The sequence below is a fragment of the Curtobacterium sp. MCPF17_018 genome, assembly GCF_003234135.1.
Lineage (GTDB): Bacteria > Actinomycetota > Actinomycetes > Actinomycetales > Microbacteriaceae > Curtobacterium > Curtobacterium flaccumfaciens.
Genome location: NZ_QKSJ01000008.1, coordinates 110,867 through 167,175, shown reverse-complemented (window position 1 = coordinate 167,175; position 56,309 = coordinate 110,867). Strand labels below are relative to the sequence as shown.

Here is a 56,309-nt window from a genome sequence, read left to right as displayed (position 1 = left end):
CCTTCTTGGCGCGGGTGATGCCCACGTAGAACAGCCGGCGCTCTTCCGACGGCCCGCCGGGTTCGTTGGCGGACATCCGGTGCGGGAGCAGGTCTTCCTCGACGCCGGTCAGGAACACCGCGTCGTACTCCAAGCCCTTCGCGGTGTGCAGCGTCATCAGCGACACCGTTCCCGAAGAGTCGTCGAGCTCGTCCGCCGCGGCGACCAGCGAGACCTCGGTCAGGAAGTCCGACAGCGTGCCCTCGGGGTTGTTCTTCTGGAACTCACGCGTCACGGCCACGAGCTCGTCGATGTTGTCGGCACGGGCTGCGTCCTGCGCGTCGGGCGACTTCCGCAGGTTGTCGAGCAGCCCGGAGCCGTCGAGCAGCTGCGTCAGGGTGTCGACCACCGGCTGCGTCGGGGCCTTCTCGGACACGGAGTCGAGCAGCGCCGCGAACTCGGTGATGGCGTTCCGCACCTTCGGCCCGAACCCGAGCTCGCCCGCGTGCCGCAGGGCGTCGCGCATCGTGGTCTCGTGCTCGTCGGCGTAGCGCTGCAGCGTGGTCTCGGTGACCGAGCCGATGCCGCGCTTGGGCACGTTGAGGATGCGGCGCAGGGCCATCGGGTCGGCCGGGTTGGCGACGGTGATCAGGTACGCCATGGCGTCCTTGATCTCGGCGCGCTCGTAGAACTTCGTGCCGCCGAGCACCCGGTACGGGATCGCCGCACGGATGAAGATCTCCTCGAGCGCACGGGTCTGCGAGTTGGTCCGGTAGAACACCGCCATGTCGCGGTAGTCCATGCCGTCTTCACGCAGGCGCTGGATCTCGTCGGCGACGAACTGCGCCTCGTCGTGGCCGGTGTACCCGGTGAAGCCGACGATCTTCTCGCCGGCACCGACGTCGGTGAACAGGCTCTTCGCCTGGCGGTCGAAGTTGTTCGCGATGACGGCGTTCGCCGCGTCGAGGATGTTCTGCGTCGAGCGGTAGTTCTGCTCGAGCAGGATCGTCTTGGAGTTCGGGAAGTCCCGCTCGAACTCGACGATGTTGCGGATGTCCGCCCCGCGGAACGCGTAGATCGACTGGTCGGAGTCGCCGACCACCGTCAGGGACGCGGGGGCGATCGACCCGTCGGTCTCCCGCATCCGGGCGACGTGCTGGCCGGAGTCCTCGAGCTTGTCGACCTGTTCGACCGGCACCGGGCGGGTGAGCTCACGGATCAGGGCGTACTGGGCGTGGTTCGTGTCCTGGTACTCGTCGACCAGGATGTACCGGAAGCGGCGCTGGTACAGGGCAGCGACGTCCGGGAAGGCCCGGAACAGGAACACCGTCTGGCCGATGAGGTCGTCGAAGTCGAACGCGTTCGCCCGGCGGAGTTCGTTCGTGTAGCGCCGGAACACCTCGGTGAACATGACCTCTTGCGGGTCGTTCACGTTGATGTTGCGCGCGTAGGTGTCGATGTCCTGCAGCTCGTTCTTGAGCTTCGAGATCTTCGACGCCGCGGCGCCGACGGTCAGCCCGAGGGAGTCGGCCTCGAGCTCCTTGATGATCCGCTTCAGCAGCGCCTTGGAGTCGGCGGAGTCGTAGATCGTGAACGACTGCGGGAACCCGAACCGCTCGGCTTCGCGCCGCAGGATGCGCACGCACGCTGAGTGGAACGTGGAGATCCACATCCCCTCGGCCTCGCCACCGACCAGGGCCCGGACGCGCTCGCGCATCTCGGCCGCGGCCTTGTTCGTGAACGTGATCGCCAGGATCTGCGACGGCCAGGCTTCGCGGTTGGCGAGCAGCAGCGCGATGCGGCGGGTCAGCACGCTCGTCTTGCCGGAACCGGCACCGGCCACGATCAGCAGGGACTCGCCGCGGTACTCGACGGCTTCCTTCTGCTGAGGGTTCAGACCCGCGGTGAACGGGTCTTCGTACGCGCGGGCACCGGCGCCCGGTTCGGGCGTCGATTCGAAGGGGTCGAGCACGATCGTCATGTCCGGGACAGTCTAGGCGGGACCCCCGACAGCGGACCGGGCGAGCACCGCCAGGTCAGGGTGGTCGGCGAACACCCCGTCGAGTCCGGTGCGGATCACGGACGTGAACCACCGCTCCCAGTCGCCGAACGCCGCGACGTCGCCACCACGACGCAACGGCGACGGCAGGAACCGGTTCTCCGGCCGGAGGGTCCACGTGTACACCGCGAGCCCCGCGGCGTGGGCGCGGTCGACGATCGCGCTGCGCACCGGCGTCGGGTCGTCGAGCGCGACGCTGTCGACGCCGGCCATCAGGGTGCCGAGGTCGACGCTGATGCCGTGGAACTCGGTCGCGAACGACGCGAGCGCGTCCTCGGAGCGCTCGGCGGCGTAGGTGGGGGCGAGCGATCCGTGGGACGCGAGGTCGTCCGCGGCACTGCCACGGGCCTCCTGGAGGTACACGAGTCGACCACCGGTCCCCCGCTCGCGCAGGTCGCGCAGCACGCCCTTCTCGAAGCTCTCCACCGTGAGCCGCTCGTCCCGCCGCCACCCGGCCTCGCCGAGCGCGGCGTCGACGAGTTCACCCATCGGGAACCCGGCGCGGTCGAAGTACGCGGCGTGCTTGACCTCGGCGACGAGCCCGACCGGGCGGGGTGCGGCATCGAGGACGGCGAGCAGGTCGACGAGCCGCAGGATCGGCTGCACACCGTCGTGCTCGGCGGATCCCGGGCGGAGCACCGGCAGGCGCTCGCGGGTGCGGAGCGTCTGCAGCTCGGCCCACGTGAAGTCCTCGGTGAACCAGCCGGTCAGGGTCTGGCCGTCGACGGTCTTCGTCGTGCGCAGGTGCCGGAACTCGGGGTGGTCGGCGACGTCCGTGGTGCCCGAGACCTCGTTCTCGTGCCGGAGCACCAGCACGCCGTCCTTCGTGGGCACCAGGTCCGGTTCGATCGCGTCGGCGCCGAGTTCGATCGCGAGGTCGTACGCGCTCCGCGAGTGCTCGGGACGGTAGCCGGACGCACCGCGGTGGGCGATCACGAGGGTCATGGCGCGACCCTACTTGCCGCGGGTGACCAGCGGGCGCCTGTGTCTGGGGACACACCCGTCGCTCCGAGCGCCGCTGTTCCCAGCGACGACGCGGAGCATCACCGCATGACCGTCCGTTCGCTCTCCACCGCCGTCGAGGCCCGGATCGACCGGGCCGCACGCCGTCTGCTCGACGCCGGGCACCAACCGCACCGGCCCGTCCGTGTGTTCGTCACCGAGTTCCTGGTGTTCGGCGCGAAGCAGGCCTGGGCGTGCGCGTTCGGGGCGCTGCTGCTCACGACCATGGCCGTGGTGCACCTGACCGTGCCGGCGGCGATGCGGAACGACGTGCTGACGATCGCGGCCGTGCTGCTGCAGGTCGGCATGCTCGTGTTCGGGCTCGAGACCGTCCGCGAACTCCGCGTCGTGCTGCTGTTCCACGTCGTCGGCACCGCGATGGAGGTGTTCAAGACCCACATGGGCTCGTGGACCTACGAGCCCGGTGGGCTGTTCGTCGTCGCCGGGGTGCCGCTGTTCTCGGGCTTCATGTACGGCGCCGTCGGGTCGTACATGGTCAGGGTGTACCGGCTGTTCGACCTGCGGTTCGACCGGTACCCGCGGCAGTGGCTGCTGGCAGTCGTGGCGTGCGGGATCTACCTGAACTTCTTCGGCCACCACTTCGTCGCCGACGCCCGGTACCTGCTGCTCGCGCTCGTGCTGCTGCTCTTCGCCGGCACGACCATGCACGTCCGGATCCACCGGGCGACACTGCGGATGCCCGTGCTCGTCGCGATGGGCCTCGTCGCGGTGTTCATCTGGGCAGCCGAGAACGTCGCGACCTGGGCCGGGGCGTGGAGCTACCCGGCACAGCTCGCGGTGTGGCAGCCGGTGGCGCCGACGAAGATCGTGGCGTGGTTCCTGCTCATGACGATCTCGGTCGCGCTCGTCACCTGGCTCTACCCGGCGCTGCCGTCCGGACGGGCCGGCTCGACGGGCTCGACGGGCTCGACGGGCTCGACGGGCTCGACGGGCTCGACGGCGGACTCTCGACGTCCTCGGGGCGCGCGTGCAGCGGGCGACCCTAGGCTTCCCTCGTCGGGGCCCGCTGGGCCGCGTCCGCTCGCCGCGAATCCTCAGCCTTCCGCGACCGAGCGCCCCTAGGCTGAGAGGACTCGAATCTCCTAGGAAGAGGACACCATGGCCTTCAAGCCCGGTTTCGACCAGTCCCCCGCCTTCAACGCACAGGGGGCAAACACCTGGGGCGGGCGCGGTGCTGGTCAGCAGCAGGCCGGCTGGGGACAGACCCCGCAGCAGGCCCAGGGCGGCATGACCCCCGAGCAGCTGCAGTACATGTACGACCGCCCGACTGCGTCCCCGGTGGACACCGACCGCATGTCGTACGAAGACACCATCGTCAAGACGCTGCTCGCGTTCGGCGTGCTCGTCGTCGGCGCGGTGGCCGGTTGGAACCTGCCCCCGGTCGTCTGGATCGTCGGCGCACTCGTCGGGTTCGTCCTGGCGCTCGTCAACACCTTCAAGAAGAAGCCGTCGCCGGGTCTGATCCTGACGTACGCGTTCTTCGAGGGGCTGTTCGTCGGCGGTATCTCCGGGTTCTACAACACCGCGTTCGAGGGCATCGTGCCCCAGGCCGTGTTCGGCACGCTGGGTGTGTTCTTCGTCACCCTGCTCCTGTTCCGCTCGGGCAAGGTCCGCGCGACCCCGAAGGCCACGCGCTTCTTCCTGATCGCGATGGTCGGGTACATGGCGTTCTCCCTCGTGAACCTGGTCCTGATGTGGACCGGCGTGACGCAGAGCGCGTTCGGCCTGATGGGCGTGACGCTCTTCGGCATCCCGCTCGGCGTGCTCATCGGCGTGTTCGTCGTGCTGATGGCCGCGTACTCGCTGATCCTCGACTTCGACCAGATCAAGACCGGTGTCGAGCGCGGCGCGCCCCGCATCTACGCCTGGACCGCAGCGTTCGGCCTCATCGTGACGCTCGTCTGGCTGTACCTCGAGATCCTGCGCATCCTCGCCATCATCGCGAGCAGCTCGCGCAACTAGTACCACCGCACACGCGAAGGGCCCCGGCGCTGCCGGGGCCCTTCGTCGTTCCCGGGCCGGCGGTGCTGGCGGGAGCGGCGGCGGGGTGGCCCCATTGGTCACAACACCCCGCCAACGCCCGCCGACTGGTCACGAAGTGTCGCCTGGGCCGAGGCCAGCCGACACTTCCTGACCGCTCGGCATCGGGCCCGCGGGGTGTTGTGACCGCTCGACGGCCCCAGCAGCGCCCACGCCCACGACCCGGCAGCGCCCCCGGACGCACGAAGGCCCGGCACGCGTGACGCGTGCCGGGCCTTCCGTTGCTCTGGGGAGCCCTACTCCCACTCGATCGTCCCCGGCGGCTTCGACGTGACGTCGAGCACGACCCGGTTGACGTCGGGCACCTCGTTCGTGATGCGGTTCGAGATCTTCGCGAGGGTGTCGTACGGCAGACGCGTCCAGTCGGCGGTCATGGCGTCCTCGGACGAGACCGGACGGAGCACGATCGGGTGCCCGTAGGTCCGGCCGTCGCCCTGCACGCCCACGGAGCGGACGTCGGCGAGCAGCACGACCGGGCACTGCCAGATCTCCTGGTCGAGGCCGGCCGCGGTGAGCTCTTCGCGTGCGATCTTGTCGGCCGCGCGGAGCAGTTCGAGGCGCTCCTTCGTGACCTCGCCGACGATGCGGATGCCCAGGCCCGGACCGGGGAACGGCTGGCGACCGACGATGACCTCGGGCAGCCCGAGCTCCCGGCCGACCGCACGGACCTCGTCCTTGAACAGGGTGCGCAGCGGCTCGACGAGCTCGAACGTCATGTCCTCGGGCAGGCCGCCGACGTTGTGGTGCGACTTGATGTTCGCGGTGCCCGCTCCGCCGCCGGACTCGACGACGTCGGGGTAGAGCGTGCCCTGCACGAGGAACTTGACCTCGCCGGCCTCGTCGTCACCGCGAGCCTCGAGCACGAGTGCCTCGGCCGCGCCCTCGAACGTGCGGATGAACTCGCGCCCGATGATCTTGCGCTTCTGCTCGGGGTCACTCACGCCGGCGAGGGCGTCGAGGAACTGCTGCTCGGCGTCGATCGTGATGAGCCGGACACCGGTGGAGGCGACGTAGTCCTCTTCCACCTGCTTGCGCTCGTCGGCACGCAGGAGCCCGTGGTCGACGAAGACGCAGGTGAGCTGGTCGCCGACGGCCTTGTGCACCAGGGCTGCGGCGACGGCGGAGTCGACACCACCGGAGAGCCCGGCGATGACCCGTGCGGAGCCGACTTGCTCGCGGATGCGGGCGACCTGCTCCTCGATGACGTTGCTGGAGTTCCAGTCGCCGGGCAGGCCCGCGGCACGGTGCAGGAAGTTCTCGAGCACGGCCTGGCCGTACACGGAGTGCTTGACCTCGGGGTGCCACTGCACGCCGTAGAGCTTGCGCTCGTCGGACGCGAACGCCGCGACGGGCGTCGATGCGCTCGAGGCGAGCACCTCGAAGCCTGCCGGGGCCTTGGCCACGGAGTCGCCGTGCGACATCCACGTCACCTGGTCCGCCGGCTGGTCGCCGAGCAGGGTGCTGGTGCCGGGGGCGAGCGTCACGTCGGTGGCGCCGTACTCGCGCAGACCGGTGTTCGCGACCTCGCCACCGAGGGCGGTCGCCATGGCCTGGAAGCCGTAGCAGATGCCGAGCACGGGGACGCCGAGGTCGAGGATGTCACCGTCGAGGGACGGCGCGCCTTCTTCGTACACGGACGACGGACCACCGGACAGCACGATGGCCGCCGGGTCCTTGGCGCGGATCTCGTCCGCGGTGATGGAGTGCGGCACGATCTCGCTGTAGACGTTCGCTTCACGGACCCGACGCGCGATGAGCTGCGCGTACTGGGCCCCGAAGTCGACGACGAGGACGGGACGCTGTTCGGTCTCGCTCACCGAGCGGCCTCCTTCTCACGCTGCTGGGCAGCGATCAGCTCGTGGTAGGTGTCCATGGCCTGCTGCTGCATGCGGTGTTCGACCACGAAGGACATGAACGGGATGATGCCCCCGAGGGCGATGAGCAGGAAGCGCGACGGCCTCCAGCGCATGATGCTCCACAGACGGAAGTCCGTGAACAGGTAGAGCACGTACAGCCAGCCGTGGGCGATGAGGATCGCGATCGACAGGTTGAACGTGCCCGGGGTCTCGCCCGCCGTGCCGTTGGGCACGAAGAACGGACCGTTGCCGAGCTGCATCTCGAGCTGCAGCGGCGTGTACTTGATGATGACCTCGACCACCAGGGCGAGCAGCAGCACACCGGTGATGTACGCCGAGACGCGGTACCACTTCACCGCCCCCGGGATCTTGGGGATGTCACGGGTTCGGACGGTCAGGGCCATGCCGGCAATCCTACCGTCGGAGCGCGTCGGCTTCGGTGGCGAGCGCTGCCTCGCGCTCCTCTTCCTGCTCGCGCTCCCAGGCGTCCTTCACGAACCGGTACCAGAGGAACACGGCGAAGCCGGCGAACACGACCCACTCGATCGCGTAGAACAGGTTGAGCCAGTCGAACTGGACCTCGCGCGACGGTGCACGGTCGGCGATGGTGCCGAGGTTGGCGGCCTTCGCGGTGGTGCCGTCGGCGACGACGTACCCGAGGTACATGCGGTCGTCGAAGGCTTGCCAGGTGTTCACGAACCGGGCGGGCGCGACGGCGGAGTACTCGCCCTTCTTGTAGGCGTCCTGGTCGGGCGACTCGGCCGGGTAGTAGCGACCCTGGATCGTGAGCGTCTGCCCGTCCGCCAGGCGCTCGCCCCCGGCGACGGCGGCCGACCGCTGGTCGGACCACCCGATGACGACCGGGAGGCTCGCCCCACCGTCCGAGTCCACCAGGTGCCCGACGGTCTGGTACTTCCCACCCCCGGTGCGGCCGGTCAGGACGGTGGTGTCGTCGGCGACGAAGGTCCCGGTGACGGTGACCCTCTGCCCGGCGAGGCTCTCGCTGACGGGGCGCTCGGGAGTGGTGACCGCCTCGAGCGTGCGGCGGGTCTCGGTGGTCGCCGGCAGGGGTTTGCCGTTGGCGATCGACCGTTCCAGCTGCCACTTGCCCAGCCCGGCGAACACCGCCGCCAGCACGAGCGCCAGCAACAGCAGCGCGATCCACCTCGGTCGTCGGGCAACGGCCCACATCTGTATCAGTACTCCGGATCGCGCTGTCGGACCGGGCGCTCGGGGCGCTCGGCGGGGATCTCGACCGGCGACGTCACGGGGGCGGACGTCGGCTCGGACCCCTCATTGTCTCGCTCGTCCCTGCCAGCAGCCTCGACGAGCGCGAACTCCTCGGCGAACTGGCGGTCCCGCTCGGCCTTCCGTGCCGCGGCGCTGGCGTCCGCCTCGGCCTCGGCCGCTTCGGCGCTCTCGGCGGCGGCTGCCGCGGCGACGGCACGTCGGCCGCCCAGGCGTCCGCGCAGGCGGATGAGCCGACCCGGGCGCACCACGAGGCGGCCGATCCGGTCGGAGTTCACCGCGAGCAGCGGCCCGAGGACGGCCATGCAGAGGACGTAGAGGCCCGCGAAGGCGGTGATCCGCGCCTCCAGCCCGGCGGCAGCCGACAGCGTCGCGAGGATCAGCGCGAACTCGCCACGGTTCACCAGGATGACGGCGGTGTTGATGCCCTGCTGGACGTTGAAGCCGTTCATCCGCGCGACGATCTGGCCGGCGACCGCGTTGAGCACGACCGTCATGCCGATGGCGCCGAGGACGGGCCAGAGCACCTCGCCGAAGGTCGACAGGTCGAGGCCGAGCCCGAAGTTGACGAAGAAGAACGCGGCGAAGACGTCGCGCATCGGCAGGGCGAGCTGTTCGATGCGGTCGCGGTACCGGGTCGCTCCGCAGAGCAGGCCGATGACGAAGGCACCGATGGCGTCGGTCACGCCGAGCAGGTCGCCGATGCCGCCGAACATGACCGCGAGTCCGAAGAACAGCACCGTGAACAGCTCGTCGTCACGAGTGGCGAAGATCTTCGAGACCCACTTGCCCGCGAAGCGCGCGAGCGTGAACATCACGATGAGGAACCCGAACGCGAGTGCCAGCTTGCCGACGACGGCCCAGACGTTGGTGTCGCCGGACAGCACCACGGAGACGATCGCCAGGTAGACGGCGATGAAGACGTCCTCGATCACGGTGACGCCGAGGATCATCGGCGTCTCGTCGTTCGCCAGGCGCCGGAGCTCGATGAGGAGCTTCGTCACGATGGCGCTCGAGGACGTCGCCGTCATGCCCGCGATGATCAGGGCTTCACGGGTGCCCCAGCCGAGCGAGAACCCGAAGGCGAACCCGACGCCCATGTTGATGACGACGTAGGTGCCGCCCGACACCAGGAGCTTGCCGGCGTTGCCGTAGAACTCCTCTTGGTCGAACTCGAGCCCGAGGTTGAACAGCAGCAGGATGAGCCCGAACGTCGCGATGAGCTCGATCGTGTGGGACTCGACGCTCAGCCCGAACCACGGCGTGTTCGGACTCGCGACGAGTCCGACCACCATGTAGATCGGGATGGCCGGCAGACCGATGGTCTTGCCGAGCCGGCCCAGGACGTAGGCGATGACGAAGAGCACACCGATGGTGAGCAGCTCACCACCCAGGTGCATGCGCTAGCTCTTCCGCGGGGCCTCGGCCGAGGCGGCCGCAAGCTCTCCGCTGCGGTAGAAGGAGAACGCCTTGGCGACCTTCTCGGGGGAACCGGCGACGACGATCGTGTCTCCGGGGAAGACGACGAAGTCCGACGAGGGTGCCGGGTTGGCGCTGTCACCACGCACCACGGCGACGACGGTCAGGCCGATGAAGCCCGAGTCGTGCAGGTCGCCGAGCGGCTTGCCCGCGATGGCGTCGTCGTAGTCGACGGAGAACCAGTCGATGGAGAGCCCGGGGATCTCGTCGAGCTTGTCGAGGCCCTCGGTGATCCGGGTGCCGCCGAGCAGCTCGGCGAGCGTGTGCGCTTCGTCCTCGCTGAGACGCAGCGAGACCTTCTCGGACTTGTCCGCGCCGTCGGAGACGTCGGCGAACGAGATGAGGTCGGAGTGCCCCGACCGGTGCGTGATGACACCGCACTTGCCACCGTCGTCGGTGTAGAAGCTGTGCAGCACGCCGACTCCGGGGAGTTTGACGCGATGGACGTCGACCATGATGGCTCCCTCTTCGAGTACCCCCATGCTAACCACCCGGTGGTCCCGCGCATTCCGCGCACTACTGTTCTGTGGATGGGGAGAACACGGATCGTCGTCGCCGTCGTCGGGGTGCTGGTCGTCGCGCTGTACGCAGCGCTGCTGGCGGTGGACACACTGGTGCTGGACCCGCTCGCCGCGGTCCCCGGTGCGACCCTGGCCGAGATCCACGCCGAGCTCACGCAGCAGGGCTTCCCGGTCGGGGCGGACGTCGCGACCGTCGTCGGGATCGCCGTCGTCGGCGTGCTGTTCGCCGCGGGGCTGTCGGTGCTGCTGCTCATCACCCGGGCAGCGGCGCACGTCATCGCGGCGGTGCTGCTCGCCGTCGTGGTGATGGGGACGCCGATGTCGTTCGTGGCGGCGATCGCCCTCGGCATGGACGTCGCGGACGCCTACGGGGTCGGCGGTGGTGCCCACACGATCTGGTCGGGCGTGCTGTACGTGACGAGCCTCGTCGCGCTGATCGCGATCCCGGTGGTGCTCGTGGTCGGCCAGTCGGTGCACGTGCGCCGCGCCGCCGTGCGGGCGCGCGCCGTCTGACGGACGCACCACGGGCCTCCAGTCCGGTCTTCCGTCCTTCCGGTCTGGAGGCGCGGGTGGACTCCGCAAGACGCCGTCGTCTTGTCGAGACGCCTCGTCGGCACCGAGACGCCGCCAGTTCCGGCGGCGTCTCGGTGACACGACGGCGTCTGCTGGCCTCGCTACTCCGGCTCGCTCGTCTTCTCGCCGACGACCTGCTCGTCGGACGCCTTCGCGCCCTCGGCACCGTCCGAGCGGCCGCCGCCCACGACCACGTCGTCCTCGTCGAAGCCGAACGCGATGTCCGGGGCCTCGAGCCGCACACGGTCCGCGTTCTCGTCGTCGGGCTGCAGCTGCGACTCCCGTTCGGCGGCGACGCGCTTCAGGTAGTTCGCGACCTCGTGCTCGGTCGTCTCCTGGTCCCACCCGAGCACGTCCGCCATGAGCTTCGCGGCGACGGGCGCTGCGGAATCGCCGCGGTCCCAGGCCTCGATGGAGATGCGGGTGCGACGGGCGAGGACGTCCTCCAGGTGCAGGGCGCCCTCGTGCGAGGCGGCGTAGACGACCTCGGCGCCGATGTAGTCGTCGGCCCCCGGCAGCGGTTCGGCGAGCGCGGGGTCCTGCTCGACGAGCTGCAGCACCTCGGTCGCGAGGGTGCCGTACCGGTTGAGCAGGTGCTCGATGCGGACCTTGTGCACGTTGAAGCTCCGTGCGGTGCGGGCGCGTCGGTTCCACGCGGCGGGGTAGCCCTCGGCACCGAGGAGCGGGATGTCCTCGGTCGTCGACTCCGGGATCCTGCCGTCCATGGCCGCGACGGCCTCGTCGATGGCGTCCTTGCCCATCACCCGGTAGGTGGTCCACTTGCCGCCGGCGACCACGACGAGGCCCGGGACGGTGTGGGCGACGACGTGCTCCCGGCTGAGCTGCGAGGTCTGGTCGGACTCCCCCGCCAGCAGCGGCCGGAGTCCGGCGTAGACGCCCTCGACGTCCTCGCGGGTCAGCGGGACGGCGAGCACCTTGTTGACGTGCTCGAGGATGTAGTCGATGTCCGCCGCGGTCGCTGCCGGATGCGCCTTGTCGAGGTACCAGTCGGTGTCGGTCGTGCCGACGAGCCAGTGCCGGCCCCACGGGATGACGAACAGCACGCTCTTCTCGGTGCGCAGGATCATGCCCGTGTTCGACTGGAACCGGTCTCGGGGGATCACGAGGTGGACGCCCTTCGACGCCCGCACCTTGAACTGGCCGCGGGTGCCGATCATCGCCTGGGTGTCGTCGGTCCAGACACCGGTGGCGTTGACGACCTGCTTCGCGCGGATCTCGAACCGTTCGCCGGTCTGGATGTCGTGGGCCTGCGCGCCGACCACGCGCTCTCCGACCTTGATGAACCCCTCGATGCGGACGCGACTCGCTGCCTCGGCACCGTACGAGGCCGCGGTGCGCACGAGCGACGCGACGTAGCGCGCGTCGTCGACCTGGGCGTCGTAGTACGTCATGCCGCCGACGAAGGCGTCCTTCTTGAGCCCGGGCATGTTCCTGAGCACCTGCTTCCGGCTGAGGTGCCGGTGGTGCGGGACGCCGGGCGGACGGCCGCCGGACCAGCTGAACACGTCGTACATCGCCATGCCGATGCCGATGTAGAACCGCTCCCACACCCGGTGGTTGAGCGGGTAGAGGAAGCGCACGGGCTTCACCAGGTGCGGGGCGATGCGCTGGAGCAGCAGGCCGCGTTCGATGAGGGCCTCGCGGACGAGTGCGAAGTTGAGCTGCTCGAGGTAGCGGATGCCACCGTGCACGAGCTTGGACGAGCGGCTCGACGTCCCCGAGCCCCAGTCGCGGGCCTCGACGATGCCGACGCTCAGGCCGCGGGTCACGGCGTCGAGCGCACTGCCCGCACCGACGATGCCGCCGCCGACGACCAGGACGTCGAGCTCCTTGGTCTTCAGCGTCTCGATCGCGGCCGCACGTTCGTCCGGTCCGAGCTTCGCCGCGGGGTCGAACCCCACGCCGGGCGCGACGTCACGTGGACGTCCGGCCGTGCTGGTCTGCTTCGTCGTGCTGGACTTGGCCATCGTCGCCTCCGGGTCACGGTCGGCGCCGTGGCGTCACCCGGGGTCGTGCCCGAGTGCCACCGTCACTGGTGGTACGGCGCCACGACCACTTCTACTCGCTGGAACTCCTTGGCGTCGGAGTATCCGGTCGTCGCCATCGAACGGCGCAGTGCACCGACGAGGTTCGCGCGGCCGTCGTGGGTCGGCGTCGGGCCGTTCAGGACGTTCTCGAGCGGGGCGATCGTGCCCACCTCGACCCGGCGGCCGCGGGGCAGCTCGGGGTGGTGCGCCTCGGCACCCCAGTGGTAGCCACCACCCGGGGCCTCGGTCGCACGGGCAAGTGCGGTGCCGAGCATGACCGCGTCGGCGCCCACTGCGATGGCCTTGACGATGTCGCCCGCGGTGTCGAGCCCGCCGTCGGCGATGACGTGCACGTAGCGGCCGCCCGACTCGTCGAGGTAGTCGCGACGGGCACCGGCGACGTCCGCGACGGCGGTGGCCATCGGGGCGTGGATGCCGAGCGCGGCACGGGTGGTCGACGCTGCGCCGCCACCGAAGCCGACGAGCACGCCCGCGGCACCGGTGCGCATGAGGTGCAGCGCCGACGTGTACGTCGAGGCACCGCCCACGATCACCGGGACGTCGAGCTCGTAGATGAACTTCTTGAGGTTGAGGGGTTCCTCGGTCTGGGAGACGTGCTCGGCCGAGACCGTGGTGCCGCGGATGACGAACAGGTCGACACCGGCGTCGACGACCGTCTTCGAGAACTCCTGGGTGCGCTGCGGGCTGAGCGAACCGGCGACCGGCACACCGGCTGCGCGGATCTCGGCCAGGCGTGCGGTGATCAGCTCGGCCTTGATCGGCTCCGAGTAGATCTGCTGCATGCGCTTCGTGACGTTGCCGTCGGTGAGCGACTTGATCTCGTCGTAGTACGGGGTCGGGTCCTCGTAGCGGGTCCACAGGCCCTCGAGGTCGAGCACACCGAGGATGCCGAGCTTGCCCATCTGGATGACCGTCGCCGGCGAGGACACGGAGTCCATCGGCGCCGACAGGATCGGCGACGCGAACGTGAACGCGTCGATCGACCACTGCACACTGACGTCGCGCGGGTCACGCGTCCGCCTGGAGGGGACCACCGCGATGTCGTCGAACGCGTACGCCCGACGTCCGCGCTTGCCTGCACCGATCTCGACTTCGCTCACTCGGACAGCCTACCGGGCGGGCTCTGCGGCGTGCACGGGCCGGACGGTGCGGTCGGAGTCGTCAGCGCGGACGCCGCGGCGCCCGTCGGCGCTTCCGGAGCGCCCGCAGCACGAAGCCGAGCAGGAGCGCGAGCACCACGAGCACGACGAGCAGCACGGCCGCGACCTTGACGAGCAACGCCGCGCCGACGAAGAGCGCGATGAACACGAGCCAGACGAGGGCGTCGAGCACGAGGGGTCCGGAGGTGCGCACCCGCGGAACGATACCGACCCGCGCGGGGCGAGCCGCGCCTCCGGGCCGGGGTGCGACGGAGGACGCCGTCGTCAACGGAAGACGCCGTCGTCAGCGCAGGACACCGCCCTACCAACGAGACGCCGCCGAATTCCGAGGCGTTTCGACGGGACCGCGGCGTCAACAGAACACGACGGCGTCATGCGACCACAGTCGTGCGACCGGACGCGAGCCGCGCCTCCGGGCCGGGTACAGGAGCGGGGCCGTGCGGCGCGAAGCGACCACGCACGGCCCCACCCGTCACGGATACCACCCCCACAGCGGTACCCGTAGCCGACGACAGCGCTAGCGCTGTGCGTCGACGTCCTTGGCGAGCGTGCCCAGGTAGAGCTCGATGACCTTGGGGTCGTCAGCGAGTTCCTTCCCGGTGCCCGAGTACGCGTTCTTCCCCTGGTCGAGCACGTACCCACGATCGCAGATCTGCAGACAGCGTCGCGCGTTCTGCTCCACCATGATGATCGACACACCGGCCTTGTTGATCCGGCGGGTCCGCAGGAACGTCTCGTCCTGGCGCACGGGGGACAGTCCGGCGCTCGGCTCGTCGAGCAGCAGCACCTTCGGGTCCATCATCAGCGCACGGGCCATCGCGACGGACTGCCGCTCACCACCCGAGAGCGATCCGGCCCGCTGGTTCCGCCGCTGCGCGAGGACCGGGAACAGGTCGTAGATGACCTCGAGCCGCTCGGCGAACTTCCGGGGCCGCAGGTACAGCCCCATCTGCAGGTTCTCCTCGATCGACAGCGAGGGGAACACGTTGTTCGTCTGCGGCACGAAGCCGACACCGGCCTGCACGAGCTTGTTCGCCTTGAGGTTCGTGATGTCGTCACCCTGCAGGGTGACGGATCCCTCGCGGATGGACACGAGCCCGAACAGCGCCTTGAGGAGCGTCGACTTGCCCGCACCGTTCGGCCCGATGATGCCGATGAGCTCGCCCGGGTAGCAGTCCAGGTCGCAGCCGTTCAGGATGTTCACCCCCGGCAGGTACCCGGCGACGAGGTTCTTCGCGCTGAGCACCGGCTCGCGTTCCAGCGTGGCCGCCGGGGACGGACTGGAGGCACTGCTCGCGTTCGTGGGGTCCGTTGCGTCCGTCATCGGGTCGTCTCCTCTGCTGCGTCCTCTTCGGCGACTTCCTCCGCCAGTTCCTCGAAGGTCTCCTCGGTGAGGAGCGAGTCGTCACCCAGGTCGGTGTCGTGGTGCGCACCGAGGTAGGCGTCGATCACGGCCTGGTCGTCCATCACCGTGTCCGCCGGGCCCTCGGCGACGACCTTGCCCTCGGCCATCACGACCACCCAGTCCGAGATGTGCCGGACCATGTGCATGTCGTGCTCGACGAACAGCACGGTCATGCCGTCGTCGCGCAGGGACTGGATGTGCCCGAGGAGCGACTGGGTGAGCGCGGGGTTCACGCCGGCCATCGGCTCGTCGAGCATGATCATCGTCGGGTCGGACATCAGCGCCCGGGCCATCTCGAGCAGCTTGCGCTGCCCGCCGGACAGCGAACCGGCGTAGTCGTCCGCCTTCGTGTCGAGCTTGAACCGGGCGAGGAGGTCCTCGGCCTTGGCCGTGATCTCGCGCTCCCGCTTCGCCCACACCGGCTTGACCAGGGCGGCGAAGAAGTTCTCGCCGGGCTGGTCGCGGGCACCGAGGAGCATGTTCTGCATCACGGTGAGCCGGGACAGCGCCTTGGTCAGCTGGAAGGTGCGGACCATGCCCTTGTTCGCGATGTGCGTCGCGCTCGTCTTCTGCAGCGTGGCGCCGTTGAACTGCGTCTTCGCACCCGGGCTCGGCTTGTCGAACCCGGTGAGCAGGTTGAAGAACGTCGTCTTGCCGGCGCCGTTCGGGCCGATGAGGGCCGTGATGGAACCACGCTGGACCTCGAGGTGGTCGACGTCCACGGCGGTCATGCCCCCGAAGCGGCGGGTGACGTCGTCGACGGTGAGGATCGGGTCGGCCTTGGGGTGGCCGTAGGTCTCAGACACTGAACGTCAGCTCCTTCTTGTTGCCGAGCAACCCCTGTGGACGGAACACGATGAGCAGCATGAGCGCGACGCCGACGAGCACGTACGAGAACTGCTCCGCCTGCTGCGCGTTCATGATCGAGTCGGGGATGAAGTCGCCGGCCAGCGTGCGGATGAAGAGCCGGACGACGAAGAAGAGCACGGCTCCGAGCACCGGTCCGAACACCGTCGCCGCACCACCGAGGATGAGCGCCGTCCAGATGAAGAACGTCATCGAGCGGCCCATGGCGTCTGGTTGCACCGAACTCGGCAGCACGTAGATGATGCCCGCGATCGCACCGAGCGCCCCACCGAACACGAGCGCCTGCATCTTGTACGAGTAGACGTTCTTGCCGAGCGAGCGGACCGCGTCCTCGTCCTCGCGGATGGCCTTCACCACGCGGCCCCACGGGCTGCGCATCAGCAGGAAGAGCACCAGGGTGAACAGGGCGACCATGGCCCACGCGGCGATGCGGATCCACCAACCGTTGACGCCGTTGTTCGCGTACGTGAACCACAGGATCGTGGTGGTGCCGTCGGGCAGCGGGCTGAGGGCGGTGAACGGGTCGCGGTAGCTCGACCCGGTGATGCCGTTCGAGCCGCCCGTGGTCGAGGTGAGCAGGCTCGAGCGGCCCACCATGCGGATGATCTCGGCGCCGGAGATCGTGACGATCGCCAGGTAGTCGCCGCGCAACCGAAGGGTCGGGATGCCGAGGATGATCGCGAACACGATCGCGACGAGCAGGGCGATGAGGACCGCCATCACGAACGGCAGTCCGTTCGTGATCGAGATCGCGAAGCCGTAGGCACCGAGCAGCAGGAACGCCGCCTGGCCCATGTTCACGAGGCCGGTGAGCCCGAAGTGCACGTTCAGGCCGATCGCGGCCAGGGCGAACGCCGCCGTCGTCGGGGCGAGTGCCTCCTGGGTGAGCGAGGACAGCAGGTTGAGGATGTAGTCCATGCGCGTGCTCCCTTAGCCGATCCGCTCGGCGCGGCCGAAGATGCCCTGCGGCCGGAACAGCAGGATGAGGATGAGGATGACGAGGGCGGTGGCGTACTTGAAGTCACCGGGGAGCACCAGGTTCGTGAGCTCCACGACGACGCCGATGATCATCGAGCCGACCAGGGCGCCGTACGCGGTGCCGAGGCCACCGAGCGTGACCGAGGCGAACATGAGCAGGAGCAGCTGGAGCCCGGTCTGCCAGTTCACGCCGTTCAGGACGAGTCCGAGCATCACGCCGGAGAGCCCCGCGAGGCCGGCGGCGAGCGTCCACACGAAGCGGATCACCCGGTCGACGTCGATGCCGGAGGCCGCGGCGAGCGCCGGGTTGTCCGACACGGCGCGGGTCGCCCGGCCGAAGCGCGTCTTCGCCAGGAAGAGCCCGGTCGCGACGAGGACCACGAGCGCGATCCCCATGGCGACGTAGGACTGCACCGTCAGGGTGACGCCGGCGAACCGCACGGTCTCCGGGTTGCCCTGCTGGATGCGGACCGTCGAGGCACCGAAGAAGTACTGGAACGCGTACTGGGCGGCGATCGACAGACCGATCGTCACGATCATGAGCTGCGTCAGGCTGATGCGCCGTCGCCGGAGTGGCCGCCAGATCGCGGCGTCCTGCAGGTACCCGGTCGCGGCGCACAACAGCGTGACGACGATGCCGGTGACCCAGATGTTCCAGCCGAGCTGGTTGGCGAACACGTACGCCAGCAGGCCGCCGAGGGTGACCTGCTCACCGTGCGAGAAGCTCGACAGCCCCGTCGTGCCGTAGATGAGCGAGAGCCCGATGGACGCCAGGGCGATGAGCAGCCCGAGCCGGAGCCCGGAGGCGAACTGCTGCCAGGCCCGCTGGATGCTCACGCCCGACGAGTCCGCCGAGGTCGTGGCGCCCTTCTGGTCGGACAGCTGGAAGATCTGCCCGACGTTGGCGTTCAGGGTGGCCTGCACCTTGCGCTCGGCGTCGGCGGCGTTCGTCAGGTACTGCCCCTTCGGCAGGGTGCCCTGGTCGACGCTCACCGTGTACTCGCCGGCCGTGTCGACGCTGACCGACCAGCGGCCGTCGGCGTTCGTCGTGGCCGTCTCGTCGAAGCCGCTCGGGCCGGTCACGTCGACGTCGACGCCCTCGGCCGGTTCACGCTCGGAGTCGGTGATCGTGCCCTGGATGCACCCGTTGTCGGGGCTGACGGTGCACGCCTGGCTGGTGGCCGGTGCCGAGGTGGCACTGAAGGCCGGCAGGGTGACCGCCCAGTCGATCAGGAAGGTCGCCAGGAACGCGGCGACGAGCACGGCCGCCAGGACCGGTCGTCGTCGTGCGTGGCGGAGGCGGAACAGGCGCGGCTGCGCCCGTCCCGGAGGAGTGATGGATCCCACGGAAGAGCCTCTCGTTCGGATGACGAGGAACCTATGGGGATTTTGTGACACCCGTGTTTCCAACACGTTCCCTGTGTGATTCGTACCCGAACTGTGACGTTGTGGAGGAACGCTCCGAGGCGGGCGCGATCCGTGCCTCCAGGCGGAATGCGGCGACAGCCGCTCGCGTTACCATGTCCTATCCGGAACCCGTCGTCGTGTTCCCGGTGTCTCGACACTTCACTCGCCCACGAAGGGGACCCATGGACCAGCCGGATCCGTTCGGATTCATCGGACTCACGTACGACGACGTCATGCTGCTGCCCGGGCACACCGACGTCATCCCGAGCGAGGCGTCCACGGCGTCCCGGCTCACCAAGCGGATCTCCGTCAACGTCCCGCTGCTCTCCGCCGCGATGGACACCGTCACCGAAGCCCGCATGGCCATCGCCATGGCGCGCCAGGGCGGCATCGGGATCCTGCACCGCAACCTGTCCATCGAGGACCAGGCGGCCTACGTCGACAAGGTCAAGCGCTCCGAGTCGGGCATGATCACCAACCCGGTGACCACGACCCCGGACGCCACCGTGGCCGAGGTCGACGCGCTCTGCGGCCAGTTCCGCGTCTCCGGCCTCCCGGTCGTCGAACAGGACGGCACCCTCGTCGGCATCATCACGAACCGCGACATGCGCTTCGTGGCCTCGTTCGAGCAGGCCACCACGTACGTGCGCGACGTCATGACGAAGGCCCCGCTGATCACCGCGATGGAGGGCATCGACCCCGAAGAGGCGATCGCCATCTTCGCGCAGCACAAGATCGAGAAGCTGCCGCTGGTCGACGCCGAGGGCAAGCTCCGCGGCCTCATCACCGTCAAGGACTTCGACAAGAGCGAGCAGTACCCGGACGCCACGAAGGACGACGAGGGCCGGCTCCGCGTCGGTGCCGCGATCGGCTTCTTCGGCGACGCCTGGCAGCGTGCCGAGGCCCTGCGTGACGCCGGCGTCGACGTGCTCGTCGTCGACACCGCCAACGGCGAGAGCGAAGGCGTGCTCGACATGGTCCGTCGCCTGAAGGCCGACCCGACGTTCGACGCGATCGACGTCATCGGCGGCAACGTCGCTACCCGCGCGGGCGCCCAGGCGCTCATCGACGCCGGTGTGGACGCCGTCAAGGTCGGTGTCGGCCCGGGCTCCATCTGCACCACGCGCGTCGTCGCCGGAGTGGGTGTGCCGCAGGTGACCGCCGTGTACGAGGCCTCCCTCGCCGCACGCGAAGCCGGTGTGCCGATCATCGCCGACGGTGGCCTGCAGTACTCGGGCGACATCGCCAAGGCCCTGGTGGCCGGTGCCGACACCGTCATGCTCGGCTCGCTGCTGGCCGGCACCGACGAGTCCCCCGGTGACCTGGTGTTCGTGAACGGCAAGCAGTTCAAGGCCTACCGCGGCATGGGGTCCCTCGGTGCCCTGCAGACCCGTGGCAAGAAGACCTCGTACTCGAAGGACCGCTACTTCCAGGCGGACGTGCCGAACGACGACAAGCTCATCCCCGAGGGCATCGAGGGCCAGGTGCCCTACCGCGGTTCGGTCGGCAACGTCGTCTACCAGCTCACCGGAGGGCTGCGGCAGTCGATGTTCTACGTCGGCGGTCGCACGATCCCCGAGCTGAAGGCCCGTGGCAAGTTCGTCCGCATCACGGCGGCGGGGCTCAAGGAGTCCCACCCGCACGACGTCCAGATGGTCGTCGAGGCGCCGAACTACCGCAGCTGAGTTCTGGTCCGGGCCGATTCTGGTCCGCAAGACGCCGTCGTGTCGTTGAGACGCCGCCGAATTCGGCGGCGTCTCAACGCTTTCCAGGCGTGGTTCGGAGACGACGGCGTCTTGCGACTCCTCCACAGCCGGAAACGGCCTGGAGGCTCTCCACCGGTCCGACGTGCGAGTCGCCTCGCGCCGTGGCCGCGTTCCAAGCTTCGGGCATGAACGCGCTCGCCCAGACCGTCCTGGTCCGTGTCCCGTCGGCCCTGCACGAACCGGTGCGCCTGTTCCACGGCGCCGCCGTCGAGCGCCCGGAGTGGGAGGCGCTCTCACTCCTGGAACGCCGGCGCCTGTTCGTCCGCGCACGGTACGGGTCCCTGGAGTCCGAGTGCGTCGTCTCGGGGACCTCGGCCGCGGCGCTCTGGGGGTTGCCCGACTTCGACGCTGCCGACTGGAGGTTGCACGTGATCGACGTCCGGCTCGACAAGACGCACACCGGTCGGGGCGTCGTCCGTCACACCGGGCGGATCCGGAACGGCGAGCGCGTCGTGGTCGACGGGATCCCGACGACGTCCCTCGAGCGGACGGTCCTCGACATCGCACGTCGGCAGTCGTTCACCCACGCCGTCGTCGTCCTCCACCACGTGCTCCGGTTCGACATGCTCCGTCGCGAAGGACTCACCGGCGCATTCGACGCCCTCGGACGCGTGCGTGGATGCCGACAGGCCGCTGCGGCGATCGCCTTCGCGCTGGCCGAATCCCCGGGGGAGTCGATCAGCCGCGTCACCGCCCATCTCCTCGGGATTCCTGCCCCGGAGTTGCAGCACGAGTTCGAGACGCCGCGCGGCAGGTTCAGAACGGACTTCTGGTGGCCCGACGCCGGCGTGATCGGGGAGTTCGACGGTCGCCTGAAGTACGACGTCCCCCGAGCCCTCTGGGACGAGAAGACCCGTGAGGACACCCTCCGTCGACTGCCGGAGGTGCACGGGTTCGCGCGGTGGACGATGCGGGAGGCCGCGGATGCACGAGCACCGGCTGCGGTGCTGTCGGCTGCTGGGCTCCCTCTGTTCCGTGCAGCGCCGATCAGCGCACGTCGCCAGCCGGACTCGTGAGCAGCGGCCGGCGGAGAGCGCAAGACGCCGTCATGTGGGTTGGACGCCGCCGAGTCCCCGAAACGCCGCCGAATTCAGCGGTGTTTCGCGAGCACCGCGGCGTCGAAGTAACACGACGGCGTCTTGACCCCGCGCCCCCCGCAGTGCTGCGTTCCGCGGCGGTAGTGTCACCGCATGGTCAGCGCCGTCTCACACACCACGATCGACTCCCGCGACGCCTACGCCCAGTCCGAGTGGTGGAAGCAGGTGCTCGGGTACGTCGACCTGCCCGACGACCCGAACGCCCCCGGGCACGAGGAGTGCGAGATCATGGCGCCCGACCGGTCGCACACGGTGCTCTTCATCCAGGTGCCCGAGGCGAAGACCGTGAAGAACCGGATCCACTTCGACCTGCGCCCCACCGACCGCACCCGCGACGAGGAGGTCGAGCGGCTCCGCGGCATCGGTGCCGTGGAGCTCGCCGACCTGCGCCACCCGGACGGCGGATGGGTGGTCTTCGCCGACCCGGAGGGCAACGAGTTCTGCGTCCTGCGGTCCCAGGCCGAACTCGACGACGAAGCCGACCAGCCGAGCTGACCGGCCCGCCGGCCGGCCTCCTGGCCGGACCGCCGGCCGGCCTCCTGACCGGACCGCCGGCCGGCCTGCTGACCGGACCGCCGGCCGAGCTCCTACGCCGAACGCCAGTCGTTCGACGTGATGTGCGAGCCGCCGTGCGGGCCCATCTGCAGCATCCCGCCGTCCACCGGCAGGGACACCCCCGTGATGTAGGACGACGCGCGTGAAGCCAGGAACGCCACGGCTGCCGCGATCTCCCACGCGTTGCCTGGACGGCCGAGCGGCACACCGGGGCGGTCGATGGTGTGCGGGTCCTCGTCCTCGGCGCCGGTCATCCGGGTGGCGATCTCACCGGGGGCGACGGCGTTCACGGTGATGCCGTGCTCGGCGAGCTCGATCGCCATGGTCTTCAGCAGGCCGCCGAGCCCGTGCTTCGCGGCGTCGTAGGCGCTCGAGCCGTAGCGGGGCTGGTGCTCGTGCACGCTCGTGATGCCGATGATCCGGCCGCCGGTGCCCGCCTGCGCCATGTGCTTCGCCGCGGCCTGCATCGTGACGAAGGCCCCGTCGAGGTCGGTCGAGACGGTGTGGCGCCACTGGTCGAGGGTCATCTCGAGGAACGGCGCGTTGTCGCCGGTGCCGGCGTCGGCCACGAAGACGTCGACGCCGCCCAGCTGAGAGACCAGGCGGTCGATGACGGCCGCCGCGCCGGCGAGGTCCGAGACGTCGATCTGCTCGACGAAGGCCTGGCGGCCGGTCTTCCGGACCTCTTCCGCGGTCTCCTCGGCCCGGTCGGGCTCGGACAGGTAGGTGATGCCGACGTCCATGCCGGCTTCGGCGAGCGCGACGGCGGTCGCACGGCCGATCCCGGATTCGGAGCCGGTGACGATGGCTTTGGTGGGCTGGAAGTCGCTCATGGGGCGGAACGTACGCCGGGCCTCCCGGACGCCCTGCCGGACCATCCGCCTGGCGCAGGTCGGGTCGCCACCCCGGCACCGTCACGAACGTGCCGATCCCTGTCCCCGCGCACAGGAACGTCACGGCTCGGTAACGAAACACCTTTGCGTACCGCCCCGTCACACGGGCGAAACACATGGACCCTACGTTTCTCGACATCCAGTGGAGGCGTCGCATTCACCCGAAGCGGCACAGCCTCCGCGCAGAGAAAGGGCTCCACGGATGATCAGAACCACCCGTGCCACCGCGGCACTGGCGTTGGCGGGCGCAGCAGCCGTCCTCCTCGCCGCGTGTTCCACCACCGGCAGTGCTTCCCCCTCGAGCTCGGCGTCGAGCGATGCGAAGAAGGATCCCGCCGCCAGCTGCAAGGCCCCGGACACCCCCGGCACGGACGCGCTGAAGATCGGCACGATCCTGCCCCTGACCGGTTCGCTGGCCTACCTCAACCCGCCGGCCGAGTCCGGTGTCGGCCTGGCCGTCAAGGACATCAACGCCGCGGGCGGCGTCCTCGACAAGGACGTCACGATCGACCCGGCGACCGACTCCGGTGACAGCAACGACATGACCGTGTCGAGCTCCGCCGCGACGAAGCTCGTCAACGCGAAGGTCCCGGTCGCGATCGGCGCCGAGTCCTCGTCCGTCACGTTGAACGTCATCGACCAGCTGACGAGCAACTGCATCGTCGAGATCTCGCCCGCGAACACCGCGTCCGACCTCTCCGGCTACTCGTCGTACTACTACCGGACCGCACCGCCGGACTCGGTGCAGGGTTCCGCGCTCGGTCAGCTCGTGACCGGTGACGGCAACGCGAAGGTCGCCTTCCTGGTCTTCAACGACACCTACGGCACCGGCCTCCGCAACTCGGTGCAGTCGGCCGTCGAGGCCTCCGGTGGCCAGGTCGTCTACGGCGGCAAGGGCGAGGGCCAGGAGTTCCCGCCCGGCCAGACCACGTTCTCGTCCGAGGTGACCGCTGCCCTGGCCGCGAAGCCCGACGCGATCGTCGTCCTCGCCTTCGACGAGACGAAGTCGATCATCCCGGAGCTCGTCTCCCAGGGGAACGAAGCGAAGATCTACATGTCCGACGGCAACACGGCGGACTACTCGAAGGACTTCGACAAGGGCACCCTCAGCGGCGCCCAGGGCACCATCCCCGGCGCCTCGCCGAAGGACGACTTCAAGAAGCAGCTCGCCGCCTTCTACAAGGACTCGTCGGGCAAGACGCTCGCCGACTACTCGTACGCGGCGGAGTCGTACGACGCCACCGTCCTCGCCGCCCTCGCCGCGGTGAAGGGCAAGGGCACCGACTCCGGCACGATCCAGGCGAACATGGCTGCCGTGTCCGGTGCTGACGGCGGCACCGAGTGCACCACGTTCAAGGAGTGCAAGACCCTCCTGGACGACGGCGAGGACATCCACTACACCGGCCCGTCCGGCATCGGCCCGTTCGACGACAACAACGACCCGTCGAGCGCCTACATCGGCATCTACAAGTTCGACGGCGACAACAAGCCCGTCTACCAGAGCGCCATCCAGGGTGCGGTGAAGAAGTAGGGCACAGCCCAGCACCGCTCGCGAAAGCGACAGTCCCCCGCGGAACCTCCGCGGGGGACTGTCGCTTTCGCTTCGGTGTCGGGGACGACCGGCAGGATGTGTCGCCTTCGCAGGACGGAGCGACGGGCGGCCTGGAGGCCCGTGGGGCCCGGGTCAGACCGGCTCGGCCGCGGCGGGTGCGAGCGCCCGGCGACGGGACGCCCGTGCGGCGGCGAACGAGTCCGCCGTCAGCACCACGAGCGCGAGCCACACGATGCCGAAGCCGAACCAGCGGCCCGCTGACATCTCCTCGTGCTGCACCAGCACTCCGACGAGCAGCTGCATCACGGGCGCCAGGTACTGGGTCAGGCCGAGGGTCGACAGGCTCACCCGACGGGCCGACGACGCGAAGAGCAGCAGCGGCACCGCGGTCGCCGGCCCGGTCAGCACGGTGATGACCACGTGTCCCCAGCCCTCGCTCGTGAACGTCACCCCGCCGCCGAGCCCGGTCGCCCCGAGCACCACCAGCGCCACGACTGCGATCGGCAGCAGCCACACGGTCTCGAGTGTCAGGCCGCTCAGGGCGTCCACGGCGCCGCCGACGCGCTTCTTCACCAGGCCGTACAGCCCGAACGAGAACGCCAGGGCCAGCGAGATCCACGGCATCTGCCCGTACCCGATGGCGATGACGACGACGGCGACGACGCTCAGCCCGACGGCGGTCCACTGCGCCGGACGCAGGCGTTCACGCAGGACCACGACGCCGAGCGCGATCGTGACGAGCGGGTTGATGAAGTAGCCGAGCGCGGCCTCGACGGTGTGGCCGGTGGTCGTCGCGAGGACGTAGACGGTCCAGTTGACCAGGATCAGGACGGCGGCGAGCCCCATCACGAGCATCACGCGGCGCTGGGCCATCAGGGTGCGGGTGCGGAGCCACGACCGGGTGACGGCGATCGCGACCGCGCAGAACACCAGGCCGACGACGATCCGCCACGACACGATCTCGAACGCCGCCGCGGGGGCCATGGCCGCGAACAGCAGGGGCATCAGACCCCAGAGCCCGTACGCCACGATGGCCTGCACCACGCCGACGGATGCCTCGCTGCGGACAGGTCGCGCGGGACTCGGTTCACTCACGGAACCATCCTAGGAACGACCGCCGACCCGTGGGACGCGCGCCGGGCCTCCAGGCGGGCTGATCAGGACCGCAATGCCCGGGTGACGGGCCCCGGAGACACGTCACGCCCCGTCGGCCCGAAGGCCGGACGGGGCGTGACGTGTCGAGTACTCGACTCAGTGAACGATGACCGCGAGGACATCGCGGGCCGACAGGACCAGCAGGTCCTCGCCCGAGTACTTGACCTCGGTTCCGCCGTACTTGGAGTAGATGACCTTGTCACCCACGGCGACGTCGAGCGGGACGCGGTTGCCGTTGTCGTCGATGCGACCCGGACCCACGGCGACGACCTCGCCCTCCTGGGGCTTCTCCTTCGCGGTGTCGGGGATGACCAGACCGGAAGCGGTGGTCTGCTCCGCCTCGACCTGGCGGATGACGATGCGATCCTCGAGCGGCTTGATGCTGACGGCCACGGTGACCTCTTCTTTCTCGGTACGGACTCGGTACAGATGAAAACCGGGTTGGCACTTCGCACAGGAGAGTGCCAACGCCAACTCTAGGGGGCCTCTGGCACTCGGTCAATCCGAGTGCCAGCAGATCCGGAGAACACGCAGCACCTGCGAGGATCGACGCATGGACGCCGCCGAACTCACCGCACTGCTGACCTCCGACGGGATGGCCCTGCTCGACCGTACCCCCGGCGTCTCCGACGGCGGCGAGATCGTCCGCGTGGTGTCCCGGCTGCGCGCCGAGGGCCACGATCCCCGGCTCGTCGCGGCCGTCCTCACCCAGGCGAAGCTGCGGCTGAAGGCCCGCGGCAAGTTCGGCGACTTCGCGTCCCGCATGCTCTTCACCGAGGCCGGGCTCGAGCAGGCCACCCGGCTGCAGGTCGCGGCCCAGCACGCCGGACGCTTCGCCGCGGCCGGGCTGACCCGTGTCGCCGACCTCGGCTGCGGCATCGGCGGGGACGCCATGGCAATGGCGGCGCTCGACCTCGACGTCACCGCCGTCGATCGCGACGAGGTGACCGCGGCCGTCGCGACCCACAACCTGGCGGTCTGGCCGAACGCGCGGGTGGAACTCGGTGATGCCGCGTCCTTCGACCTGTCCTCGGTGGACGGCGTGTGGATGGACCCCGCACGACGCACCTCCGGCCACTCCGACACCCGCCGGCTCGCCGACCCGGACGACTGGTCGCCCTCGCTCGACACCGTGTTCGCCGCGGCGACGACGACGCCGACCGGCGTGAAGCTCGGTCCGGGCATCGACCGCGACCTGATCCCGGACACCGCCGAGGCGCAGTGGACCTCCGTCGACCGCGAGGTCGTGGAGCTCGCCCTGTGGTTCGGCCCCCTCGCCCGCCCCGGGATCCGCCGCGCTGCCACCGTCATCGGCGCACACGGCATCGCCGAGATGACCGGAGCGGCCGACGCCGATGACGCCGAGGTCGGACCGCTCGGCGCCCACCTGTACGAGCCCGACGGCGCCGTGATCCGCGCACGGCTGATCGGCGACCTGGCACGCAGCCTCGACGGGCACATGCTGTCCGACGGCATCGCCTACGTCACGTCCGACCGCGCCGTCACGACCCCCTTCGCGCAGGGCTTCCGGGTGCTCGACACGATGCCGCTCGACGTCAAGCGACTGGCTGCGCGGCTCGCCGCCGACAGCATCGGCACCGTCGAGATCAAGAAGCGCGGCGTCGACGTCGACCCCGCCCAGTTCCGCAAGCGGCTGCGGTTGCGCGGGTCGGGTCGGGTCACGCTCGTGCTCACCCGCCTGGAGGGACGCCACACGGCGATCCTGTGCGAGCGGCTCACCGACACGGTCGGCTGACGGCCGGGGGCCGCGCGGTGCTCCGTCAGCGTCAGTTGACGAAGGCGCCGGAGCTCGAGCTGTAGTCGGAGTAGTCCGAGTAGTCCGACGCGTTCGCGATCGAGATCCACACCAGGGCGACGATCAGGATGAACAGGCCCGTCAGGATCCAGCCACCGATGATGCCGGCGAGCGCGAGGCCACGGCCGCCCTCACCGCTCTGCTTGATCTTGCCGAGGGCGATGTGGCCCATGATCGCGCCGGCCGGGCTCGTCAGAATGATGATCGGCCAGATGATGATGCCGCCGAACGCGAAGACGATCGACAGGATCGACAGGACGTTCGTCTTCGGGCGCTGCGCGTAGGGCTGGTAGGTGTACGGGTTCGACGCGTAGGGCTGCTGCTGACCGTACGGGTTCTGCTGCTGACCGTACGGGTTCTGCGGGGCGCCGTAGGCATTCTGCTGCTGCTGAGCCGCGTACGGGTTCTGCTGCTGTGCGTACGGGTTCGACTGGGACTGCGGTGCCGCGTACGGGTCCTGCTGCTGCGGCTGACCGTACGGGTTCGACTGCTGCGGCGCCGCGTACGGGTTCTGCTGCTGCGGAGCGCCGTACGGGTTCTGCGGCTGCTGCGGCGCCGCGTACGGGTCCTGCTGCTGGCCGTACGGGTGCTGGGGCGCTTCCGGGGCCGACGGGGCCTGCGGTGCGTCAGGAGCCTGCGGGGCGTCCGGGGCGGGCGTGCCGTCGGGCTGTCCGTTCACTGGTCCGTTCGGCGTCTCGCCCGGCTTCGGCCACTCGTTCTGATCGGACACCGTCCACCCCTCTCGGCGTCCGGTCTCTCCGACGCCAGGTTGAATCCTCCCACAGGCTCCCGAAGAAGGACCGGGGCAGAACTGGTCAGACCTGGACGGTCGTCACAGGCAGGGTCGAGTCCGCGGCGATGCCGAGGGCGCTCGGCGCGCGCCCCTCGGCGACCAGACGGGCTCCGACGGCGGCGATCATCGCGCCGTTGTCGGTGCACAGGTCGAACGGCGGGATCCGCAGCCGCACGCCCGCCGCCGCGCAACGCTCCTCGGCGACCTGGCGCAGTCGGGCGTTCGCGACGACCCCTCCACCGAGCAGCAGGCGGTCGACGCCGGTGTCGCGGCACGCGTTCAGGGCCTTGGTCAGCAGGACGTCGACCACGGCCTCGCGGAAGCTCGCGGCGACGTCGGCCACCGGCACCTCGCGGCCCTCGTCGCGGCAGCGCTCGACCCACCGTGCGACAGCGGTCTTGAGCCCCGAGAACGAGAAGTCGTACCGGTGCGCGGCCATGTCCTTCGGCAGCGTCAGTCCCCGGGGGAACCGGATCGCCGCCGGGTCACCATCGGCCGCGGCTCGGTCGATCTGGGGGCCGCCGGGGTAGGGCAGCCCGAGCAACCGCGCGACCTTGTCGAACGCCTCGCCCGCCGCGTCGTCGATCGTCTCGCCGAGCAGTTCGACGTCGCCGACCAGGTCCCGCACCAGCAGCAGCGACGTGTGGCCACCGGAGACCAGCAGCGCGATCGTCGGCAGCTCGATCTCGCTGCCGTCCTCACGCAGCACGTCGGCGCCGACGTGCCCGACCAGGTGGTTCACGCCGTACAGGGGCTTGCCGGTGGCCACGGCGAGCGCCTTCGCAGCGCCCACCCCGACCATGAGCGCCCCCGCCAGGCCCGGCCCGGCGGTGACCGCGACCGCGTCGAGTTCGTCGAGGGTGACGCCGGCGCGGTCGAGCGCCTCGTGCAGCGTCGGTGTCATCGCCTCCAGGTGGGCCCGTGCGGCGACCTCGGGCACGACCCCGCCGTACCGCGCGTGCTCGTCCATGCTCGAGGCGATCACGTTCGCCAGCAGGGTGCTCCCCCGCACGATGCCGACGCCGGTCTCGTCGCAGCTCGTCTCGATGCCGAGCACCAGTGGTTCAGTCGCGCTCACCGAGGGCCTCCTGTCCGATGGGTCCGACGTCCGACGACCGCTCGGCGTCCGGGCCGGGCAGTTCCGCCCGCATCACCCACGCGTCGACGCCGTCCGGTTGGTAGTAGCGCGGCCGGGTCGCGATGTGCTCGAACCCGAACGCCGTGTACATCGCCTGCGCCACGGGGTTGTCCGCGCGCACCTCGAGGAACACCTCGCGCACACCGCGGCGCCGGGCCTCGTCGAGCAGCTCCGTGAACAGGACCCGCCCGAGCCCCTTGCCGCGCTGGTCCGCGGCGACGGCGATGGTCTGCACGTCGGCCACCGGGTTGCCCGCGAGCGACGAGAGCCCGGCGTACCCGACGACCTGCGGCGCGGAGGCGTCGTCGACCGTCTCGATCACGACGTAGTACCCGTGCGGTGAGTACAGCTCGCCCGACATCTGGGACGCCGACCAGGCGTCCGTCGGGAACGAGACGTGCTCGAGCCACATGATGTCGTCGAGGTCCTGCGGGTGTGCTCGCCGCAGGCGGAGCCCGTCCGGCAGGGTCACTGCTTCACCCGCTTCGGCGCACCCGGCACCGTGACGTCGGGATCGCGCAGGTACAGGGGCGTGTCCTGGTCGAACGCCGCACCGGACGCGAGCCGGTCCGCGGCGAGCGAGCCGAGCCTCCAGGCCGGGATGGACGCGACCGTCAGGCGGCCCCAGCCCACCGCTTCGGGCCGGGAGGCACGGATCGCGTCGTCGAGATCGGCGGGCTTGGCGAGTCCGGGGCCGGCCACGCGGACGCCGTCGGCGTCGTAGGCGCTCCAGTAGACCTCGCGGCGTCGGGCGTCCGTGAGGACGACGAACGGCCCGTCGATGCCCGAGTCGCGCTGGTCGAGGGCCACGGCGTCGTGGCTGACGAGGGGCAGGACGGGGACGCCGCGGGCTGCGGCGAAGGTGCGGGCGGCGGCGATGCCGACTCGCAGGCCGGTGAAGGGGCCGGGGCCCATGCCGGCGACGACGCCGGTGACGTCGGCTCCGCTGATGCCGGCGTCGGCGAGGGTCTCGGCGAGGAACGGGCCGATCACCTCGGCATGCCGGCGGCTGTCCTCGGTGTCGCGGGTCGCGAGGGCCACGCCGGTGGCCGGGTCGACGACGGCGACGGAGGTCCCGGCGGAGGTGTCGATCGCGAGCAGCACCCGTCCATCGTAGGCGGCTGCGACGGGCCGGACCGGCGGTCGGGCTACTCGAACCGGACCGTGCCCGTCGTCGAGGCCTCGGATGCATCCTGGAGGTGACGCAAGCGTGAACGGATCGCGCCGTCCTGACGACGCAGGACGACGGCGACGTCAGGTACCGACATCCCGGCTGCGAGCATCGCCTCCAACCCGGCATCCTCCTGCGGTGTCCACGGCGCGTAAGCGGCGGGTCGATCCAGCCGGGCGGCATCGACCTGCGGGTTGCCGGTCGGTGCCGCGCGCACCGTCATCGGCGAAGACACGTCGTCGGTACCCGTCGTCGTGACACCCGTCACCGACGGACCTTGCTCCGGATCGGTCGCCCTCACTGCCAAGCGGGCGACCGCCGTGAAGGGGTGGCGTGCCGCGACCACACCCGCGGACGACCGGAACACCAGCTCGGCGCCGTCGCGGTCGACGGTGCTGACCTCGAGATCGCTGAAGCCCCCGTTGTCGAAGACGATGCGCATCGCTCCCCCGTTCGCGCTGACCAGACCTGCTGCGAGGGTATCGGTCACTGCCCGTGCCGGTCGACGACCGCACGACGGACGGCGTCCACGGCGGCGGTGACCGCTCGCCCACGCGCCGAGGCGTCGTCGGACTCCGAGTCGTGCACGAACGCGGTGACGCCACGCCGAGCCCCGCAGAAGTCGACGATCCCGTGCACGACCTGCGTTCGGAGGGCCTCGCCGTACCCGTGCCGCTCGTACACGCCGGCGTCGTCACCCGCGATCGGGACCAGGTGGACGGTCAACCGTCCGAGGTTCCGGCGCATCGCGCCCTCGGCCTCGACGTCGAACGCCCACCCGTTCACGAACACCCGGTCCACCCACCCCTTGAGCAGCGCCGGCATCGACCACCACCAGACCGGGAACACGAGCACCAGGTCGGTTGCACGGTCGATCCGCTGCTGCTCGGCCACGATGTCGGGCGGGGCGACCGCCCCGGTCCGGTACGTCTGCCGGTCAGCCAGCGTGAACCGTGGGTCGAACCCTTCGTCGGCGAGGTCGGCGAGTTCTGCGGAACCCGACGGCAGCGCGTCGCGCAGCCGATGCGCGACGTGGTGCGTGAGCGACTCGGGGTCGGGGTGGGCGGTCACGATGAGCGTCTGCACACCTCATCTTCTCGAGGGTCCCTGGGCGGCGGCGGGATGGTCAGCCGGAAGTCTGCTCCCGGGCCCATGCGACCTCGTGGTCCAACTGCCCGGTCCGACGGAACAGGCGGACCTGGTGCGTGTCCGGCAGCACGGCAGCCAGTGCCTGTCGGTCGGCGGGCGTGAAGCCGAGCGACTGTCAGAACGGACAACGGACCGGAGCGACGCGAGAACGGCCGCACCGTCGGCTCGTCGAGGCCAGCGAGGGTCAGGTCCGCCCCGACGAGGAACGCACGGAGCGCCTCCACGTCGCCCGCGTCGACGGGCTGCAGGGTCAGAGGGCCGCGCCTTCCCAACGCGGGCCGATGGCGGTCACGACGACACGGCGGGGCTCGTCGGGCACGTCGTCCGGGTCCGTGTCGTGAGCGGCTGCGTCGTCGGCACCGGTGGTACGCGTGATCTCGACGTCGAGCACGCTGTCGCTGATGCCGTCGACCATGCCGCGACCCCACTCGACGACGACGATGGCGGCGTCCCAGTCGAGGTCGAGGTCGTCGAGCTCGACCGGGTCGGACAGGCGGTAGGCGTCGACGTGCACCAGGTCCGGGCCAGCGGTCGTCGGGTGCGTCCGGGCGAGGACGAAGGTCGGGCTGGACACCTGGCCGCGCGCGCCGAGTGCAGCCCCGAGCCCGCGCGTCAGGGTCGTCTTGCCGGCACCGAGCGGTCCGGTCAGCACGACGAGGTCCCCCGCGTGCAGCACCGCGGCCAACCGGGCGCCGAGCTCCCCCATCGCCTCGGTGCCGTCGACGGTGGTGTCGAGCAGGACGTGCGCCGACTCGGTCACGGCCGCTCGCCCCGCAGGTACTCCCCGACCCGTCCCTCGATGTCGTGGCCCTCATAGGACCGGGGCACACGGCTGCCGATCCGGCAGACGATCTCCTCGCCGATGGTCTCGAGCGCCGCGCCCCACTCGAGCACGGTCATCTCGTCGTGCTCGCCGGTGCCGAACAGCACGACGGTGTCACCGGTCTGCACGTCGTCCTCGCCGACGTCCACCAGGAACTGGTCCATCGCGACGCGGCCGGCGATCGGGTAGCGCTTGCCGCCGATCGCGACCTGGATGCGGCCCTGCGCCAGACGCGGGACCCCGTCGGCGTACCCGACGGGCACGAGGGCCAGGGTCGTCTCGGTCGCGGTGCGGTACGTGTAGTCGTAGGAGACGCCGGTGTCGACGGGGACGCGCTTCGTCTTCGCGACCGACGCGGTCAGGGTCATCACCGGCTCGAGGCCGAGGTCGGCCGCCGAGACGCCGTCGGCTCCGGGGATGCCGAACAGGTTCGCACCCATCCGGACCATGTCCTTCCGGAACTCCTTGCGCTCCAGCCCCGCGAGCGACGCGGCGACGTGCTCCATCGGGACGTCGAGCCCCAGGTCCTCGGCGATCTCGATCGCGGCGTCGAACACGGCGACCGCGGCGCTGTCCTCGTGGTCGGACGCCTCGGCCAGGTGCGTGTACGCGGCGACGACCTCGATGCGGCCGTTCCGCTGGGCGTCCCGGGCGAGCTCGACGAGCGTCGGCCAGTCCGCCGGGGTCGCGCCGTCGCGGTGCAGGCCGGAGTCGACGCCGAGGTGCACCCGGGCCGGTCGCTGGTCGACGGCGTCGATGATGCGCCGCAGCTCGGCGACGTTCGAGACGCCGAGGTCGACGGCCGAGTCGATGGCGTCACGGAAGTCCAGGTCGGGGTCGTGCTGCCAGGTGAACAGGTGGACGTCCTCGCCGACGCCGATCGCGCGCAGGCGCAGGGCGGCGGACACCGTCAGCACACCGATCCAGCGGATCCCGGCGTCGACGGCGGCGAGCGCGATCGGCTCGAGGCCGTGCCCGTACGCGTCGGCCTTCATGATCGCCATCACGGCGACCGGGTCCATCCACTCGCGGACACGGTCGAGGTTGGCACGGTAGGCGTCGAGGTCGATGCGCGCCTGACGCAGCGGTGCGGAGCTCACGTCGTCCTCCGTTCCACGCTGCGGCCGATCCGGGCGACCACCTCGTAGTTGATCGTGCCGATGGCGTCGGCCCAGTCCTCGACGGCGGGGTCGCCGTTCGCGGGGTCGCCCCACAGCACCGCCTCGTCGCCGACCTGGACGTCGGCGTCGCCGATGTCGACGTGCATGGCGTTCATCGCGACGCGTCCGACCACCGGGAACGTCCGGTCGCCGATCCGCACCGAGACCCGGTTGCCGAAGTCGCGGTCGAAGCCGTCCGCGTAGCCCAGGCCGATCACGGCGAGACGGGTGTCCGTCTCGGCGCGCCAGGTGTAGCCGTAGGAGACGCCGTCGCCCGCAGCGACCGGCACGGTGCGGAGCACGGCGGCGGTGACCCGCATCGCCGGGCGCAGCCCCAGGTCGGCCGAGGTGCGACCGTCGAAGGGGCTCAGTCCGTACAGGGCGAGTCCGACGCGGGACAGGTCGTGGCGGGTCTCCGGTACGGCGATGCTCGCGGCACTCGCGGCGAGGTGCACCACGTCCGGCACGATGCCGTTCGCGGCCAGGCCGTCCAGCGCCCGCTGCAGTGCGGCGTCCTGGTCGAGGTCGTCGGTGCGCGACGCGTTCGACAGGTGGGACATGAGCCCCTCGACCCGGGTGCGGTTGCCGGCTCGGGCCAGGGCGCCGGCGGTCGCGAAGAGCTCGGCCCACTCGGACTCGACCGCACCGTTGCGGCTCAGGCCGGTGTCGACGCACAGGTGCACGGCGCGGACGTCGGAGTCGGCTGCTGCGGAGAGCTGCTCGACGCTCGACACCGCGGGCGTGACGTCGAACTGGGCGGCGCGGCGGAAGTCCTCGTCGGGGGCGTGCAGCCACGCGAGGATCCGCACCCCCTCGTCGATGCCGCCCTGACGGAGCGCGACGGCCTCGTCGATGTCGGCGACCCCGAGCCACTCGGCCCCGGCGTCGACGAAGGCCTGCGCGGCGTCGAGGGCCCCGTGGCCGTAGGCGTTCGCCTTGACCACCGCGATGACCCCGGCCGGGGCGACCCGGTCGGCGATGGTCGCGTAGTTCTCGATCAGGGCTCCGCGATCGAGCGTGATGCCGGTGAACGCACTCACTGGATCGTTCCTTCCAGGACCACGTCTGTTCCTTCCAGGACCACGAACGCGGTCGCGATCCCTCCATCATGCGAGAGCGACAGGTGCACGCTCGTCACGCCACGCGCGTCCGCCACCTGCCGGGCGCCCTGGTGCAGGGTGAGCGACGGGTTCCGCTGGTCGTCGGACACGACCTCGAGGTCCTGCCAGCTCAGCCCGGCACTCGACCCGAAGGCCTTGATCAGGGCTTCCTTCGCCGCGAACCGTGCGGCGAGGGACGCGATCGGCCGGGGCTCGCCGTCACGGATCTGCTCGGACGGCGTGAACAGCCGCGCCCGCATCGCCGGTGTGCGCTCCAGCACCCGTTCGAACCGCTCCAGGTCGACCACGTCGACCCCGATCCCGATGATCACCGTCGCGACTACTCGACGGTGACCGACTTCGCGAGGTTGCGTGGCTGGTCCACGTCGAGGCCCTTGGCGGCGGCGAGCTCCATCCCGAACATGTGCAGCGGTGCCACGGCGAGCAGCGGCTCGAACAGCGGGGTCGCGAGGGGGATCCGCAGGACCTCGTCGGCGAAGGGCAGCACCGCGGCGTCGCCTTCTTCAGCGATGGCGATCACCCGGGCACCGCGGGCGCGGATCTCCTGGATGTTCGAGACGACCTTCGGGTGCAGCGATCGGGGGTCGCGCGGCGACGGCACGATGACGAAGACGATCTGGCCCGGCTCGATCAGGGCGATCGGGCCGTGCTTGAGCTCCCCGGCGGCGAAGCCCTCGGCGTGGATGTACGCGAGCTCCTTGAGCTTGAGGGCACCCTCGAGCGCGATCGGGTAGCCGACGTGGCGGCCGAGGAACAGCACGCTCCGGGTGTCCGCCATCCAGCGGGCCAGGTCCTTGATGCCGGCGGCGTCCTCGATGGTCTGCTGCAGCTTCGGCGCGAGCCCCTCGAGCTCGGCCACCTGCTCGGCGATCTGCTCGGCGGTGAGCGTGCCGCGCAGCGTCGCCAGGTGTAGCCCGAGCAGGTAGAGCGCGACGCCCTGGGCGATGAAGGCCTTGGTCGACGCGACGGCGACCTCGGGCCCGGCGTGCGTGTAGATCACGGCGTCGGACTCACGCGGGATCGTGGCGCCCTGGGTGTTGCAGATCGACAGGACCTGCGCGCCCTGCTCGCGGGCGTACTTGACGGCCATGAGCGTGTCCATGGTCTCGCCGGACTGGCTGATCGAGACGACCAGGGTGCGCTCGTTCAACACCGGGTCGCGGTAGCGGAACTCGTGGGCGAGCTCGACCTCGACCGGCACACGGGCCCACTGCTCGATGGCGTACTTGCCCAGGATGCCGGCGTAGGCGGCGGTGCCGCAGGCGATCACGATGACGCGCTCGACCGTCGCCAGGCGGTCGGCGATCGGGTCGAGGTCGGTCAGCGTGACGGCGCCGTCGTGGACGCGGCCGAGGATCGTCTTCGCGACGGCCTCGGGCTCCTCGCTGATCTCCTTCGCCATGAACGAGCTCCAGCCGCCCTTGTCGGCGGCGGAGGCGTCCCAGTTGACCTCGAACTCGGTCGGCGTGGCCGGGGTGCCGTCGAAGTGGATGACGTCGACGCCGTCGGGGCGGATCGTGGCGATCTCGTCCTGCCCGATCGACAGTGCGCGCTGCGTGTAGGCGACGAACGCGGCGACGTCCGAGCCCATGAAGTTCTCACCGTCGCCGAGCCCGACCACCAGGGGCGAGTTGCGACGGGCACCGACGACGACGCCGGGCTGGTCGGCGTGCACGACGAGGAGCGTGAAGGCCCCCTCGAGCCGCTGCACGGCCCGCTGCATCGCTGCGGTCAGGTCACCGGTCTCGCGGAAGGCGCGTCCGACCAGGTGAGCGGCGACCTCGGAGTCGGTCTCGCTGCGGAACTCGATGCCCTCGGCCTGCAGATCGGCGCGGAGCTCGGAGAAGTTCTCGATGATGCCGTTGTGGATGAGGGCGAGCTTGTCGCCGTCGGCCAGGTGCGGGTGGGCGTTGCCGTCGGTCGGGCCACCGTGGGTCGCCCAGCGGGTGTGCCCGATGCCGGTCGTGCCGTCCGGGATCGGCGACGACTCGAGCTCGTCGACCAGGGCCTGGAGCTTGCCGGCCTTCTTGGCCGACACGAGGTCCCCTGCTGGGTCGACGACGGCGATGCCCGCCGAGTCGTAGCCGCGGTACTCGAGGCGACGGAGGCCACCGAGGAGGACGTCCTGGCTGCTGTTGCTGCCGACGTAGCCGACGATTCCACACATGGAACCGATCCTACGGTCTGCCTGGACGCCGACCCTGCGAAGTCCCAGGGGTGGGGATAACGTTTCGGCCATGGGACGCTTCGACGACATCGCCATCACCACACTGCACGGCGAGGACACCACGTTCGGCGCCTACGCCGACAAAGCCGTACTGGTCGTGAACGTCGCCTCCCGGTGCGGCCTCGCTCCGCAGTACGAGCAGCTCGAGTCCCTGCAGAAGCAGTACGGCCCCCGCGGGTTCACGGTGCTGGGCTTCCCGAGCAACCAGTTCCTGCAGGAGCTCGGCTCGTCCGAGGCGATCGACGAGTACTGCTCCACCACGTGGGGTGTGACGTTCCCGATGTCCGAGAAGGTCAAGGTCAACGGCAAGAGCGCGCACCCGCTCTACCAGGCCCTCAAGGAGACCCCGGACGCCGACGGCAAGGCCGGCCGGGTCGCCTGGAACTTCGAGAAGTTCCTCGTCGCGCCCGACGGCACCGTCACGCGCTTCCGCCCCACCACCAAGCCGGACGCCCCCGAGGTCGTCGCCGCCATCGAGGCGGCCCTGCCCGCCTGACGCGTCGCGTCCTGCGGGCGCGCACCGAGCACTGGCCGGGAGGCCCGGGGCACGTGAGCCGACCGGCTCACGTGCCCCGGGCCTCCCGTCTGTACGCTCGATCCCATGCCGTTCTCGGAGACCGCCGTCGCGCACCCGACCCCGTTCGTGGAGATCCCGCGTGACGAGTGGTCCCAGCTCGCCCCGAAGGAGCACCTGTCGCTCACCGAGACCGAGATCGTGCAGCTGCGCGGTCTCGGCGACCGGTTGGACATGCAGGAGGTGCAGGAGGTCTACCTGCCCCTGTCCCGCCTGCTCACGCTCTACGCCGCCGGTGCGCGGAACCTGCACGCCGAGACGAGCCGGTTCCTCGGGGAGCGCGCCGGACGCACGCCGTTCGTCATCGGCGTCGCCGGTTCCGTCGCGGTCGGCAAGTCCACCGTCGCCCGTCTGCTGCGCGAGCTGACGAAGCGCTGGCCGGACACCCCTCGGGTCGAGCTCGTGACGACCGACGGCTTCCTGTACCCGAACGCCGAGCTGGAGCGCCGCGGGATCATGGACCGCAAGGGCTTCCCGGAGTCGTACGACCGCCGCTCCCTGCTGCGCTTCGTGAGCCAGGTGAAGAGCGGGGCGACCGAGGTCCGCGCGCCGTACTACTCGCACCTGGTCTACGACATCGTGCCCGATGCCGAGATCGTCGTCCGGCAGCCCGACGTGCTCATCGTCGAGGGTCTCAACGTGCTGGCGCCCCCGGTGCACGGGCGGCTCGCACTGTCCGACTTGTTCGACTTCACGATCTACGTGGACGCGAAGACGAAGGACATCGAGTCCTGGTACATCGACCGGTTCCTCGCCCTGCAGGAAGAGGCGTTCTCGAGCCCCGACTCGTTCTTCCACCGGTTCGCCTCGCTGTCGCGTGAGGACGCGGTGCGGACGGCGACCGAGGTCTGGCGGGCGATCAACGAGCCGAACCTGATCGAGAACGTGCTGCCCACGCGCTCCCGCGCCACCCTGGTGCTGAAGAAGGGCGCGAACCACAAGGTGAACTCGGTCCTGCTCCGCAAGATCTGAGCTGGGGCGACACGGAACCAGGTTCCGGACACCACACCAGGGAAGAACACGGTGCTGTGTCCGGAACCTGGTTCCGTGAGCGGCGAACGCCCCTACGCGACGTCGAGCGCCAGGCGGTCCTGCACGACCGCGGCGAGCTCCTCGGCGATGCGCTGGGCATCGTCCTGCGAGGCAGCCTCGACCATGACGCGCACAACCGGCTCGGTGCCCGACGGACGGAGCAGCACACGGCCGCTGTCCCCGAGCGCCTCGGTGGCGGCGGCGATGGCGTCCTGCACGCCCTGGTCGGCGAGCCCGTGGCGATCGACGCCCCGGACGTTGAGCAGCACCTGCGGGAACACGGTCATGCACGAGGCGAGCTCCTGCAGCGACTTCCCCGTCCGTGCCATCTCGGCCACCAGGTGCAGCCCGGTCAGGATGCCGTCGCCCGTGGTGGCGAACTCGTTGAAGATGATGTGGCCGGACTGCTCGCCACCGATGGAGTAGTCGCCCTCGGTCATCTTCTCGAGCACGTAACGGTCGCCCACGCCGGCCTCGATCACGGTGATGCCCGCGTCGGCCATGGCGCGCTTCAGCCCGAGGTTCGACATGACCGTCGCGACGAGGGTGTCGTCCTTCAGTCGTCCGCGCTCCTGCAGGGACAGCGCGAGGATCGCCATGATCTGGTCACCGTCGATCGCGTTGCCCGCGGCGTCGACCGCCAGGCAACGGTCCGCGTCGCCGTCGTGTGCGATGCCGACGTCGGCGCCGTGCTCGAGCACCGCGCGGGCGAGGTTGTCGATGTGGGTCGAACCGACGCCGTCGTTGATGTTCCAGCCGTCGGGGTCGGCGCCGATGAGCGTCACGCGGGCACCCGCGTTGACGAACACCTCGGGCGAGACGCCGGCGGCGGCACCGTTGGCGCAGTCGAGCACCACGTGGATGCCGTCGAGCCGGTGCGGCAACGTGCCGAGCAGGTGCACCACGTAGCGGTCCTCGGCGTCGGCGAACCGCGAGATGCGCCCGACGTCGATGCCGGTGGGGGTGGGTGCGGAGTGGTCGTGCATGGCCGCTTCGATGCGGTCCTCGACCTCGTCCGGAAGCTTGCGGCCACCCGTGGCGAAGAACTTGATCCCGTTGTCGGGAGCGGGGTTGTGCGATGCGGAGATCATCACGCCGAAGTCGGCGTCGATGTCCGCGACGAGGAACGCCGCGGCGGGGGTGGGGATGACCCCGGCGTCGAGCACGTCGACGCCGGCCGAGGCGAGCCCGGCCGCGACGGCGGCACCGAGGAACTCGCCGGAGACGCGCGGGTCGCGCGCGAGGACCGCGCGCGGGCGCGGTCGACCCGACGCCCGGCGGGCGTCGGCGTGGTGTCCGTGTGTGAGGACGGCCGCGCTCGCCTGGGCAAGACCCAGTGCGAGCGCGGCCGTCAGCTCGCCGTTGGCGAGACCACGAACCCCGTCGGTACCGAACAGACGCGGCATGGCGATCTTCAGCCGGTGACGACTAGCGCTTCGAGAACTGCGACGCCTTGCGGGCCTTCTTGAGACCGGCCTTCTTGCGCTCGATGACGCGGGCGTCACGGGTGAGGAAGCCGGCCTTCTTGAGGGTCGCGCGGTTGTTCTCGCGGTCGATCTCGTTCAGGGTGCGGGCGATGGCGAGGCGGAGCGCGCCGGCCTGACCCGAGGGGCCACCACCGGTGATGCGGGCGACGACGTCGTACGAGCCGAGGAGCTCGAGCACCTTGAAGGGGTCGTTGATGAGCTGCTGGTGCAGCTTGTTCGGGAAGTAGTCCTCGAGCGTGCGGCCGTTCACGACGAACGTGCCGGAGCCCGGGACGAGCCGGACGCGCGCGATGGCCTCCTTGCGGCGCCCGACGGCACCGCCGGAGACGTTGAGGATCTGACGGGGAGCGGCCTCGGCAGCGGCGGGTGCGCTCTCCGTGGTGAAGCTCTCCGGGGTCTGGTCGAGGGAATCAGCGATCTGAGCCATGAGTTTTCTGTGTCCTTGAAGTCGTCGTGGCCGGAACTACTGTGCGACCTGGTCGAAGATGTACGGCTTGGGCTGCTGCGCGGCGTGCGGGTGCTCCGCGCCGGCGTAGACCTTCAGCTTCTTGAGCTGCTCGCGGCCGAGGGTGTTCTTCGGCAGCATGCCGCGGATCGCCTTCTCGACGGCGCGGGTGGGGTGCTTCTCGAGCATCTCCGGGTAGGAGGTCGCCGTCAGGCCGCCCGGGTAGCCCGAGTGACGGTAGTAGACCTTCTTCGCGAGCTTCGAACCGGTCAGGGCGACCTTGTCGGCGTTCACGATGATGACGAAGTCACCCATGTCCATGTGCTGGGCGAAGGTGGCCTTGTGCTTGCCGCGCAGGAGCGCCGCGGCGTGGGTGGCGAGACGGCCGAGGACGACGTCGGTGGCGTCGATGACGATCCAGTCGTGCTGGACGTCTGCCGGCTTCGGTGAGAACGTGCGAGTCACAGGAGTGCTGCTTTCGTGTCGAGGTGAGGAGTCCGTGAATCCCACTCCGGTCGGGAGTTCCACGGGCAGAAGCACGGGGAACACCTCTGTTGGAGGGCTCATCTGACTGTCCGCGCGCGGGGCGCACAGACCAAGGTGAGAGCTTAGCCGACGCGGGGTACGTCGGTCAAACGCGCCCCGCTGTCGGCCTGGAGGCGCGTGGCGGCCCGCACCGTGCCTCCCGTCCGCCCTGGGGCCGGCCCCACCGCCCATGGTGTGCAGGAACGGTCGGGTCCCCACTGCGGACCCGACCGTTCCTGCACACCACCCACCCCCGTGGGGCGTGGGGACTACTCCGCAGCCACAGCCCGACGTCGGCGACGCACGACCAGCACACCCGCACCCGCCGCGAGCAGCAGGAACGCCACCACCGCACCGGCACCGAGGCCCGCAGCACCCGTGAACGCGAGCTGCCCATCCGTGGTGATCGTGATCGGGGTCCACCCGATCAACGACCCGTCCGCAGCCGTCACCACCAACCGGTGCACCCCAGCCGCGGTGCCCGCCGGGATCGTCACCCGCACCGTCCCGTCCGCAGCCACCACCGCGGTCCCGATCAGCGTCGGGGTCGAGAACAGCCACACGTTCACCGTGTCACCGGCCGACGCGGTGCCGACCGTCACCGTGATCGTCTCCCCCGCACGAGCCGACGACGGAGCCGACACCCCACCACGGCTCGCCTCCGTCAACAGCGACACCGACGGCGCCACCGGAGCAACCGGGGCAACCGGCGGCGTGCTCCCGTCGACCGGCGGCACCGGGGCCGGCGTCGGGTTCGGCACCGGCGTCGGGGTCGGAACCGGCGTCGGGTCCGTGCCCGGGTCGGTGCCCGCGGCGTCCAGGTCGAACCCGACCAGGATCGGGTCGTGGTCGCTCGCCCGGTACACGTCGTCGTTGTACAGGTTCGTCGCGTTGTAGTTGTAGCGGCTGTACTCCAGGCCCACCGACTCGACCGAGTTGATGTTCCAGATGTCCACGCCCGTGACCGTCTCGAGCGCGGCCTTCGACGCGAACACGTGGTCGAGCGAACCGCTCAGGCCGGAGAACACGTACGAGTACTCGGTACTGTCGAGCGCCGGGCCGAGGTCGGTGTAGCCGGCCTCGTCGAGGACCACCACCGGGTCCTCCTTGCTGTACGCGTTGAAGTCGCCGAGCATGAACACCTTGTCGGTGCCGTACTGCTCCTGCATGTCGGTGGAGAACGTCACGAGGGCCTTCGCCTGCTCGACGCGGTCGGCGTTCGACGCCCCCTGTCCGTCGCCCTGATCGGCGTTCTCGCCGGTGCCGGAGCCCTTCGACTTGAAGTGGTTCGCGATCACCAGGAAGTCGTCGTCCGCGGTGCCGCCGACCGGGCGGAACGCGTCCGCGACGGGCTGGCGGGCGTTCGTGAACGCGTCGTGGAGCAGGATCGTCGACTCGCCGACGGGCTCGACGCGGTCCTTCTTGTAGATGATGGCGAGGCGGATGACGTCTTCGCTCGCGGGCACGACGGCCGGGGACTTCGCGTAGGCCCAGGTGTCCTGGCCGGTGGCGGCGTTGAGCGCGTCGACCAGGGTGGCCACGGCGGCGTCGCGGTCCTGACCGAAGCGGACGGAGTTCTCGATCTCCTCGAGCGAGACGACGTCGGCGTCCAGGCCGTTGATCGCCTTGACGATCTTGACCTGCTGGCGCAGGAAGTCCTCCTCCTCGGCGGCACCGCGGGCATCGCAGCCCGAGTTCACCGTGACGGGGTCTCCGGCACGGTCCGTGTAGTACTTGCAGCCGGTGAGCTCGTCGCCCGTGGTCGGGAAGTAGTTGAGCACGTTGAAGCCGGCGAGCTTCAGGTCACCACCGACGTCCTGCGGTGCCGGCTGGCGCACCTTCGAGAACGACGCCGGCAGCTCGGCGGCCGGGGTCGCACCCGTGATCGGCGCGGTCGGCTGGAACTTCCACCCGTTGTTGCGGTAGTCGAGGACGACCGGCTCGGTGAAGGTGGCTGCGGCCCCGACGGTGACCGGGCCCTGGGTGAGCCACGACACGGGGATGCCCTGGTTCGCCTGGGTCAGGAAGTTGGTGCTCGCACCGTCGTCGAGCGTGACCTTGCGCGCGGCGTTGTCGGCCTCGACGGCCTTCGCCTCGGCGCTGCCCGGTCGGCCGACCTCGGTCGGCTGGACCAGGCGCTTCGTGCCGCTGGCGAGCACGACCTCGCCGTACTGGTTCGTCGTGTAGTTGTCCGCGACGGTGTACGCCCCCTGGGGAGCGACGAGCATGCTCTCGAGCGACTCGCGCTGGGCGTCGGACGACGGGAACGCGACCGCGGCCGGCTGCGGTGCCGCGACGGGGTCGGTCAGCTGCTGCACCGACGAGGCCCCGGACACCGTGAGCTCGGTCAGGCCGAAGTACTCGGAGACGGCGCCGGTGACTCGCACGTGGTCGCCCTCGTGCACCAGCCCGGCGGTGGCGGACGAGAAGACGAACACGGCGTCGGACGCGGTGTGGGCGGCGAGGTCGATCGCGCCGCCGGTGCCCGGGGTCTGGATCGTGTAGCCGTTGAAGCCGCCGGTGCCGTAGACCGCGGTGACGACGCCGTCCGTCGTGACGTTCTTGCGGACGTACGGCGAGGTGTCCGTGGTGCCCTGCAGCTGGGCGATGGTCACCGTCTCGGCGGGGGTGCCGGGCGTCGGGGTCCCGCCGTCACCCGGGTCGGTCGGTTCCGTGGGCTCGGTCGGTGCCGTCGTCTCGCCCGCGGCGTTCCGCGGGGTGAGCGTCGTCGTCACCGAGAAGTCCGCACCGTTGACGTCGGTGTCCGTGGTGCCCTGGCGGACCAGGCCGTTCGGCACGGAGTTGTCCCCGGTCACGGTGCGCACGGCCGACTCGAACGTGTTCGAGGCGCCGTAGCCGAGCAGGTCGACCACGCCGTCGGTGCCGGTGGCGACGGGTCCGGCGGCGAGTGCCAGGGGTGCGGTGGCGTCGGACAGCACGAGCGTGCCGGTGGTACCCGATGGGTTGAGCGTCGCGGTGTCGTCGGCGGCGGGCAGGTCCTCGCCGGCGGGGGTGGCCCCGCCGTTGCCCGCCATCGACACCAGGAAGGTGCCCTTCGCCGGCACGGTGCCCTGGAGCGCACTGGCCGAGAACGTGCCGGTGCCCGTGGCCGACCGGTACTGCAACGACCACCCGTCGAGCGACACGGCGGCGTCGGTCGGGTTGCCGATCTCGACGAACTTCTCGTTGTAGAACGCGCCCTTGCTCCCCGCCTTCAGGTAGGCCTCCTCGATGACGAGGTCGGTCCCCTCGGGGTTCGCGGTCGCTGCGGTGACGGTGACGAGTGGAGCCGCGAGGAGCGTCGCGGCCGCCGTGGCGCACAGCAGAGTGCGCCCGAGGGTGTTGGCCATGACCGCACGCTACCGACCTGCGGGGACATTCAGGTTGCGTCGAGGTAAATGATTGCGTTCGGCAACATCAGCCGATCGCGCGGCATCAGCCGATCGCGTTCTGCGGCACAGCCGATCGCGCGGCATCAGCCGAACGGCAGCCACGTCCCACCCACACGTCGGACGGCCGGTCCGTGTCCCGGCAGCACGAGAGCCGGGAACGGCAGCGCCCGTGCGGACTCGAGCGCGCGGTCCTGGTCGGCGGTGAAGAACGGTGTGATCATCCGCGGGCGCGGGGCCCACGACCCCGGCTGGGTGTCGTGCCGACTGACGACGGCGTCGCCGGTGACGATCGCGTCCGCCGCGGGCAGCAGGTAGGCGGTCGAGCCGTCGGTGTGGCCGACGGCCGGGAACGGCGAGATCGCCCGACCCGCGAAGTCCGCACCGGTGAACGCGCGAGCGGACGGCACGGTGGTGGGCCGCAGGGCGTCGGATCGGATCGCCCGCACCAGCCAGGCGAGCACACGGGGGCTGGCGAGCCGGCCGCCGATCTCCGCCGGGGTGACCTGCTGCCGCTCCGGTCCGCGCACGTTGGCGAGCTCGTCGGCGTGGGCGAGCACCTCGACGTCGGGGTACCGCTCGAGGATCCCGGGGATGCCGCCGACGTGGTCGACGTGTCCGTGCGTCACGTAGACGCGACGGAGATCGGCGGGGTCGTGTCCGGCGGCGCGCACGGTGTCGAGCACGAGGTCGGTGTCGGCCGGGTACCCGGCGTCGATCAGCGCGACGCCGTCCTCCTCCGCCAGCACCACCCAGTTGGACACCGGACCCTCGACGAAGACGACTCCGGGGGCGACGGACACGACGGAACGGGGTTCGCGCGGGCTCATCCCTCGACGCTACCGTCCACCGACCGTCGGGCCCGGGTCTGCTCCGCCCGCTCCGCGAGCTCCGCGTCCGCCGGGTACCCCACCTCGGTCAGGGTCAGTCCCTTCGCCGGCGCCGTCTTGAAGGCGCTCGTGCGTTCCTCGGCGACGCGGAGTTCCTCGAGGCGGTCCGGGCCGAAGCGGCCCTCGCCGACGGCGATGGTCGCGCCGACCATCGCCCGGACCATGGAGTGGCAGAAGGCGTCGGCCTGGAGGCGCGCCACCAGCACGCCGTCCGGCTCGCGGTCCCAGCGGAACTGCTGCAACGTCCGGATGGTCGTCGCCCCCTCGCGCGGCTTGCAGAACGTCGCGAAGTCGTGCAGCCCGAGCAACGTCAGCGCACCGCGCTCCATCGCTGCCGGGTCGAGCCGCGCCGCGTGCCAGACCGTGTGCCCGCGCCGACGTGGATCGCGCGGGGCGTCGGCGTCCGCGATCCGGTACTCGTACCGGCGCCAGAGCGGGGAGAACCGGGCGTCGAACCCGGCGGGCGCCACCGAGGCACCGGTGACGACGACGTCCCCCTCGGGTGCTGCGATGCCGTTGACCCGCTTGACCAGCCCGTCGAGCGGTGAGCGACCCGTCCCGCGCTTGGCGGTGAGCGCTGCCCACTGCTCCGCCGACAGGTCCAGGTGTGCGACCTGCCCCGTGGCGTGCACCCCGGCGTCGGTGCGTCCGGCGACGGTGAGCAACGGCGGTTCGCCCCAGCGGGTGAAGACGGTGGCGAGTGCGCTCTCGAGCGCGCCCTGCACCGTCCGGAGCCCGGGCTGCCGAGCCCACCCGGAGAACGCCGCCCCGTCGTAGGCGATGTCCAGTCGCAGCCGCACGTCACCCGTGCTGTCGGGGTCCTGGAAGCCGACCGTCTCGTCCACGTGACCACCGTAGCGGGGGTGATCCGTGCCTCCCGGCCCGCGCTCGGTCCGCCGGACGGCGACCGCCCGCACCCCTTCAGCCGCGCGGACGGCCGAACGCCGACGGACCGGTCCGGGTGTCGAGGTCGTCGGTGGCGCGCCGCTCGGACTCGACGATCCCGCGCAGGGCGACGAGCGCGGCCGAGGTGACCGCGACGTGGGAGGGGTTCTCACGCGATTCGTCGAGCGCGGTCTCGAGTCGTGCGATGGCCGCTTCGGCCTGGTCCTCCGGGGAGTCACCGCGGATCGTGCTGGCGATCTTCCGCAGCGCTTCGGCGATGGGGGTGGCGAACGCGGGGTCCGGACGCCCGACACCCTCGGAGACCGGACCGGAGCGCGCCACGAGCTCGGTGAGGTCGGTCGTGTACCAGGCGACGCGCTCCAGTGCCCGGAAGCGTCCGCCGTCCTTCTGGAGCCGCGCTCGCGACCCACGCAGTGCCCCACGGGGGTTGAGCCGGCGGCTCTCGTGCGCGATCGCCACCCGCGACCGGACGTCCGCGATCGCGCGGTCCAGGCGGTCCTGCTGGTGGTCCCACGCCTTCTCGTCGCGCTTGCCCTCCTCGAGCACGGCTGCCAGCCCGTCGAGGTGGTCCGCCAGCACACCGTTCACCGCGTCGATGCGGTGTTCGGCGTCCCAGAAGTGCAGCGGCGGGAACACCAGGAAGTTGACCAGCAGCCCGACGACGACACCCACGGCCATCTGCACGAGGTACCCGAGCGAGTAGCCCTCGGCGTGCGCGCCGCCGACGAGCAGCACGAAGAGCGCCGCGGTCGACACCCACGAGCTCCCCTCCCCCAGCACGCGGAACCCGCCGACCAGCACCCCGACGCCGACCGCGAGCGCGATCGCGAGGAAGCCGGGATCGCCGACCCACATCGTGAACGCGGCGATGAGGATGCCGAGGGCGATCCCGACCAGGGTCTGCACACCGCTCCGGATGCCCGCGAACACCGTGGTCTGCATCGCGACGACGGCGCCGAGTGGCGCGTAGTGCGGGTACTCGGCCGCGACGCCCGGGATGTGCTGCGCCACGAGCCAGGCGATCACCGCAGCGGCGGCGGCCTTGCCGGCGTGCAGCAGGCGCGGCTGCGTGCCCGAGGTCCGGCTCCACCGCCAGACCCGTGTCCCCAGACCCGCAACGTGCTGGAACGCCATGACTTCCTTCCCTGTCGTACCGGTCGGCCACCCTACGCGGCGCGTCGCTCGTGCCGTGGAGTCCGTGCACGCGAGGAAGCCCCCGCGACCTGGGTCGCGAGGGCTTCCTCGTGGTGGTGCGGCGCCCCGGAGGGCACCGGACTACTTGGTGTCGGCGTCGTCCGACTTCTCGGCGGCGTCGGCCTCGACCTCGGCAGCAGCCTCGGTCTCGGACTCGGTCTCGACCGGGGCGGACTCCTCGGTGGTCTCGGTCTCCTCGACCGGGGCCTCCTCGGCGGTCTCGTCAGCGGCGGGCTCGTCGACCGGGGCGGCAGCAGCGGCCGGAGCCGAGTTGCGCTTGACCGGAGCGGGCGTGCTCGAGACGGGCTCGAGGACGAGCTCGATCGACGCCAGCGGAGCGTTGTCGCCCTTGCGGAAGCCGAGCTTCGTGATGCGGGTGTAACCGCCCTGGCGGTCCTCGACCTGGGGGGCGATCTCGGTGAACAGCGTGTGCACGACGGACTTGTCGCGCAGGATGCTGATCACACGACGACGCGCGTGCAGGTCGCCCCGCTTCGCGAACGTGATGAGACGCTCGGCGACCGGGCGGAGGCGCTTGGCCTTCGTCTCGGTGGTCGTGATGCGACCGTGCGTGAAGAGGGCGTTGGCGAGGTTGCTCAGGAGCAGGCGCTCGTGGGCGGGACCGCCACCGAGGCGGGGGCCCTTGGTGGGCTTCGGCATGTCAGTTCTCCAGTGGTGAAAGTGGTGCGCGCGGTGTCAGCGCGCTTGCGCGTGAGCGCGAGGTCAGTTGTTGGACTCGTCCTCGTCGTACCCGCTGTAGAAGTGGGCGCCGTCGAATCCGGGGACGGTGTCCTTGAGGGACAGGCCGAGCTCGGTGAGCTTGTCCTTGACCTCGTCCACCGACTTCTGACCGAAGTTGCGGATGTTCATGAGCTGCGTCTCCGACAGGGCGACGAGCTCGGACACCGTGTTGATGCCCTCCCGCTTCAGGCAGTTGTAGCTGCGGACCGACAGGTCGAGGTCCTCGATCGGGGTCTGCAGTTCGTTCGAGAGCACGGCGTCGACCGGCGCGGGGCCGATCTCGATGCCCTCGGCCGCCGTGTTGAGCTCGCGAGCGAGCCCGAACAGCTCGACCAGCGTGCGGCCGGCCGACGCGATGGCGTCGCGCGGCGTGATGGCCGGCTTCGCCTCGACGTCGACGACCAGGCGGTCGAAGTCCGTGCGCTCACCGGCACGCGTCGCCTCGACGCGGTAGGTGACCTTGAGGACCGGCGAGTAGATCGAGTCGATCGGGATCTGACCGGCTTCGCTGAACTCGGAACGGTTCTGCGTCGCCGAGACGTAGCCACGGCCACGCTCGATCGTGAGCTCGAGCTCGAAGCGCGCGGTGTCGTTCAGGGTCGCGATGACGAGTTCCGGGTTGTGGATCTCGACGCCGGCCGGAGCGGAGATGTCCGCTGCGGTGACCTGACCGGCACCCTGCTTGCGCAGGTACGCCGTGATGGGCTCGTCGTGCTCGCTGGAGACGACCAGGCTCTTGATGTTGAGGATGATCTCGGTGACGTCTTCCTTGACACCGGGAACGGTGCTGAACTCGTGGAGGACGCCGTCGATGCGGATGCTGGTGACAGCCGCGCCGGGGATCGAGGAGAGGAGCGTGCGGCGCAGCGAGTTGCCGAGGGTGTAACCGAAGCCCGGCTCGAGCGGCTCGATGACGAAGCGCGAGCGGTGCTCGGAGATCGGCTCCTCGGTCAGGGTGGGGCGCTGTGCAATGAGCACTGTGGGATTCCTTTCGGCGAAGTGTCCGCTATATGACACTTGGCGGTACGACGGGGCCGCATGGGCCCCGACGGGTCTGTTGAGTTGTGATCACGCGCACACACGTGCGCGATCGAACGACCAGGAATGGCCGCGGGCCCTGCCCGCCCTCGCCGGAACGGATCCGGTCAGGGGACGAGCAGGGCGCGGCCGGTTGCTCCTCGCGTCAGACGCGACGGCGCTTGGGCGGGCGGCACCCGTTGTGCGCCTGCGGCGTGACGTCGTTGATCGAGCCGACCTCGAGGCCAGCGGCCTGGAGCGAGCGGATCGCGGTCTCGCGACCCGAACCCGGGCCCTTCACGAAGACGTCGACCTTCTTGACGCCGTGCTCCTGCGCCTGACGCGCAGCGGACTCGGCGGCGAGCTGCGCCGCGAACGGCGTCGACTTGCGCGAACCCTTGAAGCCCACGGCACCCGAGGACGCCCAGCTGAGGACGGCACCCGACGGGTCGGTGATGCTGACGATCGTGTTGTTGAACGTGCTCTTGATGTGGGCCTGGCCCACAGCGACGTTCTTCTTCTCCTTGCGGCGCGGCTTGCGCGCGGCAGTCTTGGGGGTAGCCATCGGGGTCTCCTATCGAGCCTTCTTCTTGCCTGCCACGGTGCGCTTCGGTCCCTTGCGGGTACGAGCGTTGGTCTTGGTGCGCTGACCGCGCACCGGGAGACCACGACGGTGGCGGAGACCCTCGTAGCTGCCGATCTCGACCTTGCGGCGGATGTCGGCGGCGACCTCACGGCGGAGGTCACCCTCGACCTTGAAGTTGCCCTCGATGAAGTCACGGAGGGCGACGAGCTGGTCGTCGGTCAGGTCCTTGACGCGGATGTCACCGGAGATACCGGTCTCCGTCAGTGCCTGGACGGCGCGGGTACGGCCGACGCCGTAGATGTACGTGAGTGCGATCTCCACGCGCTTCTCGCGCGGGATGTCGACGCCTGCTAGACGTGCCATGTGATGGCTGCTCCTGTTGTCGATGGAGGTGTGGCGCAGTACCGGTGCTCGGGCCTCCGCCCCGAGGTGTCCCCCGGCCGTCGTGCGACCGGGTTCTGGTACTGCGTTGTCGATCTTCAGTTGTGGGTCGTGCTCGAGCAGCCTGGTGTCCGATGGACACCGTCGGCGCCGGTCACGCGCCCGGGACTAGCCCTGGCGCTGCTTGTGACGCGGGTTGCTCTTGCAGATCACCATGACGCGGCCCTTGCGGCGAATCACGCGGCAGTGTTCGCAGATGGGCTTGACGCTGGGGTTGACCTTCATGGTTCTTTCCTCGTGCTCGCTGGCTTCGTGCTCGGCAGGATTGCCGTGCCGTTCCTTTCCAGCTCGCGGATCACTTGTAGCGGTAGACGATCCGGCCGCGGGTCAGGTCGTACGGGCTCAGCTCCACGATCACGCGGTCCTCGGGGAGGATGCGGATGTAGTGCTGGCGCATCTTCCCGGAGATGTGCGCGAGGACCTTGTGTCCGTTCGTCAGCTCAACGCGGAACATCGCGTTGGGCAGAGCTTCGAGCACCGAGCCTTCGATCTCGATGACGCCGTCTTTCTTGGCCATAGCCTCACTGTCGCTTGGTTGTGGAACTGGTGTGATCCCCGAACCGGTCTGCGGGTCGGTCGCCACACCCGAGAGGGCATGACACACCAAAGATCGATCTTATGTGGTAAACCCGCAATTGCCAAGTGGGGACGCGGAACACCCCACGTCTGGGGCTTCCGGAGCCGTGCCTGAGCGTTCCACAGTGGTTTGACGGCGCGCTCCGGGCGCGCACTTGCGCGCGAACCGTAGTTTTGCTCCGCAGCCACGTCCGCCGCACCAGCAGCTCGCGCCGGACCACCGAACGGAGAACACGTGCCCGACGCCACCCGACGCCCCTTCGCCAGCCACGGCAAGCAGGCCCGTCGTCGGGGTTGGGGCACGCTCGTCACCGTCGTCGCGGCCGCCGTCGCCGTCCTGCTCGTCAGCGGCACGAGCGTCGCCGCGATCGCAGGCGCGCAGCTCGCCGCCGCGCCGCAGACGGTCGCACTCAGCACCGACGACCAGAACACCGCCAAGACCGCGGACATCTCGGCGATCAAGGGCGGAGCGAACATCCTGCTCATCGGCAGCGACACGCGGGTCGGCCAGTTCGACTCCGACGAGGACGTCGAGGGCGCCCGCAACGACGTCACGATGCTCATCCACATCTCGGCGGACCACCAGCAGCTCACCGCGGTCAGCTTCCCCCGTGACCTGATGGTCCCGATCCCGGCCTGCACCAACCCCGCGACCGGCACGACCTACCCCGCGTCCACCTCGGCGATGTTCAACACCGCGCTCGGCAACGGCGGTGTCTCCTGCGTCGTGGACACGGTCGAGAACCTGACCGGCCTGAGCATCCCCTACGCCGGGCTCATCACCTTCGACGGCGTGATCGAGATGTCGAACGCCCTCGGCGGCGTGGACGTGTGCGTTGCCGAGCCGATCGACGACACCTTCACCGGCCTGCACCTCACGACGGGCTCGCACTCCCTCGAGGGCTCGGACGCACTCGCCTTCCTGCGCACCCGCCACGGGGTCGGCGACGGCAGCGACCTCGCCCGCATCAGCTCGCAGCAGGTGTTCCTGTCGGCGCTCCTCCGCAAGGTCACCTCGGACGGCACGCTCTCGAACCCGATCACGCTCTACAAGCTGGCCGGCGCCGCCCTGTCCAACATGACGCTGTCCGACGGCCTGGCCCAGACCGGCACCCTGGTCAAGCTCGCCTCGGCGCTGCGCGGGATGAGCACGGCCAACATGCTCTTCGTGCAGTACCCGGTGGCCGACGACCCCGCCGACGATGCCCGGGTGATCGTCGACCAGGAGACGGCCCACACCCTGAACGTGGCGCTGCAGAACGACGTCCGGTCCTCGCTGAGCGACTCGAGCACCGGTCGCGCGTCCGAGGAGTCGCCGTCCAGCGGCGGGACGTCGAGCAGCACCGGGTCGTCCGGGACCTCGGGTCCGTCCGGCACCTCGGGTTCGTCAGGGACTTCGTCGTCCGCCGACGTGCCATCGGCGGCGCCGAGCGCCACCGCCACTCGGACGCCGACCGCGTCGGCGACGCCGCTGCCCTCGTCGATCACCGGGCAGAGCGCCTCCGAGGAGACCTGCTCCGTCGGCAACTGACACGACGCCACGGCGTCCGTCGGGCACTGATCGGATGGGTCCACCCGACGTGGGCGACACGGCGGACGCCAGCCGGGCCTCCCGGCCGTCGCATCGTGCAGATCCGCCGAGCGTGGGCACGGGATCCGGACCGGAGGCCCGTCCTACGGGATCGGGACGGGCGTCACACCCAGCGGGGCCAGGCCCCGAGCGCCGCCGTCGGCGGCCGTGAGCACCCAGATCCCAGCCGCGTGCACCGCGACACTGTGCTCCCAGTGCGCGGCGTCGGAGCCGTCGAGCGTCCGGACCGTCCAGTCGTCGTCGTCCGTCGAGCTGTCGATCGTGCCGGCCGTGACCATGGGCTCGATGGCGACCACCAGCCCCGGCTTGACGGCAGGGCCGGCGCCACGGACGCGGTAGTTGAAGACCGGCGGGTCCTCGTGCATCGACCGGCCGATGCCGTGACCGGTGTACCCCTCGACGATGCCCCACGCGCCGGTCTCGTCGATCGCGTCTTCCACAGCGGAGCCGACCTCGTGCAGGTTCTTCGCGTGGGCGAGCGCGGCGATGCCGTGCCAGAGCGACCGCTCGGTCGTGTCGCAGAGCGTCTGCCGGGCCGCGGTGACCGTGGCGTCGCCACCGGGCACGACGGTCGTGAACGCGCTGTCACCGTTCCAGCCGTCGACCTCGGCGCCGGCGTCCACCGACACGATGTCGCCGGGCGCGAGCACGCGCTCTCCGGGGATCCCGTGCACGATCTCGTCGTTCACCGACACGCACAGCGTGTGGCGGTAGCCGGGCACGAGCTGGAAGTTCGGGATCCCACCGCCGTCACGGATGGTGCGCTCGGCGATCGCGTCGAGTTCGCCGGTCGTGATGCCCGGGCGGATCGCTGCCCGGACGGCGTCGAGCGCCTCGGCGGTCAGCAGGCCCGGCCGGACCATCGCCCGGAGCTCGTCCGGGGTCTTGTAGATCGAGGGCTTCTTGAACCGCACCACGCTGGTCAGACGGTCGCGGAGAGCCCGCGGCCCGCCAGTGCCGTCTGGATGCGGTCGCCGACCTCGTCGATCGCTCCGAGGCCGTCGACGTCGACCACCAGGCCACGCTCGCCGTACGCCGCCACGATGGGCGCCGTCTGCTCGGCGTACACCTGCTGACGACGACGGATCGTCTCCTCGTTGTCGTCGCTGCGACCCTGGTCCTCGGCACGCTTGAGCAGGCGCCCGACGAGCTCGTCCTGGTCGGCGACGAGCTGCACGACGGCGTCGATCGCGGTGCACTGCTCGGCGAGCAGCGCGTCGAGGTACTCGACCTGACCGACCGTGCGCGGGTACCCGTCCAGCAGGAACCCGTGCTCGGCGTCGGGCTCCCGCAGGCGGGACTTCACGAGCTCGTTCGTCAGGGAGTCCGGCACGTAGTCGCCGGCGTCCATGATCGCCTTCGCCTGCACGCCGAGGGGCGTGCCCTCTGCCACGTTCTTGCGGAAGATGTCCCCGGTCGAGATCGCGGGGATCCCGAAGGAGTCCGCGATGCGGCCGGCCTGGGTGCCCTTCCCGGCTCCGGGAGGTCCGACGATGATGAGACGTGCGCTCAACGGAGAAGCCCTTCGTAGTGACGCTGCTGCAGCTGCGAGTCGATCTGCTTCACGGTCTCGAGACCGACACCCACGATGATGAGGATGCTCGCGCCACCGAACGGGAAGTTCTGGTTCGCGCCGAACAGCGCCAGTGCTGCCAGCGGGATGAGCGCGATGAGACCGAGGTAGAGCGAGCCGGGCAGCGTCACCCGGGTGAGGACGTAGTCGAGGTACTCGGCGGTCGGACGACCGGCACGGATGCCGGGGATGAACCCGCCGTACTTCTTCATGTTGTCGGCGACCTCTTCGGGGTTGAAGGTGATCGCCACGTAGAAGTACGTGAACCCGACGATGAGCAGGAAGTACAGGACCATGTAGAACCAGTTGTCACCCGAGGTCAGGTTGTTCTGGATCCAGGTCACCCAGGCTGCCGGCTCGGAGCCGTCCGAGGGCTGGTTGAACTGCGCGATCAGGGCCGGCAGGTACAGCAGCGACGAGGCGAAGATGACGGGCACGACGCCGGCCATGTTCACCTTGATCGGGATGTAGGTGTTGTTGCCGCCGTACGTCCGCCGCCCGACCATGCGCTTGGCGTACTGCACGGGGATCCGCCGCTGTGACTGCTCGACGAACACGACGGCCATCATGATCACGAGTCCGACCAGGATCACGAACAGGAAGAGCTCGAACGACTGCGACTGCTCGATCGCCCAGAGCGCCGACGGGAACTGCGCCGCGATCGACGTGAAGATCAGGAGCGACATGCCGTTGCCGATGCCGCGCTCGGTGACGAGCTCGCCCATCCACATGATGAGGCCGGTGCCGGCGGTCAGCGTGACGACCATCAGCATGATGGCGTACCAGCTGTCGTTCGAGATGATCGAGGTGCAGGACGCGGAGGCGTTCGTGCCGAACAGGGCGCCGGAGCGAGCGACCGTGATCAGCGTCGTGGACTGCAGGACACCGAGCGCGATCGTGAGGTAGCGCGTGTACTGCGTCAGCTTCGCCTGGCCCGACTGGCCCTCCTTGTAGAGGGTGTCGAAGTGCGGGATGACCACACGCAGGAGCTGCACGATGATCGACGACGTGATGTACGGCATGATGCCGAGCGCGAAGACCGAGAGCTTCAGCAGCGCGCCGCCGGAGAAGAGGTTGATGAGGTCGTAGAGCCCGCCGGAGGACGACGCGCTGGCGAGACAGCTCTGCACGGCGGCGTAGTCGACGAACGGTGCCGGGATGTACGACCCGAGACGGAACAGCGCGATGATCGCGAGGGTGAAGCCGATCTTCTTGCGAAGATCAGGGGTGCGCATGATGCGCGCGACCGCTCTGAACACGATGACTCCGAACTTGTGGGACCGGGGCCGTCGATCGCGGCCGGACCGGTTTCGGTCGGCAGGGCCGACCCGGCTGGCGGATGCCGGCCACTGTCAAGGAAACCGTAACGGCGGCCCGTGCGCAAACGCACGGGCCGCCGACGGGGGTTACTGGGAGACGGTGCCGCCAGCAGCCACGATCTTCTCGGCGGCGGACGCCGAGACCTTGTCGACCGCGACCGTGATCTTCACGGTGATGTCACCCTGACCGAGAACCTTGACCTTCTCGTTCTTGCGGACGGCGCCCTTGGCGACCAGGCCCGCAACGGTGACGTCGCCACCGTCGGGGTAGAGCTCCGAGATCTTGTCCAGGTTCACGACCTGGTACTCGACCCGGAACGGGTTCTTGAACCCGCGGAGCTTCGGGGTGCGCATGTGCAGCGGCATCTGCCCACCCTCGAAGCCGACCCGGACCTGGTAACGGGCCTTCGTGCCCTTGGTACCACGCCCAGCGGTCTTGCCCTTCGAGCCCTCACCGCGACCCACACGGGTGCGGTCCTTCTTGGCGCCCTCTGCGGGACGGAGGTGGTGCAGCTTCAGCACCTGCACGCGCTCGTTCTTCTCGTCGCTCATGCGTCGACCTCCTCGACCTTCACGAGGTGCGCCACCGTCGCGATGTACCCGCGGTTCTGGGAGTTGTCCTCACGCTCGACCGAACGGCCGATGCGCTTGAGGCCCAGGCTGCGCAGGGTGTCGCGCTGGTACTGCTTCTCGCTGATAACGGACTTGATCTGCGTGATCTTCAGCATCGCCATCACGCACCTGCCTTCTCGGTCGCGGCACGCAGGGCTGCGGCCTCGGCCTGGAGCAGACGGGCCGGGACGACCCGCTCGACGTCGAGGCCACGACGGCTCGCGACGGCGCGGGGCTCCTCGAGCTGCTTCAGGGCCTCGACGGTCGCGTGCACGATGTTGATGGTGTTCGACGAGCCGAGCGACTTGCTCAGGACGTCGTGGATGCCGGC

58 protein-coding genes (2 of these 58 running past the window's edge) are annotated in these 56,309 nt (G+C 70.0%); 11 read left to right on the top strand and 47 right to left on the bottom strand.

Annotated features, from left to right (window positions below; all coding sequences use genetic code 11):
- Window positions 1-1,960, bottom strand: partial view of an ATP-dependent helicase gene (locus DEJ27_RS11280; RefSeq protein ID WP_111090924.1) — the 5' portion only. It extends 482 nt beyond the left edge of the window; 1,960 of the gene's 2,442 nt are visible here — the first part of the coding sequence; the start codon lies at window positions 1,958-1,960; its stop codon lies off the left edge, out of view.
- A gap of 12 nt (window positions 1,961-1,972) precedes the next feature.
- Window positions 1,973-2,983 (bottom strand): glycerophosphodiester phosphodiesterase family protein, encoded by a 1,011-nt coding sequence (locus tag DEJ27_RS11275; protein WP_111090923.1) that lies wholly within the window; start codon window positions 2,981-2,983, stop codon window positions 1,973-1,975.
- 105 nt (window positions 2,984-3,088) lie between these two features.
- Here DEJ27_RS11275 and DEJ27_RS11270 point away from each other — a divergent pair, with 105 nt between their 5' ends.
- Together DEJ27_RS11270 and DEJ27_RS11265 are read left to right on the top strand one after the other, a co-directional pair.
- A complete protein-coding gene (locus tag DEJ27_RS11270) occupies window positions 3,089-4,123 on the top strand; it encodes a DUF817 domain-containing protein (RefSeq protein WP_111090922.1) in 1,035 nt (344 codons plus the stop codon).
- 36 nt (window positions 4,124-4,159) lie between these two features.
- The gene (locus tag DEJ27_RS11265) at window positions 4,160-5,023 is read left to right on the top strand and encodes a Bax inhibitor-1/YccA family protein (protein WP_111090921.1); all 864 of its coding nucleotides are present in this window, start codon (window positions 4,160-4,162) and stop codon (window positions 5,021-5,023) included.
- A 314-nt stretch (window positions 5,024-5,337) separates the two neighbouring features.
- On the opposite strand, the gene guaA is transcribed toward DEJ27_RS11265, so the two are convergent.
- Genes guaA through DEJ27_RS11240 form a run of 5 tightly spaced genes read right to left on the bottom strand, consistent with a single transcriptional unit; the run spans window position 5,338 to window position 10,139 of the window.
- Complete coding sequence (gene guaA / locus DEJ27_RS11260; RefSeq protein WP_111090920.1) at window positions 5,338-6,918, bottom strand: glutamine-hydrolyzing GMP synthase; 1,581 nt, start codon at window positions 6,916-6,918, stop codon at window positions 5,338-5,340.
- Window positions 6,915-7,361 carry a DUF3817 domain-containing protein gene (locus DEJ27_RS11255; RefSeq protein ID WP_027466691.1) on the bottom strand — a complete coding sequence of 149 codons (447 nt, stop codon included), beginning with the start codon at window positions 7,359-7,361 and terminating at the stop codon, window positions 6,915-6,917. The genes guaA and DEJ27_RS11255 overlap by 4 nt, the downstream gene beginning before the upstream one ends.
- Before the next feature lie 10 nt (window positions 7,362-7,371).
- A complete protein-coding gene (locus DEJ27_RS11250; protein WP_111090919.1) occupies window positions 7,372-8,148 on the bottom strand; it encodes an SURF1 family cytochrome oxidase biogenesis protein in 777 nt (258 codons plus the stop codon).
- A gap of 5 nt (window positions 8,149-8,153) precedes the next feature.
- Complete coding sequence (locus DEJ27_RS11245; RefSeq protein WP_111090918.1) at window positions 8,154-9,605, bottom strand: cation:proton antiporter; 1,452 nt, start codon at window positions 9,603-9,605, stop codon at window positions 8,154-8,156.
- Between the two features lie 3 nt (window positions 9,606-9,608).
- Entirely contained in the window at window positions 9,609-10,139 is a 531-nt protein-coding gene (locus tag DEJ27_RS11240; RefSeq protein WP_017885470.1) for a cation:proton antiporter regulatory subunit, read from the bottom strand.
- Window positions 10,140-10,214: 75 nt separating this feature from the next.
- Between DEJ27_RS11240 and DEJ27_RS11235 the strand changes: the two genes are divergently transcribed.
- Window positions 10,215-10,718 carry a hypothetical protein gene (locus DEJ27_RS11235; protein ID WP_111090917.1) on the top strand — a complete coding sequence of 168 codons (504 nt, stop codon included), beginning with the start codon at window positions 10,215-10,217 and terminating at the stop codon, window positions 10,716-10,718.
- A gap of 161 nt (window positions 10,719-10,879) precedes the next feature.
- On the opposite strand, the gene DEJ27_RS11230 is transcribed toward DEJ27_RS11235, so the two are convergent.
- The 7 genes from DEJ27_RS11230 to DEJ27_RS11200 form a co-directional block, all read right to left on the bottom strand.
- Window positions 10,880-12,766 (bottom strand): glycerol-3-phosphate dehydrogenase/oxidase, encoded by a 1,887-nt coding sequence (locus DEJ27_RS11230; protein ID WP_111090916.1) that lies wholly within the window; start codon window positions 12,764-12,766, stop codon window positions 10,880-10,882.
- Between the two features lie 62 nt (window positions 12,767-12,828).
- A complete protein-coding gene (locus DEJ27_RS11225; RefSeq protein WP_111090915.1) occupies window positions 12,829-13,947 on the bottom strand; it encodes a GuaB3 family IMP dehydrogenase-related protein in 1,119 nt (372 codons plus the stop codon).
- A gap of 61 nt (window positions 13,948-14,008) precedes the next feature.
- Complete coding sequence (locus DEJ27_RS11220) at window positions 14,009-14,200, bottom strand: hypothetical protein (protein WP_027466695.1); 192 nt, start codon at window positions 14,198-14,200, stop codon at window positions 14,009-14,011.
- A gap of 324 nt (window positions 14,201-14,524) precedes the next feature.
- Entirely contained in the window at window positions 14,525-15,331 is an 807-nt protein-coding gene (locus tag DEJ27_RS11215) for an ABC transporter ATP-binding protein (protein ID WP_027466696.1), read from the bottom strand.
- On the bottom strand, window positions 15,328-16,218 hold the full coding sequence (locus DEJ27_RS11210; protein ID WP_027466697.1) for an ABC transporter ATP-binding protein: 891 nt from the start codon (window positions 16,216-16,218) through the stop codon (window positions 15,328-15,330). The genes DEJ27_RS11215 and DEJ27_RS11210 overlap by 4 nt, the downstream gene beginning before the upstream one ends.
- A complete protein-coding gene (locus tag DEJ27_RS11205) occupies window positions 16,211-17,197 on the bottom strand; it encodes a branched-chain amino acid ABC transporter permease (RefSeq protein ID WP_027466698.1) in 987 nt (328 codons plus the stop codon). The genes DEJ27_RS11210 and DEJ27_RS11205 overlap by 8 nt, the downstream gene beginning before the upstream one ends.
- 12 nt (window positions 17,198-17,209) lie before the next feature.
- A complete protein-coding gene (locus DEJ27_RS11200; protein ID WP_110859528.1) occupies window positions 17,210-18,520 on the bottom strand; it encodes a branched-chain amino acid ABC transporter permease in 1,311 nt (436 codons plus the stop codon).
- 326 nt (window positions 18,521-18,846) lie between these two features.
- On the opposite strand from DEJ27_RS11200, the gene guaB reads away from it, so the two are divergent.
- The 3 genes from guaB to DEJ27_RS11185 all read left to right on the top strand — a co-directional run bounded on the left by guaB (window position 18,847) and on the right by DEJ27_RS11185 (window position 22,022).
- Entirely contained in the window at window positions 18,847-20,349 is a 1,503-nt protein-coding gene (gene guaB / locus DEJ27_RS11195) for an IMP dehydrogenase (RefSeq protein WP_110859527.1), read from the top strand.
- Between the two features lie 206 nt (window positions 20,350-20,555).
- Complete coding sequence (locus tag DEJ27_RS11190; protein WP_110859526.1) at window positions 20,556-21,446, top strand: hypothetical protein; 891 nt, start codon at window positions 20,556-20,558, stop codon at window positions 21,444-21,446.
- Between the two features lie 174 nt (window positions 21,447-21,620).
- Window positions 21,621-22,022 carry a VOC family protein gene (locus tag DEJ27_RS11185; RefSeq protein WP_110859525.1) on the top strand — a complete coding sequence of 134 codons (402 nt, stop codon included), beginning with the start codon at window positions 21,621-21,623 and terminating at the stop codon, window positions 22,020-22,022.
- Window positions 22,023-22,114: 92 nt separating this feature from the next.
- Here DEJ27_RS11185 and DEJ27_RS11180 read toward each other — a convergent pair whose 3' ends face one another.
- The gene (locus DEJ27_RS11180; protein ID WP_110859524.1) at window positions 22,115-22,915 is read right to left on the bottom strand and encodes an SDR family oxidoreductase; all 801 of its coding nucleotides are present in this window, start codon (window positions 22,913-22,915) and stop codon (window positions 22,115-22,117) included.
- Between the two features lie 262 nt (window positions 22,916-23,177).
- Between DEJ27_RS11180 and DEJ27_RS11175 the strand changes: the two genes are divergently transcribed.
- Complete coding sequence (locus DEJ27_RS11175) at window positions 23,178-24,506, top strand: ABC transporter substrate-binding protein (RefSeq protein WP_110859523.1); 1,329 nt, start codon at window positions 23,178-23,180, stop codon at window positions 24,504-24,506.
- Window positions 24,507-24,659: 153 nt separating this feature from the next.
- Here DEJ27_RS11175 and rarD read toward each other — a convergent pair whose 3' ends face one another.
- Together rarD and groES are read right to left on the bottom strand one after the other, a co-directional pair.
- Window positions 24,660-25,622, bottom strand: a complete 963-nt coding sequence (gene rarD / locus DEJ27_RS11170; protein ID WP_181430137.1) for an EamA family transporter RarD — start codon at window positions 25,620-25,622, stop codon at window positions 24,660-24,662.
- A gap of 156 nt (window positions 25,623-25,778) precedes the next feature.
- Entirely contained in the window at window positions 25,779-26,075 is a 297-nt protein-coding gene (gene groES, locus DEJ27_RS11165; RefSeq protein WP_017885484.1) for a co-chaperone GroES, read from the bottom strand.
- Between the two features lie 160 nt (window positions 26,076-26,235).
- Between groES and DEJ27_RS11160 the strand changes: the two genes are divergently transcribed.
- Complete coding sequence (locus DEJ27_RS11160; RefSeq protein WP_110859521.1) at window positions 26,236-27,438, top strand: class I SAM-dependent methyltransferase; 1,203 nt, start codon at window positions 26,236-26,238, stop codon at window positions 27,436-27,438.
- A 31-nt stretch (window positions 27,439-27,469) separates the two neighbouring features.
- Here the strand turns inward: DEJ27_RS11160 and DEJ27_RS11155 are convergent, their stop codons facing one another.
- The 11 genes from DEJ27_RS11155 to glmS form a co-directional block, all read right to left on the bottom strand.
- On the bottom strand, window positions 27,470-28,228 hold the full coding sequence (locus tag DEJ27_RS11155) for a DUF4190 domain-containing protein (protein WP_146238510.1): 759 nt from the start codon (window positions 28,226-28,228) through the stop codon (window positions 27,470-27,472).
- 85 nt (window positions 28,229-28,313) lie between these two features.
- Complete coding sequence (gene tsaD, locus DEJ27_RS11150) at window positions 28,314-29,369, bottom strand: tRNA (adenosine(37)-N6)-threonylcarbamoyltransferase complex transferase subunit TsaD (protein ID WP_111090913.1); 1,056 nt, start codon at window positions 29,367-29,369, stop codon at window positions 28,314-28,316.
- Entirely contained in the window at window positions 29,356-29,901 is a 546-nt protein-coding gene (gene rimI, locus DEJ27_RS11145) for a ribosomal protein S18-alanine N-acetyltransferase (protein WP_181420021.1), read from the bottom strand. Before rimI ends, tsaD begins: the two co-directional genes overlap by 14 nt.
- Complete coding sequence (tsaB, locus tag DEJ27_RS11140; protein ID WP_110859518.1) at window positions 29,898-30,533, bottom strand: tRNA (adenosine(37)-N6)-threonylcarbamoyltransferase complex dimerization subunit type 1 TsaB; 636 nt, start codon at window positions 30,531-30,533, stop codon at window positions 29,898-29,900. Before tsaB ends, rimI begins: the two co-directional genes overlap by 4 nt.
- Window positions 30,534-30,577: 44 nt before the next feature.
- On the bottom strand, window positions 30,578-31,042 hold the full coding sequence (locus DEJ27_RS11135) for a hypothetical protein (protein ID WP_110859517.1): 465 nt from the start codon (window positions 31,040-31,042) through the stop codon (window positions 30,578-30,580).
- Window positions 31,043-31,086: 44 nt separating this feature from the next.
- Window positions 31,087-31,686, bottom strand: coding sequence for an NAD(P)H-dependent oxidoreductase (locus tag DEJ27_RS11130; RefSeq protein WP_110859516.1), 600 nt, complete (start codon window positions 31,684-31,686; stop codon window positions 31,087-31,089).
- A gap of 313 nt (window positions 31,687-31,999) precedes the next feature.
- On the bottom strand, window positions 32,000-32,509 hold the full coding sequence (tsaE, locus tag DEJ27_RS11120) for a tRNA (adenosine(37)-N6)-threonylcarbamoyltransferase complex ATPase subunit type 1 TsaE (RefSeq protein WP_220032931.1): 510 nt from the start codon (window positions 32,507-32,509) through the stop codon (window positions 32,000-32,002).
- The gene (gene alr, locus DEJ27_RS11115) at window positions 32,506-33,672 is read right to left on the bottom strand and encodes an alanine racemase (RefSeq protein ID WP_181420020.1); all 1,167 of its coding nucleotides are present in this window, start codon (window positions 33,670-33,672) and stop codon (window positions 32,506-32,508) included. Before alr (DEJ27_RS11115) ends, tsaE begins: the two co-directional genes overlap by 4 nt.
- A complete protein-coding gene (gene alr, locus DEJ27_RS11110; RefSeq protein WP_110859514.1) occupies window positions 33,669-34,772 on the bottom strand; it encodes an alanine racemase in 1,104 nt (367 codons plus the stop codon). The genes alr (DEJ27_RS11115) and alr (DEJ27_RS11110) overlap by 4 nt, the downstream gene beginning before the upstream one ends.
- Entirely contained in the window at window positions 34,769-35,164 is a 396-nt protein-coding gene (locus DEJ27_RS11105) for a holo-ACP synthase (RefSeq protein ID WP_110859513.1), read from the bottom strand. The genes alr (DEJ27_RS11110) and DEJ27_RS11105 overlap by 4 nt, the downstream gene beginning before the upstream one ends.
- A gap of 8 nt (window positions 35,165-35,172) precedes the next feature.
- Entirely contained in the window at window positions 35,173-37,020 is a 1,848-nt protein-coding gene (gene glmS / locus DEJ27_RS11100; protein WP_110859512.1) for a glutamine--fructose-6-phosphate transaminase (isomerizing), read from the bottom strand.
- Window positions 37,021-37,090: 70 nt separating this feature from the next.
- On the opposite strand from glmS, the gene DEJ27_RS11095 reads away from it, so the two are divergent.
- On the top strand, window positions 37,091-37,576 hold the full coding sequence (locus DEJ27_RS11095) for a glutathione peroxidase (protein ID WP_110859511.1): 486 nt from the start codon (window positions 37,091-37,093) through the stop codon (window positions 37,574-37,576).
- 105 nt (window positions 37,577-37,681) lie between these two features.
- Entirely contained in the window at window positions 37,682-38,626 is a 945-nt protein-coding gene (gene coaA / locus DEJ27_RS11090) for a type I pantothenate kinase (RefSeq protein ID WP_110859510.1), read from the top strand.
- 92 nt (window positions 38,627-38,718) lie between these two features.
- Here coaA and glmM read toward each other — a convergent pair whose 3' ends face one another.
- The 13 genes from glmM to infA form a co-directional block, all read right to left on the bottom strand.
- Entirely contained in the window at window positions 38,719-40,092 is a 1,374-nt protein-coding gene (gene glmM / locus DEJ27_RS11085) for a phosphoglucosamine mutase (RefSeq protein ID WP_110859509.1), read from the bottom strand.
- A 22-nt stretch (window positions 40,093-40,114) separates the two neighbouring features.
- On the bottom strand, window positions 40,115-40,600 hold the full coding sequence (gene rpsI, locus DEJ27_RS11080; RefSeq protein WP_027466716.1) for a 30S ribosomal protein S9: 486 nt from the start codon (window positions 40,598-40,600) through the stop codon (window positions 40,115-40,117).
- A 36-nt stretch (window positions 40,601-40,636) separates the two neighbouring features.
- A complete protein-coding gene (gene rplM / locus DEJ27_RS11075; protein ID WP_027466717.1) occupies window positions 40,637-41,083 on the bottom strand; it encodes a 50S ribosomal protein L13 in 447 nt (148 codons plus the stop codon).
- Window positions 41,084-41,412: 329 nt separating this feature from the next.
- A complete protein-coding gene (locus DEJ27_RS11070) occupies window positions 41,413-44,493 on the bottom strand; it encodes an ExeM/NucH family extracellular endonuclease (protein WP_181430136.1) in 3,081 nt (1,026 codons plus the stop codon).
- A gap of 125 nt (window positions 44,494-44,618) precedes the next feature.
- Window positions 44,619-45,362, bottom strand: coding sequence for an MBL fold metallo-hydrolase (locus DEJ27_RS11065; RefSeq protein WP_110859508.1), 744 nt, complete (start codon window positions 45,360-45,362; stop codon window positions 44,619-44,621).
- Window positions 45,359-46,267 carry a tRNA pseudouridine(38-40) synthase TruA gene (gene truA / locus DEJ27_RS11060; RefSeq protein WP_110859507.1) on the bottom strand — a complete coding sequence of 303 codons (909 nt, stop codon included), beginning with the start codon at window positions 46,265-46,267 and terminating at the stop codon, window positions 45,359-45,361. The genes DEJ27_RS11065 and truA overlap by 4 nt, the downstream gene beginning before the upstream one ends.
- A gap of 76 nt (window positions 46,268-46,343) precedes the next feature.
- The gene (locus DEJ27_RS11055; protein WP_111090912.1) at window positions 46,344-47,462 is read right to left on the bottom strand and encodes an FUSC family protein; all 1,119 of its coding nucleotides are present in this window, start codon (window positions 47,460-47,462) and stop codon (window positions 46,344-46,346) included.
- A 141-nt stretch (window positions 47,463-47,603) separates the two neighbouring features.
- Window positions 47,604-48,182 (bottom strand): 50S ribosomal protein L17, encoded by a 579-nt coding sequence (gene rplQ, locus DEJ27_RS11050; RefSeq protein ID WP_110859505.1) that lies wholly within the window; start codon window positions 48,180-48,182, stop codon window positions 47,604-47,606.
- Window positions 48,183-48,245: 63 nt separating this feature from the next.
- Entirely contained in the window at window positions 48,246-49,241 is a 996-nt protein-coding gene (locus DEJ27_RS11045; protein WP_017885506.1) for a DNA-directed RNA polymerase subunit alpha, read from the bottom strand.
- A gap of 205 nt (window positions 49,242-49,446) precedes the next feature.
- A complete protein-coding gene (gene rpsK, locus DEJ27_RS11040) occupies window positions 49,447-49,845 on the bottom strand; it encodes a 30S ribosomal protein S11 (protein ID WP_017885507.1) in 399 nt (132 codons plus the stop codon).
- Window positions 49,846-49,854: 9 nt separating this feature from the next.
- Complete coding sequence (rpsM, locus tag DEJ27_RS11035; RefSeq protein WP_017885508.1) at window positions 49,855-50,229, bottom strand: 30S ribosomal protein S13; 375 nt, start codon at window positions 50,227-50,229, stop codon at window positions 49,855-49,857.
- A 186-nt stretch (window positions 50,230-50,415) separates the two neighbouring features.
- Window positions 50,416-50,532 carry a 50S ribosomal protein L36 gene (gene rpmJ / locus DEJ27_RS11030; RefSeq protein WP_022903266.1) on the bottom strand — a complete coding sequence of 39 codons (117 nt, stop codon included), beginning with the start codon at window positions 50,530-50,532 and terminating at the stop codon, window positions 50,416-50,418.
- Between the two features lie 70 nt (window positions 50,533-50,602).
- The gene (gene infA / locus DEJ27_RS11025; RefSeq protein ID WP_017885509.1) at window positions 50,603-50,824 is read right to left on the bottom strand and encodes a translation initiation factor IF-1; all 222 of its coding nucleotides are present in this window, start codon (window positions 50,822-50,824) and stop codon (window positions 50,603-50,605) included.
- A gap of 294 nt (window positions 50,825-51,118) precedes the next feature.
- On the opposite strand from infA, the gene DEJ27_RS11020 reads away from it, so the two are divergent.
- The gene (locus tag DEJ27_RS11020) at window positions 51,119-52,414 is read left to right on the top strand and encodes an LCP family protein (protein ID WP_110859504.1); all 1,296 of its coding nucleotides are present in this window, start codon (window positions 51,119-51,121) and stop codon (window positions 52,412-52,414) included.
- Between the two features lie 143 nt (window positions 52,415-52,557).
- Here the strand turns inward: DEJ27_RS11020 and map are convergent, their stop codons facing one another.
- The 6 genes from map to rpsE form a co-directional block, all read right to left on the bottom strand.
- Window positions 52,558-53,337 carry a type I methionyl aminopeptidase gene (map, locus tag DEJ27_RS11015; protein WP_375231896.1) on the bottom strand — a complete coding sequence of 260 codons (780 nt, stop codon included), beginning with the start codon at window positions 53,335-53,337 and terminating at the stop codon, window positions 52,558-52,560.
- A 59-nt stretch (window positions 53,338-53,396) separates the two neighbouring features.
- Window positions 53,397-53,987 carry an adenylate kinase gene (locus DEJ27_RS11010; protein WP_110859502.1) on the bottom strand — a complete coding sequence of 197 codons (591 nt, stop codon included), beginning with the start codon at window positions 53,985-53,987 and terminating at the stop codon, window positions 53,397-53,399.
- Window positions 53,984-55,306, bottom strand: a complete 1,323-nt coding sequence (secY, locus tag DEJ27_RS11005) for a preprotein translocase subunit SecY (protein ID WP_027466722.1) — start codon at window positions 55,304-55,306, stop codon at window positions 53,984-53,986. Before secY ends, DEJ27_RS11010 begins: the two co-directional genes overlap by 4 nt.
- A 147-nt stretch (window positions 55,307-55,453) precedes the next feature.
- Window positions 55,454-55,918 (bottom strand): 50S ribosomal protein L15, encoded by a 465-nt coding sequence (gene rplO, locus DEJ27_RS11000; protein ID WP_017885514.1) that lies wholly within the window; start codon window positions 55,916-55,918, stop codon window positions 55,454-55,456.
- Window positions 55,915-56,100, bottom strand: a complete 186-nt coding sequence (gene rpmD / locus DEJ27_RS10995) for a 50S ribosomal protein L30 (RefSeq protein ID WP_017885515.1) — start codon at window positions 56,098-56,100, stop codon at window positions 55,915-55,917. The genes rplO and rpmD overlap by 4 nt, the downstream gene beginning before the upstream one ends.
- Window positions 56,100-56,309, bottom strand: the 3' end of a protein-coding gene (gene rpsE / locus DEJ27_RS10990) for a 30S ribosomal protein S5 (protein ID WP_110859501.1). The gene runs 615 nt beyond the window's last position; 210 of the gene's 825 nt are visible here — the last part of the coding sequence; its start codon lies off the right edge, out of view; it ends in the stop codon at window positions 56,100-56,102. Before rpsE ends, rpmD begins: the two co-directional genes overlap by 1 nt.

Excerpts from the sequence above, each read along its gene's own strand:
- infA (WP_017885509.1), bottom strand. The coding sequence starts at position 50,824 with ATGGCCAAGAAAGACGGCGTCATCGAGATCGAAGGCTCGGTGCTCGAA.
- guaB (WP_110859527.1), top strand. The coding sequence starts at position 18,847 with ATGGACCAGCCGGATCCGTTCGGATTCATCGGACTCACGTACGACGAC.
- DEJ27_RS11270 (WP_111090922.1), top strand. The coding sequence starts at position 3,089 with ATGACCGTCCGTTCGCTCTCCACCGCCGTCGAGGCCCGGATCGACCGG.
- DEJ27_RS11275 (WP_111090923.1), bottom strand. The coding sequence starts at position 2,983 with ATGACCCTCGTGATCGCCCACCGCGGTGCGTCCGGCTACCGTCCCGAG.
- DEJ27_RS11190 (WP_110859526.1), top strand. The coding sequence starts at position 20,556 with ATGAACGCGCTCGCCCAGACCGTCCTGGTCCGTGTCCCGTCGGCCCTG.
- rpmD (WP_017885515.1), bottom strand. The coding sequence starts at position 56,100 with ATGGCGATGCTGAAGATCACGCAGATCAAGTCCGTTATCAGCGAGAAG.
- DEJ27_RS11070 (WP_181430136.1), bottom strand. The coding sequence starts at position 44,493 with ATGGCCAACACCCTCGGGCGCACTCTGCTGTGCGCCACGGCGGCCGCG.
- DEJ27_RS11215 (WP_027466696.1), bottom strand. The coding sequence starts at position 15,331 with ATGACGGACGCAACGGACCCCACGAACGCGAGCAGTGCCTCCAGTCCG.
- DEJ27_RS11065 (WP_110859508.1), bottom strand. The coding sequence starts at position 45,362 with ATGAGCCCGCGCGAACCCCGTTCCGTCGTGTCCGTCGCCCCCGGAGTC.
- rpsM (WP_017885508.1), bottom strand. The coding sequence starts at position 50,229 with ATGGCACGTCTAGCAGGCGTCGACATCCCGCGCGAGAAGCGCGTGGAG.
- rpsI (WP_027466716.1), bottom strand. The coding sequence starts at position 40,600 with ATGGCTCAGATCGCTGATTCCCTCGACCAGACCCCGGAGAGCTTCACC.
- rpsK (WP_017885507.1), bottom strand. The coding sequence starts at position 49,845 with ATGGCTACCCCCAAGACTGCCGCGCGCAAGCCGCGCCGCAAGGAGAAG.
- DEJ27_RS11180 (WP_110859524.1), bottom strand. The coding sequence starts at position 22,915 with ATGAGCGACTTCCAGCCCACCAAAGCCATCGTCACCGGCTCCGAATCC.
- DEJ27_RS11135 (WP_110859517.1), bottom strand. The coding sequence starts at position 31,042 with ATGCGCATCGTCTTCGACAACGGGGGCTTCAGCGATCTCGAGGTCAGC.
- DEJ27_RS11185 (WP_110859525.1), top strand. The coding sequence starts at position 21,621 with ATGGTCAGCGCCGTCTCACACACCACGATCGACTCCCGCGACGCCTAC.
- DEJ27_RS11250 (WP_111090919.1), bottom strand. The coding sequence starts at position 8,148 with ATGTGGGCCGTTGCCCGACGACCGAGGTGGATCGCGCTGCTGTTGCTG.
- DEJ27_RS11095 (WP_110859511.1), top strand. The coding sequence starts at position 37,091 with ATGGGACGCTTCGACGACATCGCCATCACCACACTGCACGGCGAGGAC.
- DEJ27_RS11235 (WP_111090917.1), top strand. The coding sequence starts at position 10,215 with ATGGGGAGAACACGGATCGTCGTCGCCGTCGTCGGGGTGCTGGTCGTC.
- DEJ27_RS11255 (WP_027466691.1), bottom strand. The coding sequence starts at position 7,361 with ATGGCCCTGACCGTCCGAACCCGTGACATCCCCAAGATCCCGGGGGCG.
- glmM (WP_110859509.1), bottom strand. The coding sequence starts at position 40,092 with ATGCCGCGTCTGTTCGGTACCGACGGGGTTCGTGGTCTCGCCAACGGC.
- DEJ27_RS11265 (WP_111090921.1), top strand. The coding sequence starts at position 4,160 with ATGGCCTTCAAGCCCGGTTTCGACCAGTCCCCCGCCTTCAACGCACAG.
- DEJ27_RS11245 (WP_111090918.1), bottom strand. The coding sequence starts at position 9,605 with ATGCACCTGGGTGGTGAGCTGCTCACCATCGGTGTGCTCTTCGTCATC.
- map (WP_375231896.1), bottom strand. The coding sequence starts at position 53,337 with ATGGTCCGGCCGGGCCTGCTGACCGCCGAGGCGCTCGACGCCGTCCGG.
- rplO (WP_017885514.1), bottom strand. The coding sequence starts at position 55,918 with ATGAGCGACGAGAAGAACGAGCGCGTGCAGGTGCTGAAGCTGCACCAC.
- rplQ (WP_110859505.1), bottom strand. The coding sequence starts at position 48,182 with ATGCCGAAGCCCACCAAGGGCCCCCGCCTCGGTGGCGGTCCCGCCCAC.
- DEJ27_RS11240 (WP_017885470.1), bottom strand. The coding sequence starts at position 10,139 with ATGGTCGACGTCCATCGCGTCAAACTCCCCGGAGTCGGCGTGCTGCAC.
- DEJ27_RS11175 (WP_110859523.1), top strand. The coding sequence starts at position 23,178 with ATGATCAGAACCACCCGTGCCACCGCGGCACTGGCGTTGGCGGGCGCA.
- DEJ27_RS11230 (WP_111090916.1), bottom strand. The coding sequence starts at position 12,766 with ATGGCCAAGTCCAGCACGACGAAGCAGACCAGCACGGCCGGACGTCCA.
- coaA (WP_110859510.1), top strand. The coding sequence starts at position 37,682 with ATGCCGTTCTCGGAGACCGCCGTCGCGCACCCGACCCCGTTCGTGGAG.
- DEJ27_RS11055 (WP_111090912.1), bottom strand. The coding sequence starts at position 47,462 with ATGGCGTTCCAGCACGTTGCGGGTCTGGGGACACGGGTCTGGCGGTGG.
- glmS (WP_110859512.1), bottom strand. The coding sequence starts at position 37,020 with ATGTGTGGAATCGTCGGCTACGTCGGCAGCAACAGCAGCCAGGACGTC.
- rpmJ (WP_022903266.1), bottom strand. The coding sequence starts at position 50,532 with ATGAAGGTCAACCCCAGCGTCAAGCCCATCTGCGAACACTGCCGCGTG.
- DEJ27_RS11160 (WP_110859521.1), top strand. The coding sequence starts at position 26,236 with ATGGACGCCGCCGAACTCACCGCACTGCTGACCTCCGACGGGATGGCC.
- DEJ27_RS11205 (WP_027466698.1), bottom strand. The coding sequence starts at position 17,197 with ATGGACTACATCCTCAACCTGCTGTCCTCGCTCACCCAGGAGGCACTC.